This window comes from Kitasatospora sp. NPDC056076, from assembly GCF_042266305.1.
Taxonomy (GTDB): Bacteria; Actinomycetota; Actinomycetes; order Streptomycetales; family Streptomycetaceae; genus Kitasatospora.
On record NZ_JBHJWG010000001.1, the window covers coordinates 1 to 50,672 of the forward strand.

Sequence of the window (50,672 nt, forward strand, 5' to 3'; positions counted from 1 at the left end):
TCAAGTGGTTATCAACCCCAACTTACATCGTGTGCTGTTTTTAAATCATCCAGCCGCCGGAGCACCCACCCCCGGAACCGCCCCCGGACCAACCCACCCTCCCGAGAGCCCACCCCCGAACCAAAGCCCCGCGCAGCGGCCCCCACCCGCTAGCCCCCAGTTAGCATCCTGCTTGCAATTGCAAGCACGATCCCGCACCCTGTCCCCATGGCCTCACTCAACGTCGCCTCCCTGGGCGAGTACATCCGCGAGCAGCGCCGCAACGCGCAGTTCTCGCTGCGCCAGCTGGCGGAGGCCGCCGGCGTGTCCAACCCGTACCTCAGCCAGATCGAGCGAGGGTTGCGCAGGCCGAGCGCGGAGATCCTGCAGCAGATCGCGAAGGCGCTGCGGATCTCGGCGGAAACGCTGTACGTCCAGGCCGGGATCCTGGAGGAGCGGCGGGGCGAGGGCCTGGAACTGCGGGCCTCGATCCTGGCCGATCCGCTGATCAACGAGCAGCAGAAGCAGGCGCTGCTCGCGGTCTACGACGCCTTCCTCAAGGAGAACGCCGCCTCGGCCTCCACCCCGACGACCGACGGCGCGGCCACCCAGAACACCCACCGGGAGGACCGGTAAGCATGCCGATCACCGACGAGATCAAGAAGACCCTCACCGACCCGACCCCGCTGTACGCCCTGGCCGGCGCCGGGGACCTCGCGTACGAGAAGCTGCGCGAGGTGCCGGGCCGGGTCGAGGCCCTGGCGGCGGACCGCCAGGGTGCCCAGGAGAAGGCGACCGCCAGGCTCCACGAGGCGCAGGAGCTGCTGGCCGGCGCTCCGGCCAAGGTCACCGGGGCCGTCACGGCCTTCCCGACCGACCTCAAGGTCCTCCAGGAGCGGGCCCAGGGCTTCGCCCTGCAGCAGGTGGCCCGCGCGCTGGAGCTGGCGGTCCGGGCCAAGGAGACCTACGACGAACTGGCCGAGCGCGGCAAGGTCGTCGTGGACAAGGCCCGCCCCCACACCGACGCCGACCCCACCCAGGTCCCCGTCGACCCGGCCGTCGACCCCGCCTTCGAGACCGCCTTCGAGGCCGCCCCCGTCGAGGCCGAGCTGCTGGACGCCCCCGCCGCCCCGGCGGACCCGGCCGCGGACCCCGCCGCCCCCGCCCCGAAGAAGCCCGCCAGGCCCCGGAAGAACACCCCCTCCGCCACGGAGTGACCGCCGCCCGCCACCCCGGGGCACATCCACCGGCGGCGGGACGTTCACACCCTGCGGGCGGCCGCCGTGCCAGGATGGGCGGCGGCCGGGGCGCAGCAAGCCGAGAGACGTAGGAGACCGCGATGACCGGAGTGTTCCAGATCCTGGCCTTTTCCTACCTGAACCCGTTCTGGTGGATGGCCGTCGCGATCCTGGGCTACAAGTTCTTCGCGCTGATCGACGCGGCCACCCGCCGCGAGGACGCCTACCGGGCGGCCGACAAGAAGACCAAGGGCTTCTGGCTGGCGATCCTCGGGATCAGCTTCGGGTGGGACCTGCTGTTCGGGGCGAACTTCCTCGGCAGCATCGGCACCCTGGCCGGCCTGGTCGCCTCGATCGTCTACGTGGTGGACGTCCGCCCCGCGATCCGGGCGCTGACCGGCGGCACCGGCCGGAGCAACACCGGCCCGTACGGCCCCTGGTAGGCCGACCCCACGGACAACGCCGTGGCCCGGGAGGGCAGTTCACCCTCCCGGGCCGTAGCGTGTCCGCGCCGTTGTCCGCGACGTGTCCGCGACGCCTCCGCGGCGCGTCCGCAGCCACCTCAGCCGAGGATCAGCTGCACCGGGTTGCGCTCCAGCAGCAGCACCGCGACGTCGTCCGTCAGCGCCCCGCCGTTCAGTTCCTCGACCTCGGCGATCGCGCTGTCGACGAGCCGGCCCCGGGTGAGCCCGGCGGACTGGTGGTCGGCGATCAGGTCGGCCAGTCCGTCCTGGCCGAGGCGCCGCGACCCGGCCCCGACCCGGCCTTCGATCAGTCCGTCGGTGTAGAGCAACAGCCGCCAGCCGGGCTGGAGTTCGACCTCGTGGGCGGGCCAGGCGGCCCCGCCGTCGTGGCACGGCAGCAGGCCGAGGGCGGGCCCGGCCTGGTCCGCGGGCAGGGTGGCCGGGGCGTGGTCGCGGCCGAGCAGCAGCGGCGCCGGGTGCCCGGCGAGGTAGAGCCGGGCGCGTTCGCCGGTGCCGAGCGAGTCGAGGTCGGTGGTGCCGCCGGGCTCGATGACGAGCATGCAGAGCGTCGCGAAGATCTCGTCGCTGCGCCGTTCGTGCTCCAGCACGTGCTGGAGGGTGGTGAGCAGGGTCTCGCCGGTGAGGCCGGCGAAGACCAGGGTGCGCCACGCTATCCGGAGTGCGACGCCGAGCGCGGCTTCGTCGGGGCCGTGGCCGCAGACGTCGCCGATCACGACGTGGACGGTGCCGTCGTCGGTGCGCACGGCGTCGTAGAAGTCGCCGCCGAGCAGGGCGCGGCGGCGGCCGGGGCGGTAGCGCCGGGTGAAGGAGAGCCCGGCGCCGTCGAGCAGCGGGGTGGGCAGCAGGTGGCGCTGCAGCCGGGCGTTCTCCTGGCCGCGCAACTCGGCTTCGACCAGGCGGCGCTGGGACTCGTCGGCCCGCTTGCGTTCGACCGCGTAGCGCAGTGCGCGGGCCAGCAGCGGGCCGTCGGTCTCGTGCTTGAGCAGGAAGTCCTGGGCGCCCGCGGCGACGGCGGCGGCGCCGAGTTCGGCCCCGGCGGCGTCGGTGAGCACCACGACGGGGATGTGCGGGGCGCGGCGCAGCAGTTCGTGCAGGCCTTCCAGGCCGTCCGAGGGGTCGGACGGGTGCGGCAGGTCGGCGGGGGAGGCCAGGTCGAGCAGTACGCAGCCGAACTCGCCGCCGCGGGAGCGTCCGCGCCGGCCGGCGGGGGAGGACTGGGCGAGCAGCTGGGTGGCCTGTTCGAGGCCGCGGGCCCAGTGGATCTCGATCGAGGTGCCGCTGTCGGCGACCGCCGCCTTGATCAGCTGGGCGTCCGAGGCGTCGTCCTCGATGACCAGCAGCCGCAGGGGCGCGGCGGCGCCGTCGACGGGTCCGTCTCCGGGCGCGGGGGCGTGACCGCCTCCGGTGGGGCGGGAGGGGCGGCGGGTGCCGTGCGCGGTCCGGGCCGGCTGCGAGCGGGGGTGGGGTATCGGGGGAGCGGCCGTGGCCGGGCCGGTGCCGGTGGTGGCCGGGCGGGTACGGGCATGGCCGACGGGGGCGCCGTCGTGGGCGCCCGGCAGGTCCGCGGCACCAGGTGCCCGCCCGTCTCCCGTTGCGGGCATCGGTGGTTCCTCCCTTTCCCCGCCTGCGTAACGGCCGGCGTCCGTCCGCAGTGCCCGCCTGGCACCGCGCGTCGGGGAACTTCTCGCGACCATAACGTGATCTCCGGGGATTTCTCTGGCCGACCGGCGCCGTTGTGGCTATTGCCACGCCGGTGGCGGTGTGGTGATCGGATTCGGACGACGGCTCGGATCCCGGCCCGGCGGCTGCCGGGCGGGTCCGGGGAAGGGGGTAGGTGGTGGTGACGCGGATCACCCTGGTCGAGGGTGACATCACGGCACAGGAGGTGGACGCGGTGGTGAACGCGGCCAACTCCTCGCTGCTGGGCGGCGGCGGGGTGGACGGCGCGATCCACCGCCGGGGCGGGCCGCAGATCCTGGAGGAGTGCCGCCGGCTGCGGGCCTCGCACTGGGGCAAGGGGCTGCCCACCGGGCGGGCGGTGGCGACCACGGCCGGGCGGCTGCCGGCCCGCTGGGTGGTGCACACCGTCGGGCCGGTGTACCTGGCGGAGGAGTACGAGGAGCGGGCTGGGCTGCTGGCCTCCTGCTATCGCGAGTCGCTGCGCACGGCGGCCGGGTTGGGCGCGCGCACGGTGGCCTTCCCGGCCGTGTCGGCGGGGATCTTCGGCTGGCCGCCGGCGGACGCGGCCCGGATCGCGCTCGGCACCGTCGCCGAGGTGCTGGGCGGCGGTGACGCGCTCGCGGGCGCGGAGCTGGCGGAGGTGCGGTTTGTGCTGTTCGGGACGGAGATGTACGAGGTGTTCGAACGGGCCCGGCGGGAGCTGCTCGGGCAGGGGGGCTGACGGGCGCGGTGCGCGCCGGGCGGCGTGTGGTGTCGCCGCCCGGCGGTCTCCATCGTGACGTGACGAGGCGTCAACACGCCAGAGATATTCGATAACTCGTTCGAGTGAATGAGGCGCGTCGCTCACCAGCCCGGCCCCGCCGGGCCCCCAGCGGGCCTGCGGGAACCCCGTCCGGGCCCCGCAGAACCCGGGCCCCGCAGAACCCGCGCCTGGCCCCGTCCTACGGGGCCAGCGCCGCCCAGGGCAGCGTGACCTCGCCCTGCCGCCACCGCCCGCGCGCGTCCACCAGCGGCCAGCTGCCCGCCAGCGCGGTGCAGGCCGCCACCCAGCGCTGCCGCGCCCCGAACGCCCCGTACGGCGCGGCCGCCGCCCAGGCCCGGTCGAAGTCGGTCAGGAAGGCGTGCACCGGCCGCCCCGGCACGTTGTGGTGGATCAGCGCCTTCGGCAGCCGCTCGGCCAGGTCGGAGGGCTGGCCCAGGCCGCCCAGCCGGGCCGCGAAGGTCACCGTCCGGGGCCCTTCCGGCCCCAGCGCGACCCAGACGTGCCGCCGCCCGATCTCGTCGCAGGTGCCCTCGACCAGCAGACCGTCCGGGGCCAGCCGGGCGCACAGCCGCTCCCACACCCCGGCCACCGCCGACTCCTCGTACTGCCGCAGCACGTTGGCCGCCCGGATCAGCTGGGCCGGAGCGCCGCCGTCCAGCGGCACCTCGAAGCCGCCGCGTCGGAAGGTGAGCAGCGGCGGCTCGGCGTACGGCAGCGCGGCCGCGACCCGTTCCGGCTCGATCTCGATCCCGACCACCCGGACGTCCGGCCGCACCGTGCGCAGCCGTCCGGCCAGCTCCACGGCCGTCCACGGCGCCGCGCCGTAGCCGAGGTCCACCGCCACCGGGGGCCGCTCGGCGGCGCGCAGCGCCCGGCCCAGGGTGTGGGCGATCCAGCGGTCCATCCGGCGCAGCCGGTTGGTGTTGGTGGTGCCCCGGGTGACCGTCCCGACCGGCCGTCCGGTCCGGCCGCGGGCGGGCGCGGCGGTCGCGGGGTCGAAGGAGGCAGCCATGCCCAGAAGGGTAGTCGGCGGTCGCGGGGCCGGGCGTCCCCGGCCTGAGCTGGGCGGATGCCGACCCGGCGGACCGGTCGCCGGGAGCGGGAATGCCGGACGCCCGCCCAGTGGTTGGCACACTGGTGGTGATGTGTGCCCGGACGGGGCAGCGCACACCGGACATGTGGCGGGCCCGTTCACGCGGACCGCCGAGACGGGCCGCACACGAGGAGGCTTCAGCCAGGTGATCCAGCACCCCGTCCGTTCGGTACGCCGTGCCCAGTCCGCGACGCCCGCGCGCGGCCGGCTCCAGTCGCTCGTCCCGGGCCGTCGCCGCCCGCGCCGGATAGCCATGCTCAGCGTGCACACCTCGCCGCTGCACCAGCCCGGCACCGGCGACGCCGGCGGGATGAACGTCTACATCGTCGAGCTGGCCAAGCGCCTGGCCGAGCTCAACATCGAGGTCGAGGTGTTCACCCGGGCGATCTGCTCGGACGACGCCCCGACCGTCGAGCTGGCCCCCGGCGTGCTGGTCCGGCACGTCACCGCCGGCCCGTACGAGGGCCTGGTCAAGGAGGACCTGCCGGCCCAGCTGTGCGCCTTCACCCACGGCGTGCTGCGCACCGAGGCGGGCCACCGCCCCGGCCACTACGACCTGGTGCACTCGCACTACTGGCTCTCCGGGCAGGTCGGCTGGCTGGCCGCCCAGCGCTGGGGGGTGCCGCTGGTGCACACCATGCACACCATGGCGAAGGTCAAGAACGCTGCGCTGGCCGAGGGGGACACACCCGAACCCGCGGCCCGGGTGATCGGCGAGACCCAGGTGGTCGAGGCGGCCGACCGGCTGATCGCCAACACCACCGAGGAGGCCGCCGAGCTGGCGCTGCACTACGCCGCCCGGCCGGACCAGCTGGCTGTCGTCCACCCCGGGGTCAACCTGGACGTCTTCCGCCCCGGCGGCCCGCGCGCCGGGTCCGAGGCCCGGGCGAGGCTGGGCCTGCCGCAGGACGCGGCGGTGCTGCTGTTCGCGGGGCGGATCCAGCCGTTGAAGGCGCCGGACGTGCTGCTGCGGGCGGTCGCCGCGCTGCTGGAGGCCCGTCCGGGGCTGCGCGAGCGCCTGGTGGTGCCGGTGGTCGGCGGGCCGTCCGGCACCGGGCTGGCCCGGCCGGAGAGCCTGCACAAGCTCGCCGCCCAGCTCGGCATCGGCGACGTGGTGCGGTTCCACCCGCCGGTCGGCCAGGAGCGGCTGGCGGACTGGTACCGCGCGGCGACGGCCCTGGTGATGCCCTCGTACAGCGAGTCCTTCGGCCTGGTGGCGCTGGAGGCCCAGGCCTGCGGCACCCCCGTGGTGGCGGCCTCGGTCGGCGGCCTGCCGGTCGCGGTGCGGGACGGCGAGTCCGGCAGCCTGGTGCAGGGCCACGACCCGCTGGCCTGGGCGCGTGCGCTGGAGCCGTACGTCACCGACCCGGCGCTGGTCGCCCGGCGCGGGGCGGCGGCCGCCCGGCACGCGGCCGCCTTCGGCTGGGACACCGCCGCGGCCTCCACCGCCGAGGTCTACGCCGGCAGCCTGGCCCGCCCGGCCGGCCGGCTCGCGGTGGCCCGGCGCCGCTGAGCACCGACGCCCGGGCCGGGCGGCGTCCTGGCCCGGGTCGGCGTCCTGGCCGGGTCGGCGGCTGCGCGCCGGGGGTACCGCCGAGTAACGTCACCCCCATGGCAATCCGCACCAAGGACGAGGCCCTGACCCTCCTGCGCACCGCCCTGGACGACGCCGGGGTGGCCTGGGAGCCGGCCGCCGCCGACCCGTACACCCTGGTGGCGACCCTCCCGGGCACCCGCAAGCTGAACACCGCCTGCGCACTGCGGGTCGGCGACCACACCCTGTCGGTGAACGCCTTCGTGATCCGCCGCCCGGACGAGAACCACCAGGCCGTCTACCGCTGGCTGCTGGAGCGCAACACCCGCCTCTACGGCGTCGCGTACGCGGTGGACGCGCTCGGCGACGTCTACCTGGCCGGCCGGCTGCCGCTGGAGGCGCTCACCCCGGACACCGTCGACCGGCTGCTCGGGACGGTGCTGGAGAACGCGGACGAGCCCTTCAACACCCTGCTGGAGCTGGGCTTCGCCTCGGCGATCCGGCGCGAGTGGGAGTGGCGCACCAAGCGCGGGGAGTCCACCCGCAACCTGGCCGCCTTCGCCCACCTGGCCGCCCCGGCAGCCGACACCCCGGCCGCCGACGCCCCGGCCACCGACTGACCGGGGCGGGCGGCACTCAGGCGTCGGCCGGGGCCTTCGCCGGCTCCGCGACGGGTGCCGCCACGGCCGTCACCTCCGACACGGCCCCGGTGCGCCGGCGCCCCGTCGCACCGGTCCGGCGTGCCAGCACCACGTACCCGAGCGCCGCCGCCGTTCCGATCGCCCCGCAGACCGTCCACAGCACCACGGGACCGGCGTACTGCAGCAGCAGCCCGCCGCCCGCCGGGCCGAGGAGCGAGGCGAGCGACCAGGACAGTCCGTAGACGCCCTGGTAGCGGCCGCGTCCGTGGGTCGGCGCCAACTCGGCGACCAGGCCCATCATCACCGGGGTGTGCAGGATCTCGCCGACCGTCCAGACCACCACCGAGAGCGCGAACAGCCAGGCCGAGGAGCCGGCCAGCGCGGCCAGCCCGAAGCCCCAGCCGGTGAGCAGGCAGCTGGCGATCAGCATCCCGGTCCGTGAGCGGCCCTCCATCCACCGGGTCAGCGGGATCTGCAGCACCACGATCAGCAGCCCGTTCAGGCCGACGACCAGCCCGTACTGGGTGGACGAGATGCCGGAGGCGCCCATGTCCACGGCCAGCGTGGTGCTGCCCTGCTGGAAGACCAGGGCGACCAGCAGGGTCAGCCCGACCAGCGCCATGAAGGGGGCGTCCCGGAGCACGGTGAGCAGGCTGATCCCCGGCTCGGCCGGGTCCCCGGCCCTGCCGGGTACGGTCTGCGGCCTGGTCTCCGGGATCCGGATGAAGATCACCACGGCGCAGACCAGCGTGCTCAGGGCGTCCAGCAGGAAGAGCGTGAGGTAGCCGTGGGTGGCGATCAGCCCGGCCGCGGCGGCGGACAGGCCGAAGCCGATGTTGATCGCCCAGTAGTTCAGCGAGTACGCCCGGACCCGGTCCTCCGCCGGGACGAGGTCGGCGATGATCGCCGAGGTGGGCGGCCGGGTGGCGTTGTTGCACAGGCCGACCACGAAGGCCACCGAGGCGATCGCCACCTGGCCGTCCATGAAACCGAGCACGGCGGTGGAGGCGGCGGTGCCGAGCTGGGCGGCGACCAGCGTGGGGCGGCGCCCGATCCGGTCGGTGAGCACGCCCGCGCCGATCGCCGAGACCGCCGAACCGGCGCCGAACAAGGAGGCCACCAGGCCCGCGTAGGAGGCCGAGTACCCCCGTTCGACGGTGAGGTAGAGGGCCAGGAACGTCACCACGAACGAACCGAGCCGGTTCACCAGCGTGCTCACCCAGAGCCACCAGAACTGCCTCGGCAGCCCGCCCACCGTCTCGCGCACCAGTCTTCGGATCCGGGGATTGGCGGCCAGGGCGACGAGCATGTGGGGGCTCCCGAGGGCAGGCGTCCGCCGGGTGGCGCGGGCGGGCCCGACCGCCCGACGCATGTAAGTGGCAGACAAGCGCTGCACACATTACTCATCCCCCGAGGTGCCCACCAGGGGTTTTCCCGCCCTCCACTAAGCTGGGCGCCATGGCTGACACGACCTACCGACTCATCCTGCTCCGTCACGGCGAGAGCCAGTGGAACCAGAAGAACCTCTTCACCGGTTGGGTCGACGTCGACCTCAACGAGAAGGGCGAGAAGGAGGCCGCCCGCGGTGGCGAGCTCCTGGCCGCCGAGGGCCTGTTCCCCGACGTGGTGCACACCTCGCTGCTGCGCCGCGCCATCCGGACCTCGCAGATCGCCCTGGACAAGGCCGACCGCCACTGGATCCCGGTCAACCGCAGCTGGCGCCTGAACGAGCGCCACTACGGCGCGCTCCAGGGCAAGGACAAGGCCCAGACCCTGGCCGAGTTCGGCGAGGAGCAGTTCCAGCTGTGGCGCCGCTCCTACGACACCCCGCCGCCGGTGCTCGCCGACGGCGCCGAGTACTCGCAGGCCGGCGACGCCCGTTACGCCGACATCCCGAGCGAGCTGCGCCCGCGCACCGAGTGCCTCAAGGACGTCGTCGACCGGATGCTCCCGTACTGGTACGACGCCATCGTCCCGGACCTGGCCGCCGGCAAGACCGTCCTGGTCACCGCCCACGGCAACAGCCTGCGCGCGCTGGTCAAGCACCTCGACGGCATCTCCGACGCCGACATCGCCGGCCTCAACATCCCGACCGGCATCCCCCTGGTCTACGAGCTGGACGCCGACTTCAAGCCGCTCGCCAAGGGCGGCCGCTACCTCGACGCCGACGCCGCCGCGGCGGCCATCGAGGCGGTCAAGAACCAGGGCAAGAAGTAACCCGCTTGCCGACGAGGCCCCGCTCCCGGTTCGCCGGGGGCGGGGCCTGTTTCGTTCAACCGGCCGGTGTGGGGCGGGAGTTGGGGTGGGCTCGAAAATGGTTCAGACCATTGACGGGTGGTGGCGCCGACTCCTACCGTGGGGGCACCGGGCTGGCGCAGGCATGCCAAGGATTCCCCCATGTCCCGGCCGCCGCACCCCCAACGCGCGCGCGTCTGCGCCCCGGCGCACTCTCCATCCACCCCCACGGAGGAGCACCATGCGCACACGTCATCTGGTCGGGGCGGCCGTCGCCGCGCTCGCGATCCCGCTCACCCTGGCCCTCCCGGCCCAGTCGCACGGCTTCATCACCACGCCGCCCAGCCGCGCCGCGCTCTGCGACGAGAGCGCGAACGCCGTCCCGTGGGACTGCGGCGACATCCAGTGGGAGCCGCAGAGCGTCGAGGGGCCGAAGGGCTTCCCGGCCGGCGGGCCCTCCGACGGCACCATCTGCGCCGGCGGCAACTCCCGCTTCGCCGAGCTGGACGACCCGCACGGCGGCGCCTGGCCGGCCACGCCGGTGGCCGCGGGCCAGCAGCTCACCTTCACCTGGAAGTTCACCGCCCGGCACGCGACCACGGACTTCCGGTACTACCTGACCAAGCCGGGCTACGACGCGAGCCAGCCGGTCACCCGGGCCAACCTCGACCTGACGCCCTTCCTGACCGTCCCCTACGGCGGGCAGCAGGTGCCGGGCACCCTCAGCCACACCGCGACCCTCCCGAGCGGGCGCACCGGGCACCAGGTGGTCGTCTCGGTCTGGACGATCGCGGACACCGGGAACGCCTTCTACTCCTGCACCGACGTCCAGTTCTGACGGTTCCGGAACGGCCGGGCGGGCGTCCCGGGGTGCACGACCGCGCACCCCGGGACGCCTCGGCAGCTGTCCTGGCGGCCGTTCCGGCCGCCGTGCCTCAGTGGCCGCCGCCGCAGCAGCCGCCGTCGGCGCCGCCGCACTGGCAGGGCGCGCCGGACTGGCAGCCGCAGCCGCAGCCGGGGCCGCAGCCGCAACCGGCCGCGAGGACGGGCAGCAGCTTCGGGGCGGGCGGCTCGACGGTGTGGTGGGCGGATGCCGGTCGGGTCGGGTTGGCCTTCATCGAGCTCTTCCCTCCTAGTGACGGGAACACTCCGGTGCCCCCACCGTTGAGTGAAGCGGCCGTTCGGAGGGAGCGTCAACAGGCGCGCAGTGGTGGGGCGTCCGGAAATCCGTGCACCCGCACCACCCTCGCCACAGGTTTACTCACCCCCGGGGGTGAGCGGCACTCACTCCGCCCCGGCTGCCTCGGCCGCCTCGGTGGCGGCCACGAACTCGGCCACGTGCTCGCCGGTCACCAGGTACACGACGCGCTTGGCGACGGACACCGCGTGGTCCGCGAAGCGCTCGTAGTAGCGGCCGACCAGGGTGATGTCGACGGCGGTCTCGATGCCGTGGTGCCAGCGCTCGTCGATCAGGTGCGACAGCAGCTCGCGGTGCAGGGCGTCGATCCGGTCGTCGTCCTGCTCCATCTCCAGGGCCTTGTCGACGTCCTTGGTGGCGATGACCAGGCCCGCCTTGGCGACCAGGCGCTGGGCGAGCTGGCCCATCTCCAGGACGGTGGAGTGCAGGTCGGCGGGCACCGCCGAGTCCGGGTAGCGCATCCGCGCGACCTTGGCGACGTGCCGGGCGAGGTCCCCGCAGCGCTCCAGGTCGGCGCTCATCCTCAGCGAGGTGACCACGATCCGCAGGTCGGTGGCGACCGGCTGCTGCCGGGCGAGCAGGTCGATGGCGCGGTTCTCGAGCTCGTGGTGGAGCTCGTTGATCTTCTCGTCGGCGGCGATCACGCTCTCCGCCAGCGCCAGGTCCGCGTCCAGGAGAGCGGTGGTGGCCCGGCCCAGGGCCGATCCGACCAGCCGGGCCATCTCGACCAGGCTGTCGCCGATCGCATCGAGTTCCTCGTGGTACGCGTCGCGCATGTTCTCTCCTCAGTAGCTGTGTCGGTGGCGGTGCCGACCGGTCAGCCCGTCCGACCATCGTTCCGGTGTCCGGGTGACCGCTGCTGGTGGCGCGAATGGTACGCGCACACCCGAGACCGTGGCCGCTCTTCGGCGCACCGATCTCTCCCACACGGGCTGCATGGCCAACTCTGTGCCGTTCGGGCGACGGCGCACGGCCGGTGCGGTGAATCGGCAGCTACGTGGAGGTGAATTCTCGGCAACGCCTGGTCGATGCCTTGACCCAGCCCTTGGGGAGTGGCCAGGCCGTGCGCTTACGCTGGCCACATGGACGTGAACGTGGCCGCTGCCGCTGCCTGCGCCATAGCCGGGCTCGGTGTCGGCCTCACCGCCTCCATCGCCTTCCGTTGGAGCGAGCGCGAGCAGGCCAAGGGCAAGTACACCAGCGGCAAGCAGTACGGCCGGTACCAGACGCTGGGCACCGGCACCCCGGAACCCCCGCTGCCGCCGGGGGTCGACACCGTGCTCTCGGTGCTCCGCTCCTGCGCGATCGTGCTGGGCGAGGGCGACGAGGTGGTCAAGGCCAGCTCGGCCGCGTACGCGATGGGCCTGGTGCGCGGCGGCGCGGTCGCCGTGGACCAGATGCTGGCCCTGGCCCGCGCCACCCGCCGGGACGGCGAGATCCGGCAGGTGGAGCTGGAGCTGCCCCGCCCCGGCGCGGCCCGCGCGTCCGAGCCGCTCGCGGTCTCCGTCCGGGTCGCCCCGCTGGGCTCCCGGCTGGTGCTGGTGCTGGTCGAGGACCAGACCGAGCGCCGCCGGGTGGAGGCCGTCCGCCGGGACTTCGTGGCCAACGTCAGCCACGAGCTCAAGACCCCGGTCGGCGCCCTGTCGCTGCTCTCCGAGGCGGTCGCCGACGCGTCCGACGACCCGGAGGCGGTGCAGCGCTTCGCCGGCCGGATGCAGGTCGAGGCGACCCGCCTGGCCAGCCTGGTGCAGGAGATCATCGACCTCTCCCGGGTCCAGGACGACCGGTTGATGGTCGACCCGGAGCCGGTCGCGGTGGACGAGCTGATCGCCGAGGCGATCGACCGCTGCCGCCAGCAGGCCGCCGCCAAGCAGATCCTGATCGCGGCCGGCGGGATCGCCGGGCTCTACCTGCACGGCAACCGCGGCCAGCTCGCCGCGGCGCTCGGCAACCTGGTGGAGAACGCCGTCAACTACAGCCCGCCCCGCACCCGGGTGGCCATCGCCACCCGCCGGATCTCCAGCGCCGCCGCGCTCGGCGAGGCGGACGGCGAGCTGATCGAGATCTCGGTCACCGACCAGGGCATCGGCATCTCCGAGAAGGACCGCGAGCGGGTCTTCGAACGCTTCTACCGGGTCGACCCGGCCCGCTCCCGGCAGACCGGCGGCACCGGACTCGGCCTGTCCATCGTCAAGCACGTCGCCGCCTCGCACGGCGGCACCGTCTCGGTGTGGAGCGTGGAGGGGCAGGGTTCGACCTTCACCATCCGCCTGCCCGCCGGCCAGGCCCCCGCCGACGCCCCCGACGAGGACTACGACGACGACCTGGACGACGCCCCGGACGACGACCTGGGCGAGGACTTCGACGACGACCTCGACGCCGTCGACGCCGCGCCGGACCACGACGAACCCCGCAGCGCACGCCGCGACGAGCCCGGTGCCGACACCGCCGGGCCCGCCACGGCACCCCGGACCCTCACCGCGGACCGCACCGAGCGTGCGGCCCGTTCGCTCCCCGCCGGGGAGCGGGAACAACCCCTGACACAGACAACCCAGCTTGCCCCGGAGGCCTGATCGTGACCCGAGTACTGGTGGTCGAGGACGAGGAGTCGTTCAGCGACGCCCTCTCGTACATGCTCCGCAAGGAGGGCTTCGAGGTGGCCGTCGCCGCGACCGGCCCCGACGCCCTGGAGCAGTTCGAACGCAACGGTGCCGACCTCGTCCTGCTCGACCTGATGCTCCCGGGCCTGCCGGGCACCGAGGTCTGCCGCCAGCTCCGGGTGCGCTCCAGCGTGCCGGTGATCATGGTGACCGCCAAGGACAGCGAGATCGACAAGGTCGTCGGGCTGGAGATAGGCGCTGACGACTACGTCACCAAGCCGTACTCCACCCGGGAGCTGGTCGCCCGGATCCGCGCGGTGCTGCGCCGCCGCGGCGAGGACGGCGGCGCGGGCGACAACGGCGGCGGTCCGGGCGCCCTGGAGGCGGGCCCGGTCCGGATGGACGTGGACCGGCACGTGGTGACGGTGGACGGCGCCAAGGTCGACCTGCCGCTCAAGGAGTTCGACCTGCTGGAGATGCTGCTGCGCAACGCGGGCCGGGTGCTCACCCGCATGCAGCTGATCGACCGGGTCTGGGGCGCGGACTACGTCGGCGACACCAAGACCCTGGACGTCCACGTGAAGCGCCTGCGGGCGAAGATCGAGCCCGACCCGGGCGCGCCGCGCTACCTGGTCACGGTCCGCGGCCTGGGCTACAAGTTCGAGCCGTAAACCGCGGGCCCGCGAGGGACGAGGACGCGGGAGGCCCCTGCCGGCAGTCGTCGGCGGGGGCCTCCCGCGTTCCCGCCCGACTGCCTGGCTGCCCGGCTGCCCGGTCACAGGGTCAGGCCACGCGGCCACGCGGGCACGGCGCCACGGGGGCACGCGAAAGCCTCCCGCAGGCCCCGGAAGGGCCGGCGGGAGGCTTTCGCGCGCTGCGTCAGGGGTGCGCCCGGTCGGCAGCGCGTCGTGTCAGTGGGCGGCCGGCGCGGTGGTGCCGGTGGCCGGGGCGGCCGGGGTGGTCGCCGTGCCGGCACCGGTGGCCGGGGTGGCCGGGGCGCTCGGCGTGGTGCCGGCCGGCGGCGTGGCCTGCGTGGCCGGGGCGGTCGCGGCGGGGGAGGTGCTCTTGGAGGGCACGGCCGCCGGGGTCGGGCCGAAGCCCTTGTAGAGGTTCTTGTCCGAGTCCGGGCTGACGCCGGCCTGGACGTCGACCTTCTGGCCGTCCTTGAAGGCGAAGGTGGTGTTGGCGAAGCCGCCGATGTGGACGGCGGCCGCGCTCACCGAGGCGGAGGGATTGCCCTGGCCGCCGATCGCGACCGAGCTGCCGGCCGGGATGACGAGGGTGGGCTGCGGAGCACCCGCCGCGTCCGCGAAGGTGGCGGAAGCGTTGCCGACGGTGATCGACTGCAGCTCGGCCGGGGTGGTCGCCGTGTTGGAGATGTTCACGACCACGTTGGCGGGGCCCGTGTAGTCACCCGAGGTACCGGCCCCGGTGACGATCACGATGTTGTTCAGTCGAAGGTTCGTCCCAAGGGTCGCCGCCGCGTTGTCCGGCTTGATCTGCAGGGTGTCCGGCGTGTTGCTGGCTGCGCAGGAGGACAGCGAGGCGATGGCGAGGGCGGCGATGGCGGCGATGCTGCCGCGTCGAAGGCTGCGGCTCATGCGGCGGCTACTCCTAGGTCACGTGTCGACAGGTCAGGTCTCAGATTATCGACCTCACTTATGCGCTCCTCACGGGGTGGTCCCCGTGTCGCACTCCCGGGGCCCCGCGGGGGCCGTCCGGCCGTACCCATGGCATGAACCGGTCATCGGTAGGACAAGCTTCGACCAAGATCGAATAACGATCCGGTCACGGCCCGGAACAGGGCGAAAGCTCAAGATCCAATCATGGTTGCGGGGGTGTTGCGCAAGGGTTTCGCCGGACCTCGGAACCGCCTCCGACCTGCGGGAAGCCCCCCTCGAACATCGGTCGCAGCACGTCACGGGGGTCCTTGTCAAGCCCCGGTACCGGCCCTGACCTGCGAAAACGCCCTTCGGGTGGGCCGCAAGGCGTGTTATTCTGGAAAGCCACGGAAGGGGTCCTGTCACATGACGTTCAAGGTTGGCGACACGGTGGTCTACCCCCATCACGGGGCCGCGCTGATCGAGGCCATCGAAATTCGCCAGATCAAAGGTGTGGACAAGACCTACCTGGTGCTCAAGGTGCAGCAGGGAGACCTGACGCTCCGCGTGCCCGCCGAGAACGCGGAGTTCGTCGGCGTGCGCGATGTGGTCGGCCAGGAGGGTCTGGACCGGGTCTTCGAGGTGCTCCGCGCACCGTACACCGAAGAGCCGACCAACTGGTCCCGTCGCTACAAGGCGAACCTGGAGAAGCTCGCTTCGGGCGACGTTATCAAGGTCGCCGAGGTCGTGCGCGACCTCTGGCGTCGCGAGCGCGAGCGCGGCCTCTCGGCCGGCGAGAAGCGGATGCTCGCGAAGGCGCGCCAGATCCTCGTCAGCGAGCTCGCGCTGGCGGAGAACACCAACGAGGACAAGGCGGAGACGCTGCTCGACGAGGTGCTCGCCTCGTAGTGCAGTCGGGCTTCCGCCCCACCGCCCACAGCGCCCGGTGCCGGCGTGCCGCTCCCAGGACGAACCGTCCGGGGGTGGTGCAGTGGCACTCCGGGCGCTGAGGCGTGTCCGGACGACGCCCCCCACCCGATCCGGTCCAGGCCCGCAAGACCGTTTCTGCACCGTTTCTGCGCAGTTGTGCGGCGGGCAGTGGACCAGTCGTTCTTCGGAAGGGGCCCCGCGCCCGCCGGGCACGCCATGGCCATACCCACTTCGCCGAAGGAGTGAAACCTGAACGCGTCAGGAGCAGTTGCAGCAGCAGTGGTGCCCGCCGCCGGACGCGGTGAGCGGCTGGGGCCCGGTGCCCCGAAGGCCCTGCGGGAACTGGGCGGGGTGCCGCTCCTGGTGCACGCCGTTCGGGCGCTCGCCCGCAGCCGGGCGGTCGGCCTGGTGGTGGTCGCCGCGCCCGCCGACGGGGTGGCCGAGGTGGTCGCCCTGCTGGACGGCCACGGGCTGGCCGGCAAGGACGTCCGGGTGGTGGCCGGCGGCGCGACCCGCCAGGAGTCGGTCCGGCTGGGCCTGGCGGCGATCCCCGAGGACGTCGAGATCGTGCTGGTGCACGACGCGGCCCGTCCGCTCGTCCCGGTCGAGGTGGTGGACGCCGTCGCGGCCGCCGTCCGGGCCGGGGCTCCGGCGGTGGTGCCCGCGGTGCCGCTGGCCGACACCGTGAAGCGGGTCGAGCCGAACCCGGGCCGCCCCGAGCCGGTGCTCGACACGCCCGAGCGGGCCACCCTGCGCGCGGTGCAGACCCCGCAGGGCTTCGACCGGGCCGCCCTGGTCGAGGTGCACGCCAAGGCGCTGGCCGAGGAGGCCGCCGGCGGCGCCGACGCGGTGCCCGTCACCGACGACGCCGGACTGGTGGAGCGCTACGGCGGCACGGTCGTCGTGGTGCCCGGCCACGAAGAGGCGTTCAAGGTCACCCGTCCGTTGGACCTCGTGCTCGCCGAGGCCGTACTCGCCCGCCGGAGGGCCGCCGATGACTACTGAGCCCCTGATCCCCCGGGTGGGGATCGGCACCGACGTGCACGCCTTCGAGGCCGGCCGCCCGCTGTGGGTCGCCGGACTGGAGTGGCCGGACGCCGGGGACGGACTGGCCGGGCACTCGGACGCCGACGTGGCCGCGCACGCCTCCTGCGACGCGCTGTTCTCGGCCGCCGGGATCGGCGACCTGGGCGCCCACTTCGGCACCGACCGCCCGGAGTGGTCCGGGGCCTCCGGGGTGAAGCTGCTCGGCGAGGCGGCCCGGCTGGTGCGCGAGGCGGGCTTCGAGATCGGCAACATCGCGGTCCAGGTGATCGGGGTCCGGCCGAAGATCGGCAAGCGGCGGGCCGAGGCGCAGGCCGCGCTGTCCGAGGCGGCCGGAGCGCCGGTCTCGGTCTCCGGCACCACCACCGACGGCCTGGGCCTGACCGGCCGGGCCGAGGGGCTGGCCGCGATCGCCACCGCCCTGGTGTACGAACGGCGTTGAGCCGTTCGCCGGCGGTCCTGCCGGTCGGCGGCCGGCGGTAGGCGGTCGGCGGGCGGTCGGCGGGCGGTCGGCGGTCCGGCCGGAAACAGACGGCTGTTGACGGGTGTTCACCGAATGCCGTGGGGGCCCGGATCGGTAGGGTTCGGTCCGGGCCCGTGCGGAGCTCACCCCCGGGTCGTACCGTCGCCGACGAGAAGAGGTTCCCGATGACTTCCCAACTCTCCGACCGCGCCAAGGCGTTGATCGACGGCAAGAGCTTCGCCGTGGTCTCCACGATCCAGCCGGACGGCAGCCCCCAGTCCTCGGTGGTCTGGGTCAAGCGGGACGGCGACGACATCCTGTTCTCCACGGTCCAGGGCCGCCGCAAGCACCTCAACCTGGTGAAGGACCCGCGGGCCTCGATCGTGATCAACCCGCCGGAGAGCCCGTACGAGTACCTGGAGGTCCGCGGTTCGGTGACGCTGACCACCGAGGGCGGCCGGGAGTTGATCAACGAGCTGGGCTTCAAGTACCGCGGTGACCAGGAGTACGGCTTCGACGGTCCGGACGACGTCCGGGTGGTCGTCCGGCTCAGCCCGCGCAAGGTGGTCGGCAGCATCTGACCGGCCGGACGGGCCGCGATTCCCCGGGGCGGTCCCGCCGTTCCCCGGGGAATGCCCGGTCCGTTCCCGGTTAATGTCGCGGGGCACCCCCCGCCGCCCACTACGCTTGACGCTGTGAGCATTCGTCTGTACGACACCAGCACCCGACAGGTACGCGACTTCGTCCCGCTTGTACCGGGTTGTGTCTCGATCTACCTGTGCGGCGCTACCGTCCAGTCGGCGCCACACATCGGGCACATCCGGTCCGGCCTCAACTTCGACATCATGCAGCGGTGGTTCGCCTACCGCGGCTACCAGGTGACCTTCGTCCGCAACGTCACCGACATCGACGACAAGATCATCGCCAAGGAGCGCGAGCTCGGCACGCCGTGGTGGCAGATCGCCTACGAGAACGAGCGCGCCTTCAACGACGGTTACAACGCGCTCGGCTGCCTGCCGCCGACCGTCGAGCCGCGGGCCACCGGGCACGTGCCCGAGATGATCGAGATGATGCAGGGGCTCATCGAGAAGGGCCACGCCTACGCGGTCGACGGCAACGTCTACTTCGACGTGAAGTCGTACCCCGACTACCTGGCGCTCTCCAACCAGAAGCTCGCCGACCTGCGCCAGCCCGAGGGCGAGGGCGAGACCGGCAAGCGCGACCAGCGCGACTTCGCGATGTGGAAGGCCGCCAAGCCGGGCGAGCCGAGCTGGGAGACGCCCTGGGGCCGCGGCCGTCCGGGCTGGCACCTGGAGTGCTCGGCGATGGTGCACAAGTACCTGGGCCCGGCCTTCGACATCCACGGCGGCGGGCTGGACCTGATCTTCCCGCACCACGAGAACGAGATCGCCCAGTCCAAGGCCTACGGCGACGACTTCGCCGCCTTCTGGGTGCACAACGCCTGGGTCACCATGGCCGGCGAGAAGATGAGCAAGTCGCTCGGCAACTCGGTGCTGGTCTCCGAGATGGTCCGGGCGTGGCGGCCGATCGTGCTCCGCTACTACCTGGGCGCCGCGCACTACCGCTCGATGATCGAGTACAGCGAGGACGCGCTGCGCGAGGCCGAGGTCGGCTTCGGCCGGATCGAGGGCTTCATCCAGCGGGCCGTCGAGCGCTGCGGCAAGGTCGATGCGGCGCCCGAGGTGCCGTCGGCCTTCGCCGAGGCGATGGACGACGACTTCGGCGTCCCGCAGGCGCTGGCCGTCGTGCACACCGCCGTCCGCCAGGGCAACAGCGCCCTGAACGCGGACGACAAGGAGAGCGTGGTGGCGCGACTGGCCGAGGTCCGTGCGATGCTCGGTGTACTGGGCCTCGATCCGCTCGACCCGCAGTGGGCCGGGGCGGAGCGCGGCGAGGACCTCCACGGTGTGGTCGACTCGCTGGTCCGTCTGGTCCTGGACCAGCGGCAGGCGGCGCGCCAGCGCAAGGACTTCGCCACCGCGGACGCCATCCGCGACCAGCTCGGCCTGGCCGGGTTGGTGATCGAGGACACCCCGTCCGGCCCGCGCTGGACGATCAACAGCCAGTAACCCCATCTGACGATCGGGGTGATGGGTGGGCCGTACCGGACCGGTGCGGCCCTCCCGCATGACGTAGCGCATGCCGTCGGCCGCCGCCGCACCGAGCGGAGCGGCCGGGCATGCCGGACAGACAGGAAGTACAGCCATGGCCGGCAACAGCCAGCGCAGGAACCGCCGCAACCCCGGGTCGAAGAAGGGGGCCGCTGTCGGTACCGGCGGGCACAGCCGGAAGGCGCTGCAGGGCAAGGGCCCGACCCCGCCCGGTGAGGAGCGCAAGGGCCACCCCAAGCAGCGGGCCGCCAACGCCGCGATCAAGCGCGAGCGGGACGCCAAGGCCCGGGCCGGCATGCGCCGGGCCGGTGCCGGCGGCCGGGGCGGCCGCGGCGGCGCGGGCAGTGCCGAGCTGGTCTTCGGCCGCAACTCGGTGGTCGAGGCGCTCAAGGGCGACGTGCCCGCCAACGCCCTGTACGTCCAGCAGTTCATCGACACCGACGACCGGGTGCGCGACGCCTTCCAGGCCGCCAACGAGCGCGGCATCCCGCTGATGGAGGCCCCGCGCGCGCAGCTGGACCAGATGACCGGCGGGATGAACCACCAGGGCCTGGTGCTGCAGGTCCCGCCGTACGAGTACGCCCACCCCGAGGACCTGCTCGCCGAGGCCTCCGACGCCGGCCAGGACGCGCTGATCATCGCGCTGGACGGGGTCACCGACTCGCGCAACCTCGGCGCCGTGGTCCGCTCCGCCGCCGCCTTCGGCGCGCACGGCGTGGTCATCCCCGAGCGCCGTGCGGCTGGCATGACCGCCGGTGCCTGGAAGACCTCCTCCGGCGCCGCCGCCCGGCTGCCCGTGGCCCGCGCCACCAACATGACCCGCACCCTGGAGGCTTACCAGAAGGCCGGCCTGATGGTCGTCGGCCTGGCCGCCGACGGCGAGGCCGAGCTGGGCGACCTGGAGCTGCTGAACGGCCCCGTGGTGATCGTCGCGGGCAGCGAGGGCAAGGGCCTGTCCCGCCTGGTCTCCGAGACCTGCGACATGCGGGTCCGGATCCCGATGAGCGGCCTGACCGAGTCGCTGAACGCCGGTGTCGCGGCGGGCATCGTGCTGTACGAGGCCGCCCGCATGCGCGCCAAGCGCTGATTCCCGGCAGGTCCGGACCAGCACGGACGGACCCCCGTCCGCAGGAGAACTTCTGAATTCTCCGCGATCCGAGTGAAAAGCGATCGGGCCCGACCGGGTCCGATCGCTTTTCTCATGATCACTTCAAGTATGCGCCGGACATCCACCCGGGAGAGTGTCCTAAGCGGCCGTCACCCGGTTAGACGGGCGTGGACGTGGACACCAGAACACCTCGGCGCCCCCTGTTCGGCGGGGGCAGCACCGGGATAGAGGCGGGCCCCGGGATCGACACCGTCAAGGTGCCGTCGGACCCCGCGCGCCTCAGCAGCACCCAGGCGAGCTTCCGACTCCGGCTCGGCACCCCGGTGGCGCCGCTGATCGACGCCCCGGCGGGACTGCTGTCCACCGGCGCCGCGTTCGGCGACCCCTACGCCAACCAGGGCCTGATCCGCCGTCCGCTGGTCACCCCGCAGGTCGTCGTGCCCGCCTCCGCCGTCCCGGCGCTGGCCGGAGCCGCGGCCGGGGCCGCCGGCGGCGCGCAGCGCCGCAAGGGCCGGGTCACCGCCGTCACCTGGACCGGCCAGGCGGCCCCCGGCGACCTCGCGGCCACCCGGCTCCTGGAAGCGGTGCGGACCAACGGCGCGCCCGGCGGCGGCCCCGACGGCGCGGACACCCAGGTGCTGCCCGCCTACGCGGGCGCCCGGACCGTCCCCCGCCAGCCGCGCGAGGGCAGCGGCACCGCCACCGACGCCGGCGTCGGCCCGGTCGGCGAGCCGCACGGCTGGACCCCCAGCGGCGAACTGCCGGAGGTCTCCGCCGCCTCCGCGGCCGACGGCAAGCAGCCCTGGTACCCCGGCCGCCGGGTCGACCTCGGCCTGGTGCTGCTGCCGCTGCGCGCGGTGCTCGGCTCGCTCTCCGTCTACGCCGGGTTCAGCAAGCTCTGCGACCCGGTGTACTTCGACGGCGGCGAGCGCGGCTCCATGATGCGCTGGCTCTCCTCGCTGCACCCGTGGAAGGTCGCCGAGCCGCTGCTCGCCTTCGCGATGGCGCACCCCGTCGGCTCCGGCCTGGTGGTGTCGTTCACCGAGATCGTGGTCGGCGTGCTGACCGTCCTCGGCCTGTGGCAGCGGCTCGCCGCCGGGGCGGCCATGCTGCTCTCCGCCGTGCTGCTGTTCACCGTCAGCTGGCGGGCCGTCCCGGTCTACGACACCCCCGACCTGATCTTCCTCGCGGCCTGGAGCCCGCTGCTGATCGCCGGGGCGCCGTTCGCCTCGCTCGACGGACGGCTCAACCTGGAGGCCTGGCGCCGGATCGGCACCGGTGCCCCCGGTGCGCTGCGCCGCCGGGTGCTGCGCCGCGGCGCGGTCGTCACCACCGTCGTGGTCGGCCTCACCCTGCTGCTCGGCTCGATGCTCGGCGCGGCCGTCCGTACCGGCGGCCGCCCGCACCAGGAGCCCGGCCGACCGTCCGGCGACTACGGCACCCCGGTGTGGCCGTCCGGCAGCCCGTCCGGCGCCCCCGGCGGCCAGGGCGCGTCCACCCAGCCCCAGCCCGCCGCCCCCCGCCCGGCCACCCCCACCCCGAGCGCCGGCACGCCGTCCACCGCCCCCGCCAAGTCGGCCGGGGCCACGCCCAGCGGCAAGCACTCCGGCAAGCCCGAGAGCGGCGGCTCCTCCCCGGCGCCCGCCGCGCCGTCCGCCGGGTCCGGCTCCGCGCCCGCCCAGCGGACCCCGGCCCCCGGCGGCTCGGGTAACGCGCCCAAGCCCAGCCCGAGCAACGGCTCCGGGCTGCTCGGCGGGGTGCTGGGCAGCGGACCGGTACTGGGCAGCGGGCCGCTGGCCGGCCTGTCCGGCGGAGAGGCCGGTGGACAGGCCGACGGGCAGGCCGGTGGGCAGTCCTCCCGTCCGGGGACGCCGACCGCCACCTGAGGCCGCCGGACGCGCTACGGCCGGGTGCTCCGTGGGGGAGCACCCGGCCGTCGTGCTGCTCGGCGGTTCCGCGGGCTTGCCCTCGCCGGGCCTGTGCCCGTCCTCCGCCTGTTCTCGGCCGGTCTCCGCGTCGTCAGCGGGAGCTGTCGCGGTAGGCGGCGAGCTCCTTGGCCGCCTCGGTGAGGTCCTTCGCGGTGTCGATCGCGCGCCAGTACACGCCCTGCGGCAGCTGGTACCCGGCAAGCCGCTTGCTGCGGGCGAGTTGGGGGAAGGTGGTGCGCTCGTGGTCGCCCACGTCCGGCAGCAGCTCGGCGAACTCCGGGCTGAACACGTACAGGCCGGCGTTGATCAGGAAGGGCGAGGGCGGGGCCTCGATGAAGTCCAGCACGTTGCCGAACTGGTCGGTCTCCACGGCGCCCCACGGGATCCGCGGCCGGGCCAGCGCGAGCGTCGCGACGGCGTCCCGCTCGTGGTGGAAGGCGGCCATGTCGCGCAGGCTGAACCGGGTCCAGATGTCGCCGTTGGTGGCGTACCAGGGCTCGTCCGGGCGCGGCAGCGCCTTCGCCGCGTACTTGAGCCCGCCGCCGCGCCCCAGCGGCTCGGCCTCGACCACGGTGCGCACCCGCAGCGGCAGGTCCGCCGTGTCGAGCCACTCCTCCAGCACGTCGGCCAGGTGACCGCAGGACACCACGACGTCGGTGACGCCCTCGGCGGCCAGCCAGGCCAGCTGGTGGCCGAGGATCGGCGTGCCCGTCCCCGGGATCTCGACCAGCGGCTTGGGGCGGTCGTCCGTGTAGGGGCGCAGCCGGGAACCCTGGCCGCCGGCCAGGATCACGGCCTGGGTGACGGGAGTCGTGGTCGGCCGGGTGTGGTGGGGCTGCGGGGACGCGAGGTCGGCGGTGGTGCCGGAGTCAGCGGTCATGGCTGAACAATAGGGCGCCGGAAGGGGGTTGGCGCCTCAAGTGGACCGCTCGTCCGGTGATCCGCCGGCCGCCCGGCCGCCCGGCCGCCCGGCTGTCCGCCGGCCGACGATGCCGTCGGCCTTCCGGGGATCCGCCGGCCTTCCGGGGATCCGTCAGCCGACGACGCCGGCCGCGAAGGCGCCGTCGCAGACCGGGCGGGCGAAGGAGCGCGCGCGCTGCACGTCGCCCTGGTACTTGCGGACCGCCGCCTTGCCCAACTCGGTGGCCAGCGAGGTGCAGTACGGCGTCAGCGACGGCTGCTCGCGCATCGAGCGCTCCAGCAGGTCCAGCGCGGCGGACGGGTTCTTGGCGCGCAGCTCGTCCAGCAGCGCCACCCGCAGCGAGTCCTGCGGGGCGAGCCCGTCCGTCCTGGCGGCGGCCGCGGACGACCGCCCGATGCCGACGCCGTCGCCGCTGGAGGCCGCCACGACCTGCTGGTCGAGCGCGGTCGGCGGGGCCCACGGGACCCGGGTCACGGCGAGGGTGCCGGTGGTCACCAGGACGACCGGCAGGGTCAGGGCGACGGTCTGGCCGATACGGCGCACAAGCTGCTTCACCCTCAGGAGAGTAGCGGTGGGTAGGCCCCGGATCGCCCTCCGTCACGCCATCGAGTGACAGGGTGTCCGGGTTGTCCCTGCACCGTGTTGACGTGGGGGTGTACGGACGGAGCCCGCCGGACCGCGAACGGTCCGACGGGCTCCGGAGCTGCCCCGTGCGAGGGGAGGTGTGCCGGGCGTCAGCGGCCCAGGCGGGCCCCGGTGCTGGTGGAGAAGACGTGGGTCTCCTCGGCGGTCGGCACGACGTGGACGGTCTCGCCGCGGGCCGGGATCTGGCGGCCGGGCACGCGGACGACCAGGTCCTTGTCCACGCCGCCGATCTGGGTGGTGCCGTAGACGAAGCCGTCCGAGCCGAGCTCCTCGACCACGTTCACCGTCACCGCGACACCCTCGATGCCGCCCGCCGGGACGATCTGGAAGTGCTCGGGGCGGATGCCGACGGTCACCGTCTTGTCCGTCGCGGCGCCGGCCAGGTCCTCGCGGGAGATGTTGACCACCGAGCCGCCGAACTTCACGCCGCCGTCCACCAGCGGCACCTCGACCAGGTTCATGGCGGGCGAGCCGATGAAGCCGGCCACGAACAGGTTCGCGGGCTTGTCGTACATGTTGCGCGGGGTGTCGACCTGCTGGAGCAGACCGTCCTTGAGCACCGCGACCCGGTCGCCCATGGTGAGCGCCTCGGTCTGGTCGTGGGTGACGTACACCGTGGTGATGCCCAGGCGGCGCTGCAGGCCGGCGATCTGGGTGCGGGTCGAGACGCGGAGCTTGGCGTCCAGGTTCGACAGCGGCTCGTCCATCAGGAAGACCTGCGGCTGGCGGACGATCGCCCGGCCCATCGCGACACGCTGGCGCTGACCGCCGGACAGCGCCTTCGGCTTGCGGTCCAGGTAGTCGGTCAGGTCGAGGATCTTCGCCGCCTCCTCGACCTTGATGCGGATGTCCGCCTTGTTCACGCCGGCGATCTTGAGCGCGAAGCCCATGTTCTCGGCGACGGTCATGTGCGGGTAGAGCGCGTAGTTCTGGAACACCATCGCGATGTCCCGGTCCTTCGGCGGCAGGTGGGTGACGTCCCGGTCGCCGATCCGGATCGCGCCGCTGTTGACGTCCTCCAGACCGGCCAGCATGCGCAGGCTGGTCGACTTGCCGCAGCCCGACGGGCCGACCAGCACGAGGAATTCGCCGTCCGCGATCTCCAGGTCCAGCGCGTCCACCGACGGCTTGGTCGCCCCGGGGTAGACACGGGTCGCCTGGTCGTACGTGACAGAAGCCATGGTCGTTCTCTCCTTCACCGGCAGGAACGTGCCGGACGATCCGAGTAAAGGGGGTTCGTTCGTCTCGGTCGGCCGGGCAGTGGTCTGAACCACTGCACATACCGACTCCCGGCGACGCTACCTGCGCTTCCGCCGCTTGTCAGCCCCCCGCCGCCCGCTTTTCCGCATCGGTTCCATCACGCCCACCCACCCCGCCAACCCCGGGATATCCCCCCACCCCACCACCCCGGCCCGGTAGACTGCCCCCGGTGCCGCCGTGATCCATCGCGGACGGCCACCGTGCCTCCTTAGCTCAGCTGGCCAGAGCACCGCTCTTGTAAAGCGGGGGTCGTCGGTTCGAACCCGACAGGGGGCTCAGGGGCGGAGACGCCCGAAGGGCCAGCTCACCGGGGTGATCCGGAGGAGCTGGCCCTTCGTCGTTGCTGCGGTGCTACCCGGGCTGTGCCACGGGCGTGCCAGAAGCGTCCGGCGGATCGTCGTCGTCCCCGAGAGCCTTACGGGCAGCCTCGCCCATCCTGTCGGCGATGGCACGGTCCCGGTCGCTAGTCATGTGCTGGTAGATCAGCGCGGCCCGGGTGGTGCTGTGGCCCATCCTGGTCATGAGCTCCCGGGTGCTGGCCCCGTTCTGCGCGGCGATGTTGTTGCCGGTGTGCCGAACGTCGTGGAAGTGGATGTCCGGGGAGACGCCGGCCTTGGCCTTGGCGGCCGTCCAGTCGTCGCGGAAGTTGCTTCGGCGGAGCTTGCCGCCCCGGGGGCCGACGAAGAACAGGCCATCCTGTCCCTTGGCCGCGTGACGCTCAAGGTGCTGCTCCAGGTCCGGGACGATCAGGTCAGGGAAGGCCACCGGGCGGAAGCCGGCGCGGCTCTTTGGCGCCTTGGTGATGAGCTTGCCGCTGCTTAGCTCGGCCTGGTTGTAGCGGACCCAGAGGAGCCGGGCGTTCAGGTCGACATCCCGGCAGTGGAGCGCGGCCAGCTCACCGAGGCGGAGCGTGGTGAACGCGGTCAGCAGTACGAGCGCCCGCCACTGTGGCTGGATGGCCGCCGCCACGGCGTACACCTCGGGGACGGTCAGGACCGGGCGTTCCGGGACGTCGTAGACGTCGGCGCCCTTGATCCGGCACGGGTTGCGCTTGATCAGCTCGTCGTCCACGGCGGTGGTCATGATGCTGCGGAGGAGCTGGTACGCCTTGACCACGGTCGGCTCGCCAACTCCGTTTTCCAGTAGGCGAGTTCGCCACGTGCGGACGCGGGCGGCCGTGATCTCGGAGATGAACTTTCCGCCGAGCGCGGGCTTGATGTGCAGCCGAAGGACGCCCTCGTACCGCTCCCTGGTGGTGTCCTCCAGCTTGCGTTCCTTGAGCCACTTGTCGGCGAAGTCACCGAACTTGACCTTCCCGGCGTCCGGGTCCGTCCACTGGTCGCGCTTGATGTCGGCCTCGATGAGCGTGAGCGCGACGTCGGCGTCCGTCTTGGTGGGATAGGTCTCCTCGCCGGGACGCATCAGGCCGGTGACCGGGTCGGGGTAGCGGATCTGGAAGCGGCCGGAGGGGAGCTTGCGGACCGAGCCGAAGCGGCGGCGGTTGCCTCTGGAGTTGGCCATCACGCCACCGCCCGCAGGCGACGGGACCGGGTGGCCGGCTGGACGGTGTTCGCGGCCACGTAGGCGGCGAGGGCCGTTTCCGGGATGCGGACGTGGTGGCCGACCTTGACGAAGACGATGCGGCGTTCGGCGATCAGCCGACGGGGGAACCGTTCCCCGCTGGTCTCCCAGGTGCCGAGGCGTTCGGCGACTTCCTTGACGGTCAGCAGGCGGTCCATGCCTGTTCCCCCTCTTCTCGCGCGAGTTGTGCGCGCATCTCCTGTCGGTCGGTGGTGTGGCGTTCGTGCAGGTCCCGGGCGATGGTGGCGGCGAGCAGGGACTCGCCCGGGGAGTTTCCGGCGCCGGCGAAGGCCCAGTGGGCGACGACCAGGGTCTCGGCTTCGGGCAGGTCGTCCAGGTCGGGGAGGCCGGCGGCGAGCAGGCGTTCGCGGAGTTCGGTGCGAGCCTGGTCGGCGCGGTAGTCGGCGCGGACCTGGCGGAGGGCGCCGAGGGTGGTCGAGTAGGTGGGGGACTTGCTGGAGAAGTGGCCGCGGAAGCCGAGCATGTGGGACCAGTGCGCGAGCAGGCGGCCGGGGTAGTGCTGGTCGAGGTCCCAGCAGGCTTCGATCAGGCGGCGGGTGTGGTCGGGCAGTTCGTGCCGGTCGAGTTCGTGGCGCTCCAGGATGCGGCGGTCCACGGTCTCGGTGGTCTCGGCGGACTTGGTGGCGTACTTGGCGATGTAGGAGGCGACGGCCCGCTCCGTGATCTCTCCGTCGGCGAAGGCACCGATCGGGCGGACGTCGACCTGCGTGCCCCACTCCAGGACGCGGGCGGGCTGGTCTCCTCCGGCGGCGACGGGGACGCCGGCGCGGCGGGCGGCGGCACGGATCGCGGCGTCCAGCAGGGCGACGGTGGCCCATGCGGGCGGGGGCGTGTCGGGCCCACCGGGGCCGTCGATGCGGATCACGGCGTGGAAGTGCACGGCCCCGCGGCGCTGGTACTCGGCGACCTTGCCGAACGAGAGCTTCGCCTGCTCCTTGAACTCGTACTGGTACAGCCCGACCATCTTCGCCATGACCCGGAACAGGTAGATCGTGAAGCGGCGCCAGAGGTCGGGGGCGTGGTTGTTCCACAGCACCGCGTGCTCGTACTCGTAGCGCTCCGGGTCGAGCGGCGTGCCCAACAGGGGCGAGCCGGCGGGGTGGACGTGGCCGCAGCGGCAGGTGCCCTTGTCGGGCCGGTTGTGGACCGGGCCGAACGAGGGGGCGGTGAGGGTGGCGAAGACCCGGGGGTGGGAGCGGACCGTGGTCGGGACACCCTTGGTCTGGTCTCCGGCAAGTCCGGCGCGGATCAGGTGGAAGGTGTCCGCGGAGTAGGTCCGGGCGCAGGAGGGGCACCGGGAGGCCCGGCGGTTGCCGCAGGCGACCTTGAGGCGTCCGCCGGGTTCGTGGTCGGTGGAGTAGCGGTGCCAGACGGCGCCGGTCGGGGCGTGGGTGAGGGTGCGGAAGCCCTTGAGGTGCATCGGGTTCGAGCAGCCGCCGGTGCGGCGGAGCTGGTCGTGGAGGCGGGGAAGGTCGCCTCGGGAGGCGAGGCGGGCCAGGTCTGCGAGGGCCAGCCGGTCCGGGAATTGGTGGAGCACGGGGCATCTCCTGCGGGAGAGGGCCCCGGAGCCGGGTGGTCGAGCGGCTCCGGGGCGAGCGGCTCAGGACGGGTTGGCGGGCTTCTGGTGGCGGTCGAGCCACTCTTCGGCACAGACCTTGTGGACGGGCTTGCCGCGGTCGGAGCGGAGGTTGGTGGGCTTGTCACAGACGCCGCAGGGTTCAGGCTTCGGAGCCCAGTGCTTGGAGTCGCGCCAGTCGAGGAGGGCCATCGGTCAGGCCGCCTTGGCGGCGGTGGCCAGCGGGCGGGCGACGGCCCCGGTGCCGGTGCAGGTCTGGCAGGTGACCGGGACGGTGGCGCGGGAGCCGTCGCGCAGGCGGACGCCGGTGGCGATGGCGACGGAGGCGAAACCGGAGCAGTTCGGGCAGATCCGGCTCGGGGTGTGGTTGTGCTGCGGCATGATGGTGGTCTCCTTCGTGGGCTTCGGTTCGGGAAGGGGTTGCGGCCTCGGGGCGGCGGGATGCTTGGCGGCGTGTTGCCGCCCCGGGGCCGGTCTTGGAATCAGCGGCGGCGGGTCGTGCGGCCGTCGCGCTTGTGCGCGTACATGTCCCGGTCAGCGGAGGCGAGCGCGTCCGTGAGCGAGACGACCGGCAGCTCGGTGACGGGGCAGATGCCCACCGAGGCGGAGGCCGGGAGTGTGAAGCCGGCGTACGGGACCGGCTGGTCGAGGGCCGCGCGCAGATCGGGCAGGCGCTCGGGGGCGTCCAGGGCGACGACGGCGAACTCGTCTCCGCCGAGGCGGGCGGCGATGCCGGTACGGCCGCACCAGGCGGACAGGCGGTCGGCGGTCGCGGTGAGCACGGCGTCGCCGGCGGCGTGGCCGTAGGTGTCGTTGGTGGCCTTGAAGTCGTCCAGGTCGACCAGCAGCACCGAGGCGCGGTCCGGGTGGTGCTGGGTCAGCCGGTGGGCGCGGGCGGTGAAGCCGTCGCGGGTGTGGAGCCCGGTGAGCGGGTCACGGCGGCTGGTCGCGAGGCGCTGGTTCAGCCAGGCGGCGTGGGTGGTCCATCCGATGAGCGGCACAGCGGCGGCGAAGGCCGTGGGGAGATCCATGGTGGTCCTCCGTAATGGGCGGGCGTGGATGGGGGTTGCGATCTCCGGGGCGGCGGGATGCTGGCGGCGTGTTGGCCGTCCCCGGGGAGGTCAGAGGCCGAGGCGCTGGGCGCGGGCGGCGGCCCGGTCGAGCAGCTGATGGATGTCGGCCTGGCGGGTGGTGGGGCGGTCGTTGTACTCGTCCGGGGACCGGGCGGGTCGGCCGGTGGAGTGCAGAATCTCCATGACCTGGACGCGAGCGGTGGTGACGGTGGCCGGGGTGCCGTAGCCGTGGGCGAGGACGGCGGCCTGGGCGCCGAGGAGGCAGACGCGGCCGGTCGAGTCCCACATGGCGCCCTGGAGCCAGCCGAAGGCGCCGATGTAGCGGGAGGTGAGCCGCAGGTGGCCGGCGGCGCTCACCGGGACCGGGCGGGCCGGGCGGTGGGTGAGCCGGTCGAGGAGCGTGAGCCGCGGCACCGGGTAGCCGGCGTTCCAGGCCTGGACGGTGGAGCCGAGCGGCGAGACGTACGGGACCGCGGTGCGGGCCGGGGCGGGCAGCGAGGCCAAGTACGCCTCGATCTCGGCGACGAGGCCGGAGCCGTCGACGGTGACCAGGGGCGGCAGGCGGACGGTGGTCTTCATGGCCAACTCTCCTTCCTGGCTTGCTACTTGTTGGTCTTGTTGACGACGGACACGCCGTCGCGGGTGGTGTTGTCGATCAGCGGGGCGGCGGAGGTGTCGGCGAGGTAGAAGCCGAGGAGGACGAAGGCGGCGACGACCCACCAGCGCAGTCGGAGGTGCCGGACGATGAGCCACGCGACGATCGCGAGGACGACGATGAACGGCAGCTGGATGTTCACCAGGTGGGCCTTTCAGACGAGTTCGGCGACGAGGGCCGAAGCGAGCGGGTCTTGGACGCCGAGGCGGGCGCGGAGCGTGGCGGCGTCGATCGGGGTGCCGGTGCGGGTGCGGTGGTCGTCGGCGACCTTGCGGGCGTGGTCGAGCAGGAACGCCGGGACCGCGGGGGCCGGGGCCAGCACCGGAGTGGGAACCGGCACGGGCACCGGGGTCGGTACCGGGACGGGAGCCGGTTCGATCGCCGGGACAGCCGCGGGCGGTTCGACAGGCTCCGGCTCGATGACCGGTTCGGTGATCGGCTCGGTAGCCGGGACGTAGAGCGGCTCGGCTTCCTCGGTCTCGGTGTCGTCCGGTTCGAGTTCCACCACCGGGGCTTCGTCGGCGGGCGCGGTGGCCGAGTGGGCGAGCAGGGTGCCGCCGAGGAAGGCGGCGGCGGGCCAGCCGGCGACCAGGACGCGGAGCCAGGCCGGGGCGTTGCCGAGGTCGAGCAGTCCGGCGGTGCCGACGTTGGCGCCGAGCGAGGCCGCCAGGGCGATGATGAACCAGCACCAGGCGAGTCGGCGGGAGGTGCCGGAACGCATCCGGCGCCAGGCGGCGACGAGCAGCAGGTCCACGGAGACCGGGTAGGCCCAGGACTTCCATCCGGCCTGCCCGGCGGCCGCGGCGAGGTCGTGAAGGTGGGCGAAGGACAGAGCGGCGGCAATGATCGCCTGGGCCAGTACGGCGTCCAGCTTGGGGAGTCGGCGCATGGCGAGCCCCGTCAGAGCTGGTTCTTGTCGAGGGAGAAGAGCAGGACCGTGCCGCCGGTCAGATCCGGCCGGCGCTGGGTCAGGTGGGTGATCGCCAGGTTGAACACGTCGGCGCGGGTCATCCCCGGCGTCGGCGTGAGGGTGTCCGAGAACGTCGCGCTGGCGGTCCCGTTGTTCGTGGTCCGCTGGATCGTGAGGACGCAGTGGTAGGTGTCCTGCTGCATTGCTGTCTCCTGTGCGGGGTGGGGGTCCTGCTACTTGGCGCCGGTCGACCGGCGGGTGACGGTGAGGTAGAGGCGACGCTGGCCGGAGTCCTTGGCGGGGTACTCCTTGACGTCGTGCACGTGCCACAGCCGGCAGAGGTCGGCGACGATGAACGGGACGTCGTTGACGTCGCAGATCACGCGGATCTGGATCACAGCGACACCTCCAGTGCGACGCCGGTGCCGAGGCAGTCGAGGCAGGTGGCTTCCTGCTCGGCGATCCGGCGGCGACGCGCACCCCGGCCGGCGTACACGGTCTCGGTGATCTGGCCAGTGCCCTTGCAGGGCTCGCAGGGTGCGGGCTTCGGCGGCGCGGTGCGCTTGCGGGCGGCCACCCGGGTCACTCGCTGTTGCGCTGGGCGCGGTCGGCGGCGGTGCGGGCTTCGCGGGCGATCTGGGCAGCGTCGCGGTCGTCCGGGTTGGCCGCGGCGATGCGTTCCAGCAGATCGGCCTTCTCGGCGAGCAGCGGGCCGGTGTCGCCCTTGCTGTCGCGGGAGGCCTTGAGGTGACCGAGGAAGGCACCGATCTCGGAGATGGACGGCTTGCGGGACACGGGGTGGATCTCCTTCGGATAGGCATGGCAGGGGTAGGGACTTGGCGCGAAAGCGGTCGCGTCAGCCGGTGGGTGAGGTGCCGCTACTTGCCGAGCGAGACCGGGATCAGGTCCGGCGGCGCCGAAGGCATCGGCGGGATGGTGAGAGGGGCAGTGACCTGCGGGCGGAAGGCCGCCAGACGGTCCAGGTTGGGCGTCAGGTGCGCGAACTCGGTGCAGCGCGCGGCGACTTCGGCGAGCGAGCGGTACGGCGTGCGGATCTCGGACCAGAGGCCGGAGGTGTCGCCGGCGACGGCCAGGCCGGGCATGTCCGGGCTGATCTTCGTAGCGGCGACGACGGCGGCGTCGGAGACATCCCCGAGCCCCATCTTCGCCGTCTCCAGGTCGTTGACCCGGTGGACGGTGCGACCGGTGAGCTGGGAGCGGAGCAGGGTCGCGCCCTTACCCAGCTCCGAGCCGAAGCGCTGGCCCGCGATCTCCAGGAAGATGCCTGCGGCGCGGGCGAGTTGGGCGAGCCGGATGAGCGCCGTGACGAGCTGGTTCCGCCGCTCCTCGTCGGCCTTGCTGGCGACCAGGAAGAGTTCGGCGATCTCGTCCACCAGGACGACGATCGGCACCGGCCGGATCTTCTCCGGCAGGCCCCAGATGTCGGCGGTCACGTCCTCGGCCGCCACCGACCCGGGAACACCCTGGTGATCACGGATGAGGTCGTACCGGTCGTCCATCTCGACCAGCAGCGCGAGCAGCAGCCCGAGCGCTTCGCCCTGGTCAGTGGCCAGAGCGGACAGCCGTGGTGCGAACGGGCGCTGTTCGACACCGCGCTTGCAGTCGATCCCGACCAGGGCGACCGGCTGAGGGGCGAGCCCGTGGATCAGGTTCCGGGTGAACATCGACTTGCCGGACTGGTTGGCGCCCAGGTTCAGCCCGTTCGGAGCCTGCCGGTAGTCCCGGTGGTGGACGGTGCCATCGGCCCGCAGCGCGACCGGAACCCGCAGCAGCTCACGGGACTTGGCCGTGGCCCGACGCGGCATGCGCACGTTGCGAAGTACGTCGAAGCCGACGATCCGCAGTTCCACCACCCCGGGCTTGACCTCCGAGACGTGCACCGCGTGGACCTCCCAGGCGTGCCGAAGCCGCTCAGCCGCATCGGCCATGTCCTTGGTCTGCTGACCCCGGGCGAGCCGGAGCCGAACCCGCAGACCGGTCGAACTCACCTGCATGCTGCGGATCTTCGGCATTGCGGGCTTCGCCGGCCGGTTGGTGGCGGACGAGGCCATGGCGCGCCAGAACGAGGGTTCCACGGTGAGCCCGCAGGCCTCCATGACGTTCTCGTAGTCGTGCCGGATGCGGTGGATGGTCAGCGGGATGCCGACCGTCGCCCAGTACGTCCGGGGCATCTTGGCCTTGGCGTAGAGGACGCCGGAGCCGACAGCGGCGGCGGGGGCGCTCAGCTCCAGGAGCGCGGCCGTGAGGGCGTCCACGGCGATCAGGCGTTCGCGCCGGCGAGGACCGGGGCGGCGACCGTCACCGCGTCGGCCCGGAACGCGATCCCGGAGCGCTTCTGCCCGTTGAACTCGCTCTCCCACGGCCGGGCGATCAGCCGGGTCAGCGCCACCAGCATGCCCGGTGCCAGGCCCTCCGGGACGCCCGGCTGCGGCACGGTCAGGGACAGGATGTCGGCCTCGCCGTTGGCCACGAACGTGACGTCGAGGGTGACCAGCATCGCGCCGGTCTCGGCGTCCACGGCCGGCTCGCCGGTCTGACGGTTCTTGAGCTTCGGGCGCGGCGCCTGGGCGACCATCACCAGCGCGGCGGTCGTGTCGACGGGGATGAAGCGCATGAGCTGGGCTCCTTCATCTGGCACCGAGGGGGATTCGTCGTCCTCGGAGCAGCCTCACCACGGCAGATACCGGGCGTCATCAGCACATCCTGAGATCTTGTCCTCAAGTCCTCATTAGGAGTTGCTGTGGTGAAAACTATGACGGCTCCTCAGCTAGTCGTCAACACCTCTTTAGGACTTAGGATGGGCGGGAGACCACGACAGGACGGTGACCAGCACCATGGCCAACCAGTACGAGCGGATCGCTGCCGATCTCAGGCGCCAGATCGAGGCCGGCGAGCTGGGGCAGGGCGACCGGCTACCGGCAGAAACGGCGCTCGCCGATCAGTACCGGGTGAGCGTGCCGACCGTCCGCCAGGGCGTCGGAGTGCTCGCGGCCGAGGGACTGGTCGAGAAGCAGCATGGCCGGGGCACGTTCGTCCGCCGGCAGCCGACCCCGGTCAAGCGGGACAACCTTCGCCACCAGTGGGAAAAGGACCGCGCGCGCGAGCCCGAGGCAGAGCGGCTGAAGACCGGCGCCACCGAGCACGACACCGGGCTCACGGTGAACGACCTCGTGTTCGACGCCAAGTACGCGCAGATCCCGGCGAGCACCGATCTCGCGGCAGCCTTCGGGGTGCCCGAGGGAACCACGCTGCTGGAACGCACCTACCGCACCCGCTACAGCGAGGAGCGGGCACCGTTCAACGTGTCCCGGTCGTACCTGCTCCTGGACCTGATCTCCGGGAACCCTGACCTGCTCCGCGAGGACCAGGAGCCGTGGCCCGGCGGGACGCAGAACCAGCTCTTCACCGTCGGCATCGAGCTGGACCACATCGTGGAGACCTTCCGGGCCCGGCCGCCGACGCCGGAGGAGACGGAAGAACTCGGTCTGCCGGTGGGTGTGTCGGTGATCGTTCTCCGGAAGACTTGCATCGACACGACGGACCGCGTGGTGGAGATCGCCGACGTAACGCTGCCCGGCGACCGCACCGAGATGGTCTACACGACCCAGCTGAGCAGGTGGTGAGCATGACCAATCTCGTAACCGTCATCACGGCCGTCCACGGACCGAGCGCCGAGTATCTGGGAGACGCCTACAAGTCGCTGCTCGACCAGGATCTTCCTGCCGGGTGGGACTGGCAGTGGGTGATCCAACAGGACGGCGAGACGGACGACGTGGCCCCGCACGTTCCGGACGATGCGCGCATCAGCTTCGGCCAGGGGCGGCACGGTCGGGCGGGCATGGCGCGGACCATGGGCCTGTCGCGGGCCACCGGACAGTTCGTGAAGGTGCTCGATGCCGACGACCAGCTTCCCGCAGGCGCGCTCGCTCGTGACGTTGCGGTGCTGACCAGTCGGCCGGATGTGGCGTGGACGACATCGCGCGTGCTCGACCTCTTGCCGGACGGCAGCACGGTCGGCTTCGACCAGGACCCGCCGGCTGGGCCAATCGAGCGGGGCGAGGTGCTGGCCCACTGGAAGGCCCACGACTTCCGTGCTCAGGTGCACCCGGCGACGCTGTGCGTCCGGCGAGACCTGCTGCTCGCGCTCGGCGGGTGGATGGCGCTCCCGGCGTCTGAGGACACAGGGCTCCTACTGGCGCTCAACGCGGTCAGCCGTGGGTGGTTCATCGAGGAGACCGGTCTCCTGTACCGCAAGTGGCCTGGGCAGAGCACGCACCAAGCGGCGCACAGCCAGGAGATCGAGCGCGCGGCCCGCATGGCGGTCATCCAGGCCCGGGCCGAGTCGCTTCTCGCCCTGGACACCTGGCGGTTCGAGGCGGCCTGACGGCTTTGGCCTCACCGGGCCCCGGCGACGGACAGAACCCGTTGTCGGGGCCGAGCTGTCTCTACTCCGGATCGGCCGGCGTCGAGGAGCGAGGGGTGGGCAGGATCAGGCCTCGATCGGAGTGCCGACGATGGGCGAAGAGCCCGTTGACACCGAGGTCAGCGCGAGCCTCATCGTGGAACGCGTTGATCGCCCGGAACGCCTCGGCATGCAGCTCACGCCATTCCACGAGGGTGCCGTTCACCAGTCCGCGGGCCCGCCAGTCGATCTCAAGTGTCGCGACGTTCACGGCGTGGCCAGCTTCGATGACAGGCTCCCCGGCCAGCATCATCAACCGCTCAAATGCCAGTGCCCGGCGGCGTTCGCATTCGGTGAGGTCGATCAACAGCTCATGCTCGGTGCGAGGCATTGACCGGAGATCCTGGGCCACCTCGTAGGCCAACACGGCCGCGTAGATGCAGGCCCGAACGGCAGCAACGTACTCGACGTAGGCGTCCAACTTCCTCTCATCCCAGCGTGTTCGGAGCCCGTCCCGACGCTTGCTCCGCTCCATCAGGTTGTTCGTCGCGTACGTGGTCAACCCGCCGAGCACGACAGCGGCGATGGTCACTAGCTGGGTGATCGTATCCATGGCCCCCGGACCGAGATGTGAACAGCAGTCAGATCAGAGCTTGCCGATGATAGGCGGCCGACCCGGCCCCGAGGCAGGGAGCAGACGGGGAGTGAGGAGGTGTGGGGGTGAGGATCGCTGTTACGAGTTTCTCTACTGATTCAAGCACCTCGCTCCGCTCGGCGGGAGGTGGGCGGAGCCCAAGGGGAAGGCACATCACGGCGGATCTGAGATCCGGCGTTGATTCCCGGCCTCCTGAACTACTGGAACAGCAGCCTCACACAAGGTTCGGGGTGACCGCGCAAAGCGCGGCGGCGCCGGCCTTCTCCGGCGCGCGCCCCGCCTCCTGTCTGCGCCCCGGCTGGGGCTTCGCCGTCGGCGGCCGCGCCCGATGGGCGGAAAGCTAAGGCCGGGGCGGGTACGGACAAGACAAGACTTCCCCCGCAGCGGAGGAGGGAGCGCAAGGTGCAGCTCAGAACCCACCCCGCCGATGACCGCGGCCCGGGGTCGCGCAACGAGCATCAGAGCCATGGGGCGCCGCCCCAAACCCCGGCCCTCCTCGGAGGGGACCAGGGGCATGCTCCTGGGTGCGGCTTCGACGGGGTGATCGTGGGCGGGTCGCGGGAGGCCCCCTCATCGACCGGTCACCCAAGGGCGTACCCGGAACCTCCTGGGGCCGCCAAGGCCAAGCGCAAGCGTCACCGGGTGAGCCTTGGCGGCCCCAGGAGAACCCGGGTGCGGCGAAGCTGCCCGATCGAGGAGGGGACCACCCGCTCAGCCCGAATCATGGCCGCAGGCCAGCTGCCATGGCGGTTTCACCCCACCCTGGCCCGGCTCGAACACGGCTGGTCCCCTCCACAACAGGCCGACGCTTAGGGGTGTGGGCATCGACCGACGCAGGGCATTCGCAGTGTAACGCCGTGCCACAGGCGTGCCAGAACGGGCGGTACGTGGCGGCGAATCGCGGGTGCCGGCGGCGAGGCAACCCGGGAACCGGCAGGGTGGACGAGCCGCAGGTCACGCCAGGTGTCGAACGACTGTCCTTGTAAAGCGGGGGTCGTCGGTTCGAACCCGACAGGGGGCTCAGCTTCCGGCGCAGGTCAGAGCGCCGAAGAACGCAGAACGCCCCGGGCCGTGATCGGCCCGGGGCGTTCTGACATCTCCGGATGACATCAGTCGGTCTTGCGGCGGCGCTTCAACAGGCGGTCCATGTGGCTCATCGCCTCGCGCTGCCTCTCCTGCACCACGTGCGTGTAGATCTCCATCGTGACGGCGATCTGGCTGTGGCCGAGGATCGCCATCAGGTCCCGGGGCGCGACGCCGGCGGCGGACAGGAGCGTCGCGCACCCGTGCCGGGTGTCGTGCAGCCGGATCGGCGGCAGGGACTCGGCCTTTGCGACCCGCGTGAACGAGCGGGTGAGGTTCCGCGGCTCGATCGGCTGGCCCGTCGCCGTGGTGAAGACGGAGCCGGACTCCGGCCAGTCCTTCCCCGCCGCCAGCCGCTGGCGTCGCTGCTCGGCCTGCCGCAGGCGCTGCCAACGAAGGGGAGCGACGCACATCATCGGGAGCGGGATGACTCGCTGGCGGCGCGACTTCGGGGTGTCCTCGTACAACTCGCCATCCCGGCGCTGGAGTTGGCGCCGGACGGTCAGGGTGCGGTTCTCCAGGTCGATGTCGGACCAGTGCAGCCCGAGGATCTCCCCCCGCCGCAGGCCGAGCGCAACGGCGAGGACGAACGCGGCGTACAGCGGGTCCTGCCGGGATCCCTCCAGGAAGACCAGCGTGTCGTCGAGGCTCCAGGGCTTGGTCACTCGGTACTCCACTCGCGGGGCTTGGACGAGCTTGGCGACGTTGCGGGTGATCAGTTCGTCCCGCACGGCGGCGGAGAGCGCCGTGCGGAGCACGAGGTGCGTCTCCTTGGCGGTGGCCGTCGACACCTTCTTGGTCACGATGCTGATGAGCTTGCGGACGTCGGCGGTGCCGAGCTTCTCCAGGCTCTTCGAGCCGAGCACCGGCACGAGGTGAAGTCGGATGTGCATCTCGTACTTGTCGTACGTCGTCCGCTTGCGCTGGGGCTTGATGAAGTGCTCCAGCCAGTAGGGGAGCCACTCGGCGAGCTTGGCCGACCGGGTGGGCGTCGGGACGCCCTGCCGATCGCGTCGGACGAGTTCCTGGCGCTTCTCGTCGCACTCCGTCCAGGTCTTGCCGTAGACGAACTTGCGTGCCCGGGTGCCGTCGGGCTGGGGGACGTAGACGGCGGCCTGGTACCGGCCGTCCTTGCGCAGGGTCACGGTGCCGGCGCCATTGGGGTTGCGCTTCTTCACCATCAGGCGGCTTCCTCCATCTTGGTGCGGACGTAGTCGTGCAGGGCGGTCACGGGGATGCGGCGGGAGGCGCCCTCTTTGAAGCTCGCGAGCTTCTTCGAGCGGATGAGGTCGTAGACCTTGCTGCGGCTCAGCCGCAGCGCCTCCATGACTTCCGGGACTTCCAGAGCGAGGGGCGGGATGGTGCTCACGTGTGCTCCCTGGGCGGTGGCGTGGGGCCTCTCGTGGTGCGGGTTTGTCCGAGGTGCGGATTTCTGCGTCATCGCGTCATCTGCGTCATTCGGGTCTGTGACCTGCGGTTTTGCGTGACGCAGTGAGCGGGGTCTGCGTCACCGGTGCGTCATCGGCCGCGTCATCGAGGTGACGCAGGTGACGCAGGATGACGCAGCGGCCGTCGTCTGCGTCACCCTCTTCGGCGCAGGTCAGGGGCCGTTTCCGGGCCCGTGTGACGCAGGTGACGCAGCGTCTTCCTACTTAGGAAAAGGAGGGGGCTGTTGTTGTAGTTAGGCGTGCCTTAGAGCGTGAAGAAGGAGCCGCTGCGCGGCGCGATTCTCAGGCGGCTTCGCCGACAAGCAAGAAGAGCACCCGTCCGGGACGGAGCCGGGTGCTCTTCTTGCTTGTCCGTGGGGGTCAGAGCAGCCGGGTCTGCTCATGCTCGACGGGGGCCGCCGGTCGGGCCATTTCGAGGTAGCGGCGTTCCTTCGTACGGCCGGAGTCGATGAGGACGCCCCGGGCCGCGAGGGTGGGCTGCAAGCGCTTGAGCCGGTCGGACAGCACCTTGCCGGTGGTCGGCCAGCCTTTGGGCAGGGGGCGGAGTTCGTCGCCGCTGTAGAGGCGGCTGAGGCACTGCAGCCACTCCGTGGACGACATGCGCTGCGCCTGTCCCGGGGCGATGGTCTCGGCGTGCTGGAGGACGGTCTGCGCCAACAGGTCGCCCTCGATGACGTCGTCGTTGAGGTCGTCCAGGCTGGCCCGGTAGGCGGCGAGCGATCCGAAGCCGGTCGCGGCGTCGAGCTGCGCGCACAGGTGCGCGAAGTCGGCCATGCGCAGGTCGGTCGGGGTCTCGGCTTCGGCGGCGCGGACCTTGACCGCGAGGTCGAGCAGGGACCCGAGGACGACGGGCAGCACCTCCGCGTACTCCGCCCACAGCTCCGCCTCGGTGCGCCGGATGCTGGGGCGTTCCAGCCGCAGGGGCAGCAGGCGTTCGGCGAGGTCGGGCCGGATGACGCCGACGTCGATGCCGGTCAGCAGCAGCGGCCGGCGGTAGGCGGAGCGGTGGACGTCCCCGTCGGTGAACAGGGCGCGCTTGACGGACTCGGCGCCGGTGACGATGCAGCACATGGCGTCGGACAGGTCCGGGCCCATGTGGGAGAGGTTGTCCAGGGCGGTGACCCACCCGGCCGCCACGGCGGCGATCAGGTCTTCCTCGCCTTTCGGGGCCCGGCGCAGGTCGCCGCTCATGCCCTCGATGATCCGCACCAGCATCCGGCCGCCAGTGGACTTGCCAGCGCCCTGCGGGCCGGTGAGGAACGGGGCGGGCACGGGCACGGACGGCCCCAGGCAGCCGATCAGCCAGGCGATCGCGAGGCACTCGGTTGCCGCGTCGGCGAAGTTCGTCAGCCGGAGCAGCAGGTCGATGCCCTTGCCGTCGGTGTCCCGGGCGGGCAGGGGGAGTTCGCCAGTGAGCTGGGTGCGCCGCCAGCACACCTCACGCGGGTCCGGGACGGTGATGTCCCAGCCCGTGGGGTGGATGCGCACGGACTGCCCGTCGGCCCGGCCGAGGTCGAGCCACGTGGCGCCGTCGAACCCGGGAGCGACCCGGATGTGGACGGGCTGCACGTCCTCGGTCAGTGCGAGCGCTTCGATCAAGTCCAACGCCTCCTTGATGGCGGTGCCGTTGAAGACGCCGCGCCCGTCCTTGAACAGGCCGGCCATGAGTTCCTGGCGGTGGCTGCCGGTGGTGCCCTGGGAGCGGATCGGCCGGGCCACGGGGTGGCCGGTGCGCTGGGCGTACACGGCGCCGTCGGTGGTGCGGAAGTACCGGAAGTGCTGGCGGGCGTAGTCGGCGACGACCTCACGCGCCGGGGTCTTCTCGTCCTCGGCCACGGCTACATCCCCAACCTGGCAAGGGCGTTGGCCCATGCGTCGGCGCAGTGCCGGGGCGATTCGCCCTTGGCCTGCGCGGCGGCGAACAGCCGCTCGGTGTGCGCCTCGGTCAGGCACCCGCACCGGCCGTGGGTGGAGAGCACGGCGAGGAACGTCGCGAACACCGTGGCGTGCACCGCGCTGGGCGCCTCGGTGATGCGCTGCTCGGCCATGGCGAGTCCGCGGTTCAGGTAGGCCGGGGTGCGGTGCGGGCACGCCCCGCCGGCGGCCGGAGCGGGAACGGTCACGGGCCGGACCGGAGCAGGCTGCTTCACAACCAGGTCGCGTACGGCGTCCGGCAGGGTGGTGATGGTGCCGGTGCCGGGGCCGAGCCACCGGGCGTACTGCATGGCCGACTTGATGTCCACGTCGGGCCGGACCGCGTTCCGCGAGGGCATGACGCCCTGGTAAATCCAGTGCTCTCCCCGAGTGGTGCGCACGATCCGGGTGGCGGGCAGGGTCTCGCGGGCCCAGGCGATGGCCTCGGTGTTGTCGAGGTCGACGACGGTCCACCCGGCGCCGCCGGGGTGGTAGGCCACCGCCGCCGCCTCGCGCCACGCCCGCGCCCAGGCGGGGGAGGTGAGGACGTCGGGGTCGGTGGTGGCGGCGGCCCAGCCGTGGCACGGCTTCGGGCAGGCACATGGGCCGGGGGTCTTCATGTTCGGCCGGCCGCCGCACGCGTTGCCGCTGCAGCGCCGGCAGTTGCCGAACGTGGCCTTCCCGGCCCGCAAGGGCAAGGCAGGCACGCCGTCGGCGGCCAGGGAGAGCGCGGTGGACAGGTGCTCTCCCCGGATCGGGGGCAGATGGGTCATGCTGGACTCCTCCAGTTGTGTGCTGGATTGGCGGCGGCCCCGGTTCTTGGCGGAAGGGGGCCGCCGTTGTCGTTCGCCGCGTTCGCCTCGGCGCAGACCTTGTGGGAAGGCCTGCGGTGGTCGTCCCGCAGCGGGGTGGGGCGACCGCACCAGCGGCACGGGCGGTCGCCGGTGCGGTCGTAATGGCGGGCGTCGCGCCAGTCCAGAAGCACCGCGCGCCGGGCGGGCTAGCGGACGGGGTGCAGGTCGATGACCAGGGCGGTGGCGTTATCGGCCCCGGTGGGGTCGGCGCGCACGGCGAGGTCGGTGATCCGGCGGGCGACGGGCCCAGGGGCGCCGGCGAGAAGCGGGGCCGGGACGGCACGCCCGTCGCGGTGCCGGGGGGAGCCGTCCGGGCTGGGCGGGGGCAGGGTACCGGCCTGCTCGTGCGGCAGGTAGGCGCCGTCCGAGGCGAGCAGGAGGCGCCGCAGCCCGGGACGGGGGCCGAAGTCCACGGTGACAGTGTCGACGCGGCCGGTGAGGTGGCACAGCGACGAGGTCAGTCGGTCGCTGTCGGCGGGCTCGGGGTCGCGGCCCTCCCGGCGGCTGGTGGTGGCCTCGTTGTGGTCGACCGTGAGGAGGTGGGCTCGGCCCCGTTCGGCGAGGTAGGCGCGGCAGTCCCCGGCCCAGGCGATGTGCAGGCGGCCGGCGGGGGTGAGGACGGCGACGATTGCGGCAGCGTCGGCCGGCCAGTCGCGCGGGTGGTTCAGGGTGGCCCGGTCGGCGTGGAGAACGGGCCGAATCTGGCGGATGGCGGCGCCGGGGTCGCCGAGTCGGGCCGCCGCCCGCGCGAGCGCGAGGGAGGTGGTGCGGACCCAGGCCGCGGTGTGGACGCGGTCGCCGATGCCGTCGAGCAGCACCCACGCCCGGTGACCGGTGTCGGCGTTGTCGTCGTAGGCGGTGGCGTCGGCCTGGTAGGTGCGGCTCCCGATGTGCTGGGAGGCCGTCTGGCGGGTGGTGAACACGGGGCGCCTCCAGGGCTTGGCGGGTCCGGTCTGTCCGGTCCCCCGCACCGCCCGGGCCCCGTCGCTGGCTGCGGCGGCGGTTCGGGTGGCACGGCCGGTCGGGCAGGTCAGTACTCCTGGCCGGTCTGGTGGGCGACGTAGCCGGGGCAGTACGAGTCGTCGCAGTCGCAGCCGCCGCACTCGTTGCAGATCTCTTCGCTGCACTCCTCGCACCACTCGTGGCCGGGGCAGTCGTCGGACGCGCAGTCGTCGCAGTAGGACATGGGGTTCTCCAAGGTCAGCGGTTGCGGTTGGTGATGTTGACGCTCACGTTCACGGCGCCCCCGCCGCCCCGGCCGCCCCCGCCTCCGCTGTTCTTGAGGAGGTAGAGGACGCCGAGGGCGGCGACGAGCAGGCCGAGGCCGGTGGTGGCGGCGGCGAGGGTCTGGAGCAGGAAGCCGAGCCCGAGTCCGCCGGCGCCGATGCCGATGCCGCCGGCGAGCAGGCGGGCGGGCCATGGGTCCCGGGCCGGAACGGCGGCCGTCGCCGGGAGCGGGGCGGGGGCCACCGGGGCGGGCAGGTAGGTGAGCCCGGGGTGGTGGATCGGCGCGGGGAGCGGGGTGGGCGGGTGGTAGAGGGCGAGGGGCGCGGGGGCGGGCTGGTGGGCGTAGTAGGGGGTGCCGTCCGGGGTGTAGAGCACCGTGGGGACGGCGGGCTGCGGGGCGATGTGGTCCACGGTGCGTCTCCCGTCAGGAGGTGTCAGGGCAGGCGTCAGAGCGGGGTGTCAGACGGTGTCAGGGGCCGTCTGACACCCCGTCTGCCTAGGGGAATGGGTGTCAGGGGGTGTCAGGTGTCAGGGGGTGTCAGACCAGCGCCGGGGAGGGGACGATCCGGTACCGGCCGCCCTTCGCGGTGGCCACCAACCGGCCCTCGTCCACGAGGCGGCGGAACTCACCGGAGACCCACGGGCGGGAGCGGCCGAACTGGGCGGCCTGCTCCATGACGTCCTTCGGGCCGATCACCATCACGCCGGCCTGCTCGAAGGCGGCCACGATGGCGTCCATGGCGGCCCGGGCTTCCTCGGGGGTGAAGTCCGGGTCAGCCGACTCGGGGCCGAAGGCGATGCCGGCCATGCTGTCGGGGACCGGGGGGAGTTCGGCCTGCGGGTCCAGGTCGGCGTCCTCCGGGTCCACCCGCCCGTCGGCGTCGGCGTGGGCGTCGCCGTCGTTGTCCGGGGTGGCGTACACGCTGTCCTCGTCCTCGTCGGCGGTGCCCTGGTGGCGGTCGGTGTAGGCCTTGCCGGCGGTGGCGGCGGCGGCCTTCGCGGTGACGGGATCGACGCGGGCGCCGTTGCGCACCGCCCAGGCGGCGAGCTGTTCCATGACGCGGGCGGCTTTGCCGGTGAAGCGGAAGGTGCGGCCGGGGGAGCTGTAGCGCTGCTCTTCGACGCCCGGGGTGACGAGGTAGCAGTAGCCGGGGCGGCGGTTGGCCCAGGCGCCGGGGTGGGCGCCGGCGTCCAGGACCGGGCCGGGCAGGGCCATGCCCTCGTCCCGGGCGTCCAGGCCGAACACCAGGGCCGACGGCAGGCTGGCCCGGGTGCTGGTGCTGATCTGGTCGTGGCTGGGCCGCTGGAGGGAGATGACCAGGGCGGCGCCGGCGGCGCGGGCGAGCTGGGCGATCTCGGTGAAGCCCTCGTCGCCCATGAACCGGATGGTGGCGGCGGCCTCCTCGAACCAGCCGACCAGGAACGGCATCCCGGGGCAGCCGCAGGCCCGGCCCTTCTGGCACGAGTGCCCGGGGTCGTCCTGCTGCTCGGCAGCCGCGGGGACCCACTGGCGGTAGCCGTGGGCGCCGAGCCAGCGGGTCCGGGCGGGGATGACGGCCTGGAACGCGGAGACCATGGTCTCGGTCTCGGCGCCACCCTCGACGGCCCAGTCCAGGCCCGGCCGCAGCGGGCCGAAGTCCTGGAAGCTCTTGGGGTCGGACAGCCAGACGATGACGTCCCGGCGGCCCATGATCTCGGTGAGAACGTTGAGCGCGCCGTCGCCCTTGCCGGAGCCGGTCATGCCGAAGATCCCCAGGTGGGTGCCGTTGCGGCCGGCCTCCGGGTCGCCGGGCAGCCACAGCATGAGCGGGGAGCCGTCGTCGTAGCGGCCGATGACCAGCGGCTCGGCGATGGAGCCGCCGACGTTGGTGGGCATCTCCCACTCGACCACCTCGGCGAGCATGTCCCGGGGCACCACGACCAGCTCACCGCGCCGGGCGGAGTCGGGGTCGGGCAGGTAGCGCACGGCGGTCGGGGCGACGTCCAGGCCCGACGCGATGTTCGGCAGCGCCCGGGTGACGTCCTCGTTGGTCATCTCCCCAGCAGGGAGGGTGAGTTCGGCGGTGACGCGGTTCGGCTCCACCTCGGTCTTGCGGATCTTCGCTCCGGCGAGCTTGACCTTCTCCAGCAGCGAGCCGTCCGCGTTGTCGGCGGCCTGGACGGCGTCGGGGTTGCGGCGCATGACCTGGCGGATGTTCCAGGACAGGGCCACGACCGGGCCGCCCATCAGGAAGGCGTCCGGCAGCGGCCCGGCCGTCGGTCCGGCGAGCGCGGCCCCGGTCACCCACGCCGAAGCCGCGGCCACGGTCACGGCGGAGTGCAGACGCCGCTGCGGGCCCGTGCGCTTGCCCGCCCACCAGGTCATGCCGGTCAGCGCGACGGAGCCCAGGGTGAGGCCGACGCCGGCCGCCGCCGAGCCCTGCCACTCCAGGGACCCGGCGGACCCGGCGATCCCGACCATGCCGGTCAGGATCCACGGCGGGGTGTAGGGCTTGGCCCGGTGCGCCAGCCACGCCAGCACCTGCTTGCCGGTGCTGGCGCCTTCCAGGTTCTCCCGGTGCTGCAGCTCCGGGTCGGTGCTGTCCCTCTTCGACATGGCGTGGCTTCCTCTCAGAACTGGAACGGGCGGCGTTGCTGCTGCGCGGGGCGGGGGGTCATGACGTCGGCGTACTCGCGCTGGAAGGCGGCCCAGGCGCCGGCGGCGTCCTTGGCGGCGTCGGCGAGGGCGTCGGCGGCCTTGGAGACCTTCTTGGCGACGGCGCGGGCGCGCATCTTCGCCTTGAACGCGTGGTCGCCCGGGACGGGCGGGGCCTGCTCCAGCGCGGCCTTGAGGATCTCGGCCCCCACCTCCACCTCGATCGCGGAGTAGGCGGCGAACGCGCGCAGCGCCTCGCAGTAGGAGCGCACGTCGGCGGCCGAGTAGAACGCGGGCTCCGGCAGGACCAGGGGCGAGGTGCGGTCCACGCCGGTGCCGGGGTTCGCGGCGGCGCCCGGCCGCGGGGCGCCGCCACCGCCACCGTTGGTGGTCTTGTTGAGGTTGATGCTGATCCCCGGGGCGAACGTCGCCCCGGAGCCGAAGCCGTTGCGGTTGTTGTTGCCGCCGGCGTTGTTCGCGCCGCTGTTCGGCGACGTGGTGTTCACGCTCATTGCGGTGCCTCCCCTGCGGGCCGGGACTGTCCCGGCTCCCCGCCCCCACCCGACCCGTGAACGGGGCGGGCGAGGACAGGCAGCCGTCAGGCCGAGACGATCAGGGCGGCGCAGGTCTCGAAGGCGTGGTGCCAGGCCTGATCGAGCAGGTAGGCGCCGTTCAGGCCGTGGTCGGCCATCCGCACGAAGGCACCCTTGCCGGTGGCGTCCGCAACGCGGCGCAGAGGCGCGCGCCGGTCGGCGACGTAGTGGCTGGCCGCGCTGAGCGCCAGCGCGGCGGCCACCGGGCCGGGACGCAACCGCAGGCCCAGCAGGCGGGCGCCGCCGAGCAGAACGGCGCCCTGGACGGCGGTGTAGGAGGCGACGTGCGCGGCGCAGGCCCAGCGGCCGGCCGCCCCGTCCTGGCCCTTGGTGGTGGCCTGGTGGTCGCTCTGGATCCAGTGGTCCGCGATGTCCGCCGAACCCCGGAGCAGGGCGTAGGCGGCGGCGAAGCGGGCCGCTCGACTGGTGGTCATGCTGGGCTCCTTCAACGCTTGACGGTCGGCTTGGCCAGGTCGCGGTGGGTGAGGCGAACGGGCACGCCGGTCTTGGACAGGCGGTTGGCGAGGGCCATGGCGACGGTGGCGGCGCGGTGGCGCCCGCCCACGCAGCCGACGGCGATGGTCAGCGGCGCCTCGATCGGTCCGGCCTCGTAGGCGTCGGCCACCAGCGCGGTGGCGGCGATCAGCTCCCGGATGCCCGGGGTGGTCAGGACCGCCCGCCGCACGGACATGTCGGCCGCCGTCAGGTCGCGCAGCGCCGGGTCGACGTGCGGGTCCTTGAAGTGGAGCCGCAGGTCGAGGGTCACGTCGGCCACGGGCGGGGCACTGTGCCCGTAGCCGAACGAGATGACGTCGATACTGGTCAGGGCCATGACTGGGTTCTCCTTGCTGAGGATCAGCGGAGCAGGTCAGGGGAGGGTGGTTCAGGCCGCGAGGGCGGCGGGACCGGCGTGCTCGGCCGGGCGCAGTTCCTTGTAGAGGGCGGCGACCCATCCGGCGGACCAGCCGGTCAGGTCGACCGCCCGGCGCTGCGGGATGCGGGCCACGACGCAGTCCTGGACCTTCATCCGGGCCTGCTCCTCGGTCAGCCGCTCGTCGACGGCGGGGGCGGTGAGGAGTTCCTTCCGGAGTCGCTCGATCTCCCGCTCGGCGTCCTGCTCACGCTCGCGCTCACGGCGCTCACGCTCGCTCACCTCGCGCTCACGGCGCTCACGGTTACGCTGCTCGGCGTCCTGTCGGCGCTGCCGTTCGTCGCGGTCGGCGGCCTCTCGGAGGGCCCGTTCGTCGCGTTCCTCGCGGGCCATGCGCTGCTCGTGCTCACGCTGCTCGCGGGCCGTCTGCTGCTCGCGCTCATGGCGCTCACGGTCACGCTGTTCGGCCCGGGCGAAGTCGGCTAGCCGGTCCTCGCGTTCCTGCTTCCGGCGCTCCTCCTGACGGCGGTCGCGCTCGGCTCGCTCATCGCGCTCACGGGCCGCTCGTGCGGCCAGCGCGGTGGCGATCGCCCGCCGGTAGGCGAGCGAGGTTTCCGCCGTGACGATCAGCAGCAGCGGTGCCACCGCGTGGACCGCTACCCCGACCCGATCGTGGTCCAGGGCGGATTGACCCACGTTGAGCAGCACCGTCATGGCGCCGGTCATCCAGCGCAGCACGACCGGCCACCGGCCGCCGTCGCCGTCGAGGCGGGCGAGCGTGCTGTCCATGCGGACCACGATCACCACCGCCGCGTCCACGACCAGCGGCAGGATCGGAGCCGTCCACTCCCACCCCTTCGGGCTGTGTCCGGACATCAATGGGGTCACCGTGAGCATGCTGTACAGGACCGCGCCCAGCGTGATCGTCCACGTCCCCACGGCCAACGCCTTCTCGGCCGAGCGGATCTGTTCCAGGCTCGTCGGTACCCTCACCGCGACCACCGCCCGGCGCCCCGTGAGCGCTTCGTGAGCGAGCGGTGAGCGGCTGTGAGCACCGTGAGCGCGCGGCCCGCCATCACGCGGCCACCCGCCCGACGTGGGCGGTGCGGCGGATCATCGCGGGGCGCCGCAGCGGCACCGGCGCCATGCTCAGCAGGCGCTCGGCGTAGGCGGCCAGCAGCGGGTCCGCCCGGCGCAGGTCCGCCACGATGTCGGCCGCGGCGTCCATCCGGGCCGCACGCTCGATCTCGCTCTCGCCGGGGACCCCGATGAACAGCTCCGAGTCCACGCCGAGCGCCAGCTCCGAGAGCTCGTCCTTCGTCGCGGCCGTCTGGGCTGCAACCATGTCCTTCACGGGTCTACCTCTCCTCCATGGGGGCGGGCCCGAGGGCCGCCGCGCGTTCCTTGGCCGGAGCGCGGCGGCCCGTCTCGTTGGGGCCCGGGCCACTCGAACGACACGAGTAGCCACGACCCCCGGCACCGGCCCGCAGTCATGGATGCGAGGGGGTGTCGAGGGCCGTGGTCACTGGTGAAGCTGGGGGTTGGTCTCTGGACGCGGTCCTGGCTCGCTCCGGGGAGATCCCTTCCGGAGGTCGTCGCCGGCTCAATGTCGCCGCGTCGTTCTTTCGAGAGGCCAGTAGCTCCTCTCAGTCGGCTGCGTGTCCCATGTACGGCCGCCGTCTTAAGGGCGGGCCGAGGTGTCAGGGCGTGCGCCCCTTCTCTGCCGACTGGTCTCCACTCACCCCGACCGGCGTGGTCACGGAAGGACTGCGGTGGTGGATCACTCTCTTGAGTTGTCGGTGGTGCATTTGTGCAGGTCGCGCCCGTCTTTAGGCGCAACCCAGCACGTGCATCTTGTCCCCATTGAGCCTCTGGCTCAACTGGTAGGTACCAGCTGCAGAACATGATGCTGCCCTCACAGAGCGCAATCGTCAAGTCCCCTGGTCCAACATGTAGGGACCAGTTGACTGGATGCGTCATGATGGAGGTATGAGCACCCAGCCGCTGTACCGTCGCGTGGCCGACACCCTCCGGAACGAGATCAGCTCTGGAGCTTTCACGCCCGGCGCCCGCCTACCGTCCGAGCGCGACCTCTGTGAGCGCTTCGACGTCTCCCGGAACACCGTCCGTTCGGGCCTGAACGTGCTCGTCTCTGAGGGCCTCATCGCACCCAGCCAGGGACTCGCCTACGAGGTCAGGTCGCATGAGGTCTTCAACCTGAACGCATCGCGCTTCGAGAACCTGACGTTCCCTCAGAACGGGGATGCCTACAGCACCGACGTGACCCAAGCCGGTCGTCAGCCGCACCAGACCTTCCGCGTCGAGATGCAGCCTGCGCCCGCCGAGGTGGCAGGGCAGCTCCGCATCTCGGAGGGGGCAACGACGGTTCTGCGCTTCTGCCACCGCTTCGTAGACGGGGTGCCGTGGTCGACTCAGGCCACGAACTACCCGATGTGGCTGGTCGAGAGGGCTCCGCGTCTGGCCGAACCGGGGGACATCGACGAGGGGACGACCCGGTATCTGGCGGGCATCGGGGTTGAGCAGGTGGGCTACTTCGATGACATCTCGACCCGGATGCCCACGCCTGAGGAGAGCAGGCTGCTCCAGACGGGCTCCGGTGTTCCGGTCCTCGTCTGGCGCCGCACCGGCTACTCCTCAGACCAGCCGATCCGCTGCACGACCACGACGCTTCGCGGGGATCTGAACCACATGAACTACGAGATCGGCAACCTGGCTGCTCTGGACGGCGAGAAGTGATCATCGAGACCGCCAGGCCTGCTGACCTTGAGCACCTGCTCGCCTTTCGACGCGAAGCGGGCGCCTGGCTCCAGACTCTTGGAAGTGACCAATGGAGCCGCGGCTACCCCGCCGACAAGCTGCTGGCCACGATCGACGCCGGCGTCGTCTTCATGCTGCGCGACGGCGCGGAGACGGCCGGAACCATAACGGTGACCCCGGAGGCCGAGCCGGGGCTCTGGACCGCCGCCGAGCTCGCCGAGCCGTCCCGGTTCGTCAACAAGCTGACCGTGTCGCGCGCCTACGCCGGCCACGACATCGGCGGACGCCTCCTGAACTGGGCTGGCGAGCGCGCCGCCAACGAGGGTGCCGTTTGGCTCCGGCTGGACGCCTGGACCACGAACGAACGCCTGCAGCGGTACTACCTGGAGCACGGGTTCACCCACGTGCGGACCGAGCGGGAGGGTGGTGCTGTGAACGGCGGTCCACGCGTGTCGGGATGGCTGGCCCAGCGCGCCACGGGCTCGGCCGAGCACGGCTTCACCGACGAAACCCTGCGCGCCGTAGCCTAATTGGCGCCGGGCCCGGCAGCTTCACGCTGTCGGGCCCCCGAACTTGCGAGCGCCCGGCCGGGCCTGCGCCGGGTGGCGCTGACATCACTTCCCGACATCAACACGCCAGGACGCCGATGCATCCGGACGCCCTCGTGAGCACTCTGATTCGGCGGGCTGGATGCGTCCGGGCCGGTCCTCGATGAGGGCGCTTGATCTTGTAAAGCGGGGGTCGTCGGTTCGAACCCGACAGGGGGCTCCGTGGCGGAGACGTCGGAGGGGCCGACTCGATCATGATCGAGTCGGGCCCACCCTGCGTGGGGGCGGCCGTGGGGGGCGTGGTGAATAGGTGGCGGCGGCCGGGGGGCCCCATTCCGTAGGCTCTTA

The 50,672-nt window shown here is 72.5% G+C and carries 59 protein-coding genes and 1 tRNA gene; 22 read left to right on the forward strand and 38 right to left on the reverse strand.

Features of this window, described 5'->3' with window-relative positions; translation table 11 throughout:
- The first annotated feature begins 207 nt into the window (after nt 1-207).
- From ACFC1T_RS00005 to ACFC1T_RS00015, 3 genes are all read left to right on the forward strand, one after another.
- Nucleotides 208-615 (forward strand): helix-turn-helix domain-containing protein, encoded by a 408-nt coding sequence (locus ACFC1T_RS00005; protein ID WP_375881467.1) that lies wholly within the window; start codon nt 208-210, stop codon nt 613-615.
- Nucleotides 616-617: 2 nt separating this feature from the next.
- Nucleotides 618-1,196, forward strand: coding sequence for a hypothetical protein (locus ACFC1T_RS00010; RefSeq protein ID WP_375881470.1), 579 nt, complete (start codon nt 618-620; stop codon nt 1,194-1,196).
- Between the two features lie 122 nt (nt 1,197-1,318).
- Nucleotides 1,319-1,660: a DUF2516 family protein gene (locus tag ACFC1T_RS00015; RefSeq protein WP_375881473.1), complete on the forward strand. Its 342-nt coding sequence runs from the start codon at nt 1,319-1,321 to the stop codon at nt 1,658-1,660.
- A gap of 119 nt (nt 1,661-1,779) precedes the next feature.
- Here ACFC1T_RS00015 and ACFC1T_RS00020 read toward each other — a convergent pair whose 3' ends face one another.
- The gene (locus ACFC1T_RS00020; RefSeq protein WP_375881475.1) at nt 1,780-3,303 is read right to left on the reverse strand and encodes a SpoIIE family protein phosphatase; all 1,524 of its coding nucleotides are present in this window, start codon (nt 3,301-3,303) and stop codon (nt 1,780-1,782) included.
- Nucleotides 3,304-3,542: 239 nt separating this feature from the next.
- On the opposite strand from ACFC1T_RS00020, the gene ACFC1T_RS00025 reads away from it, so the two are divergent.
- Nucleotides 3,543-4,103 (forward strand): O-acetyl-ADP-ribose deacetylase, encoded by a 561-nt coding sequence (locus ACFC1T_RS00025; RefSeq protein ID WP_375881478.1) that lies wholly within the window; start codon nt 3,543-3,545, stop codon nt 4,101-4,103.
- A 220-nt stretch (nt 4,104-4,323) separates the two neighbouring features.
- Here the strand turns inward: ACFC1T_RS00025 and ACFC1T_RS00030 are convergent, their stop codons facing one another.
- The gene (locus ACFC1T_RS00030) at nt 4,324-5,157 is read right to left on the reverse strand and encodes a class I SAM-dependent methyltransferase (RefSeq protein ID WP_375881481.1); all 834 of its coding nucleotides are present in this window, start codon (nt 5,155-5,157) and stop codon (nt 4,324-4,326) included.
- A 226-nt stretch (nt 5,158-5,383) separates the two neighbouring features.
- Here ACFC1T_RS00030 and mshA point away from each other — a divergent pair, with 226 nt between their 5' ends.
- Nucleotides 5,384-6,751 carry a D-inositol-3-phosphate glycosyltransferase gene (gene mshA / locus ACFC1T_RS00035; protein WP_375881483.1) on the forward strand — a complete coding sequence of 456 codons (1,368 nt, stop codon included), beginning with the start codon at nt 5,384-5,386 and terminating at the stop codon, nt 6,749-6,751.
- 98 nt (nt 6,752-6,849) lie between these two features.
- A complete protein-coding gene (locus ACFC1T_RS00040) occupies nt 6,850-7,392 on the forward strand; it encodes a YbjN domain-containing protein (protein WP_375881486.1) in 543 nt (180 codons plus the stop codon).
- A 16-nt stretch (nt 7,393-7,408) separates the two neighbouring features.
- On the opposite strand, the gene ACFC1T_RS00045 is transcribed toward ACFC1T_RS00040, so the two are convergent.
- On the reverse strand, nt 7,409-8,722 hold the full coding sequence (locus ACFC1T_RS00045; RefSeq protein ID WP_375881488.1) for an MDR family MFS transporter: 1,314 nt from the start codon (nt 8,720-8,722) through the stop codon (nt 7,409-7,411).
- Nucleotides 8,723-8,871: 149 nt separating this feature from the next.
- On the opposite strand from ACFC1T_RS00045, the gene ACFC1T_RS00050 reads away from it, so the two are divergent.
- Complete coding sequence (locus ACFC1T_RS00050) at nt 8,872-9,630, forward strand: phosphoglyceromutase (protein ID WP_375881490.1); 759 nt, start codon at nt 8,872-8,874, stop codon at nt 9,628-9,630.
- A 259-nt stretch (nt 9,631-9,889) separates the two neighbouring features.
- Nucleotides 9,890-10,486 (forward strand): lytic polysaccharide monooxygenase, encoded by a 597-nt coding sequence (locus ACFC1T_RS00055; protein ID WP_375881493.1) that lies wholly within the window; start codon nt 9,890-9,892, stop codon nt 10,484-10,486.
- 97 nt (nt 10,487-10,583) lie between these two features.
- Here the strand turns inward: ACFC1T_RS00055 and ACFC1T_RS00060 are convergent, their stop codons facing one another.
- Both ACFC1T_RS00060 and phoU read right to left on the reverse strand, forming a co-directional pair.
- Nucleotides 10,584-10,766 (reverse strand): hypothetical protein, encoded by a 183-nt coding sequence (locus ACFC1T_RS00060; RefSeq protein WP_375881496.1) that lies wholly within the window; start codon nt 10,764-10,766, stop codon nt 10,584-10,586.
- A gap of 166 nt (nt 10,767-10,932) precedes the next feature.
- Nucleotides 10,933-11,622 carry a phosphate signaling complex protein PhoU gene (phoU, locus tag ACFC1T_RS00065; protein WP_375881498.1) on the reverse strand — a complete coding sequence of 230 codons (690 nt, stop codon included), beginning with the start codon at nt 11,620-11,622 and terminating at the stop codon, nt 10,933-10,935.
- A 306-nt stretch (nt 11,623-11,928) separates the two neighbouring features.
- Here phoU and ACFC1T_RS00070 point away from each other — a divergent pair, with 306 nt between their 5' ends.
- Together ACFC1T_RS00070 and ACFC1T_RS00075 are read left to right on the forward strand one after the other, a co-directional pair.
- Nucleotides 11,929-13,419, forward strand: coding sequence for a sensor histidine kinase (locus tag ACFC1T_RS00070; RefSeq protein WP_375881501.1), 1,491 nt, complete (start codon nt 11,929-11,931; stop codon nt 13,417-13,419).
- Nucleotides 13,420-13,421: 2 nt separating this feature from the next.
- Complete coding sequence (locus ACFC1T_RS00075; RefSeq protein ID WP_218199074.1) at nt 13,422-14,117, forward strand: response regulator transcription factor; 696 nt, start codon at nt 13,422-13,424, stop codon at nt 14,115-14,117.
- A gap of 240 nt (nt 14,118-14,357) precedes the next feature.
- Here ACFC1T_RS00075 and ACFC1T_RS00080 read toward each other — a convergent pair whose 3' ends face one another.
- On the reverse strand, nt 14,358-15,047 hold the full coding sequence (locus tag ACFC1T_RS00080) for a DUF461 domain-containing protein (RefSeq protein WP_375881504.1): 690 nt from the start codon (nt 15,045-15,047) through the stop codon (nt 14,358-14,360).
- Between the two features lie 426 nt (nt 15,048-15,473).
- On the opposite strand from ACFC1T_RS00080, the gene ACFC1T_RS00085 reads away from it, so the two are divergent.
- The 7 genes from ACFC1T_RS00085 (at nt 15,474) to ACFC1T_RS00115 (ending at nt 22,610) form a co-directional block, all read left to right on the forward strand.
- Nucleotides 15,474-15,956 (forward strand): CarD family transcriptional regulator, encoded by a 483-nt coding sequence (locus ACFC1T_RS00085; protein WP_030244332.1) that lies wholly within the window; start codon nt 15,474-15,476, stop codon nt 15,954-15,956.
- 270 nt (nt 15,957-16,226) lie between these two features.
- Nucleotides 16,227-16,982, forward strand: a complete 756-nt coding sequence (ispD, locus tag ACFC1T_RS00090) for a 2-C-methyl-D-erythritol 4-phosphate cytidylyltransferase (RefSeq protein ID WP_375882312.1) — start codon at nt 16,227-16,229, stop codon at nt 16,980-16,982.
- Complete coding sequence (gene ispF / locus ACFC1T_RS00095; protein ID WP_360225686.1) at nt 16,972-17,463, forward strand: 2-C-methyl-D-erythritol 2,4-cyclodiphosphate synthase; 492 nt, start codon at nt 16,972-16,974, stop codon at nt 17,461-17,463. The genes ispD and ispF overlap by 11 nt, the downstream gene beginning before the upstream one ends.
- A gap of 206 nt (nt 17,464-17,669) precedes the next feature.
- A complete protein-coding gene (locus ACFC1T_RS00100) occupies nt 17,670-18,065 on the forward strand; it encodes a PPOX class F420-dependent oxidoreductase (RefSeq protein WP_375881507.1) in 396 nt (131 codons plus the stop codon).
- Between the two features lie 114 nt (nt 18,066-18,179).
- Complete coding sequence (gene cysS, locus ACFC1T_RS00105; protein ID WP_375881509.1) at nt 18,180-19,574, forward strand: cysteine--tRNA ligase; 1,395 nt, start codon at nt 18,180-18,182, stop codon at nt 19,572-19,574.
- Between the two features lie 136 nt (nt 19,575-19,710).
- Nucleotides 19,711-20,703 carry a 23S rRNA (guanosine(2251)-2'-O)-methyltransferase RlmB gene (gene rlmB, locus ACFC1T_RS00110; protein ID WP_375881511.1) on the forward strand — a complete coding sequence of 331 codons (993 nt, stop codon included), beginning with the start codon at nt 19,711-19,713 and terminating at the stop codon, nt 20,701-20,703.
- 188 nt (nt 20,704-20,891) lie between these two features.
- The gene (locus tag ACFC1T_RS00115) at nt 20,892-22,610 is read left to right on the forward strand and encodes a DoxX family membrane protein (RefSeq protein WP_375881514.1); all 1,719 of its coding nucleotides are present in this window, start codon (nt 20,892-20,894) and stop codon (nt 22,608-22,610) included.
- Between the two features lie 133 nt (nt 22,611-22,743).
- Here the strand turns inward: ACFC1T_RS00115 and ACFC1T_RS00120 are convergent, their stop codons facing one another.
- From ACFC1T_RS00120 to ACFC1T_RS00130, 3 genes are all read right to left on the reverse strand, one after another.
- Nucleotides 22,744-23,532 carry an NDP-sugar synthase gene (locus ACFC1T_RS00120; RefSeq protein WP_375881517.1) on the reverse strand — a complete coding sequence of 263 codons (789 nt, stop codon included), beginning with the start codon at nt 23,530-23,532 and terminating at the stop codon, nt 22,744-22,746.
- Between the two features lie 153 nt (nt 23,533-23,685).
- The gene (locus tag ACFC1T_RS00125) at nt 23,686-24,129 is read right to left on the reverse strand and encodes a hypothetical protein (protein WP_375881519.1); all 444 of its coding nucleotides are present in this window, start codon (nt 24,127-24,129) and stop codon (nt 23,686-23,688) included.
- A 179-nt stretch (nt 24,130-24,308) separates the two neighbouring features.
- Nucleotides 24,309-25,400, reverse strand: coding sequence for an ABC transporter ATP-binding protein (locus tag ACFC1T_RS00130; protein ID WP_375881521.1), 1,092 nt, complete (start codon nt 25,398-25,400; stop codon nt 24,309-24,311).
- 281 nt (nt 25,401-25,681) lie between these two features.
- Between ACFC1T_RS00130 and ACFC1T_RS00135 the strand changes: the two genes are divergently transcribed.
- Nucleotides 25,682-25,755 (forward strand) — tRNA-Thr (locus tag ACFC1T_RS00135).
- Nucleotides 25,756-25,830: 75 nt separating this feature from the next.
- Here the strand turns inward: ACFC1T_RS00135 and ACFC1T_RS00140 are convergent.
- The 15 genes from ACFC1T_RS00140 to ACFC1T_RS00210 form a co-directional block, all read right to left on the reverse strand.
- Nucleotides 25,831-27,000, reverse strand: a complete 1,170-nt coding sequence (locus tag ACFC1T_RS00140; protein WP_375881523.1) for a tyrosine-type recombinase/integrase — start codon at nt 26,998-27,000, stop codon at nt 25,831-25,833.
- Nucleotides 27,000-27,218: an excisionase family DNA-binding protein gene (locus ACFC1T_RS00145; protein ID WP_375881525.1), complete on the reverse strand. Its 219-nt coding sequence runs from the start codon at nt 27,216-27,218 to the stop codon at nt 27,000-27,002. The genes ACFC1T_RS00140 and ACFC1T_RS00145 overlap by 1 nt, the downstream gene beginning before the upstream one ends.
- Nucleotides 27,203-28,618 carry a replication initiator protein RepSA gene (gene repSA, locus ACFC1T_RS00150; protein WP_375881528.1) on the reverse strand — a complete coding sequence of 472 codons (1,416 nt, stop codon included), beginning with the start codon at nt 28,616-28,618 and terminating at the stop codon, nt 27,203-27,205. Before repSA ends, ACFC1T_RS00145 begins: the two co-directional genes overlap by 16 nt.
- Before the next feature lie 63 nt (nt 28,619-28,681).
- Nucleotides 28,682-28,849 carry a hypothetical protein gene (locus ACFC1T_RS00155; protein ID WP_375881531.1) on the reverse strand — a complete coding sequence of 56 codons (168 nt, stop codon included), beginning with the start codon at nt 28,847-28,849 and terminating at the stop codon, nt 28,682-28,684.
- Between the two features lie 3 nt (nt 28,850-28,852).
- A complete protein-coding gene (locus ACFC1T_RS00160; protein ID WP_375881533.1) occupies nt 28,853-29,038 on the reverse strand; it encodes a hypothetical protein in 186 nt (61 codons plus the stop codon).
- 101 nt (nt 29,039-29,139) lie between these two features.
- A complete protein-coding gene (locus tag ACFC1T_RS00165) occupies nt 29,140-29,688 on the reverse strand; it encodes a GGDEF domain-containing protein (protein WP_375881535.1) in 549 nt (182 codons plus the stop codon).
- A 90-nt stretch (nt 29,689-29,778) separates the two neighbouring features.
- Nucleotides 29,779-30,309 (reverse strand): hypothetical protein, encoded by a 531-nt coding sequence (locus tag ACFC1T_RS00170; protein ID WP_375881537.1) that lies wholly within the window; start codon nt 30,307-30,309, stop codon nt 29,779-29,781.
- A 23-nt stretch (nt 30,310-30,332) separates the two neighbouring features.
- A complete protein-coding gene (locus tag ACFC1T_RS00175; RefSeq protein ID WP_375881540.1) occupies nt 30,333-30,527 on the reverse strand; it encodes a hypothetical protein in 195 nt (64 codons plus the stop codon).
- Between the two features lie 12 nt (nt 30,528-30,539).
- Nucleotides 30,540-31,274, reverse strand: a complete 735-nt coding sequence (locus ACFC1T_RS00180; protein ID WP_375881543.1) for a DUF2637 domain-containing protein — start codon at nt 31,272-31,274, stop codon at nt 30,540-30,542.
- Between the two features lie 11 nt (nt 31,275-31,285).
- Entirely contained in the window at nt 31,286-31,498 is a 213-nt protein-coding gene (locus ACFC1T_RS00185) for a hypothetical protein (RefSeq protein ID WP_375881546.1), read from the reverse strand.
- 30 nt (nt 31,499-31,528) lie between these two features.
- Nucleotides 31,529-31,693, reverse strand: coding sequence for a hypothetical protein (locus ACFC1T_RS00190; RefSeq protein ID WP_375881548.1), 165 nt, complete (start codon nt 31,691-31,693; stop codon nt 31,529-31,531).
- Nucleotides 31,690-31,872, reverse strand: coding sequence for a hypothetical protein (locus ACFC1T_RS00195; protein ID WP_375881551.1), 183 nt, complete (start codon nt 31,870-31,872; stop codon nt 31,690-31,692). The genes ACFC1T_RS00190 and ACFC1T_RS00195 overlap by 4 nt, the downstream gene beginning before the upstream one ends.
- Nucleotides 31,873-31,877: 5 nt before the next feature.
- A complete protein-coding gene (locus ACFC1T_RS00200) occupies nt 31,878-32,090 on the reverse strand; it encodes a hypothetical protein (protein ID WP_375881554.1) in 213 nt (70 codons plus the stop codon).
- Between the two features lie 83 nt (nt 32,091-32,173).
- The gene (locus ACFC1T_RS00205) at nt 32,174-33,577 is read right to left on the reverse strand and encodes an FtsK/SpoIIIE domain-containing protein (RefSeq protein ID WP_375882314.1); all 1,404 of its coding nucleotides are present in this window, start codon (nt 33,575-33,577) and stop codon (nt 32,174-32,176) included.
- On the reverse strand, nt 33,577-33,930 hold the full coding sequence (locus ACFC1T_RS00210; protein WP_350517620.1) for a hypothetical protein: 354 nt from the start codon (nt 33,928-33,930) through the stop codon (nt 33,577-33,579). The genes ACFC1T_RS00205 and ACFC1T_RS00210 overlap by 1 nt, the downstream gene beginning before the upstream one ends.
- A 220-nt stretch (nt 33,931-34,150) precedes the next feature.
- On the opposite strand from ACFC1T_RS00210, the gene ACFC1T_RS00215 reads away from it, so the two are divergent.
- Together ACFC1T_RS00215 and ACFC1T_RS00220 are read left to right on the forward strand one after the other, a co-directional pair.
- Nucleotides 34,151-34,939, forward strand: a complete 789-nt coding sequence (locus ACFC1T_RS00215) for a GntR family transcriptional regulator (protein WP_375882317.1) — start codon at nt 34,151-34,153, stop codon at nt 34,937-34,939.
- Nucleotides 34,940-34,941: 2 nt separating this feature from the next.
- Nucleotides 34,942-35,700 carry a glycosyltransferase family 2 protein gene (locus tag ACFC1T_RS00220; protein WP_375881557.1) on the forward strand — a complete coding sequence of 253 codons (759 nt, stop codon included), beginning with the start codon at nt 34,942-34,944 and terminating at the stop codon, nt 35,698-35,700.
- A gap of 61 nt (nt 35,701-35,761) precedes the next feature.
- Here the strand turns inward: ACFC1T_RS00220 and ACFC1T_RS00225 are convergent, their stop codons facing one another.
- The 14 genes from ACFC1T_RS00225 to ACFC1T_RS00290 form a co-directional block, all read right to left on the reverse strand.
- Nucleotides 35,762-36,310 (reverse strand): hypothetical protein, encoded by a 549-nt coding sequence (locus ACFC1T_RS00225; protein WP_375881560.1) that lies wholly within the window; start codon nt 36,308-36,310, stop codon nt 35,762-35,764.
- Nucleotides 36,311-37,482: 1,172 nt separating this feature from the next.
- Nucleotides 37,483-38,637, reverse strand: a complete 1,155-nt coding sequence (xerC, locus tag ACFC1T_RS00230) for a tyrosine recombinase XerC (protein WP_375881563.1) — start codon at nt 38,635-38,637, stop codon at nt 37,483-37,485.
- A complete protein-coding gene (locus ACFC1T_RS00235) occupies nt 38,637-38,825 on the reverse strand; it encodes a helix-turn-helix domain-containing protein (RefSeq protein ID WP_375881566.1) in 189 nt (62 codons plus the stop codon). Before ACFC1T_RS00235 ends, xerC begins: the two co-directional genes overlap by 1 nt.
- Before the next feature lie 439 nt (nt 38,826-39,264).
- Complete coding sequence (locus tag ACFC1T_RS00240) at nt 39,265-40,740, reverse strand: ATP-binding protein (RefSeq protein WP_375881568.1); 1,476 nt, start codon at nt 40,738-40,740, stop codon at nt 39,265-39,267.
- 2 nt (nt 40,741-40,742) lie between these two features.
- On the reverse strand, nt 40,743-41,591 hold the full coding sequence (locus ACFC1T_RS00245) for a DNA primase (RefSeq protein ID WP_375881570.1): 849 nt from the start codon (nt 41,589-41,591) through the stop codon (nt 40,743-40,745).
- A 227-nt stretch (nt 41,592-41,818) separates the two neighbouring features.
- The gene (locus ACFC1T_RS00250) at nt 41,819-42,595 is read right to left on the reverse strand and encodes a PP2C family protein-serine/threonine phosphatase (RefSeq protein ID WP_375881573.1); all 777 of its coding nucleotides are present in this window, start codon (nt 42,593-42,595) and stop codon (nt 41,819-41,821) included.
- A gap of 107 nt (nt 42,596-42,702) precedes the next feature.
- Complete coding sequence (locus ACFC1T_RS00255; RefSeq protein WP_375881576.1) at nt 42,703-42,858, reverse strand: hypothetical protein; 156 nt, start codon at nt 42,856-42,858, stop codon at nt 42,703-42,705.
- A gap of 14 nt (nt 42,859-42,872) precedes the next feature.
- Nucleotides 42,873-43,310, reverse strand: a complete 438-nt coding sequence (locus ACFC1T_RS00260; protein WP_375881578.1) for a hypothetical protein — start codon at nt 43,308-43,310, stop codon at nt 42,873-42,875.
- Between the two features lie 127 nt (nt 43,311-43,437).
- Complete coding sequence (traB, locus tag ACFC1T_RS00265; RefSeq protein WP_375881581.1) at nt 43,438-45,495, reverse strand: plasmid transfer protein TraB; 2,058 nt, start codon at nt 45,493-45,495, stop codon at nt 43,438-43,440.
- 14 nt (nt 45,496-45,509) lie between these two features.
- Nucleotides 45,510-46,046, reverse strand: coding sequence for a plasmid transfer protein TraA (gene traA / locus ACFC1T_RS00270; RefSeq protein ID WP_375881584.1), 537 nt, complete (start codon nt 46,044-46,046; stop codon nt 45,510-45,512).
- Between the two features lie 86 nt (nt 46,047-46,132).
- A complete protein-coding gene (locus ACFC1T_RS00275) occupies nt 46,133-46,561 on the reverse strand; it encodes a hypothetical protein (protein ID WP_375881586.1) in 429 nt (142 codons plus the stop codon).
- A gap of 11 nt (nt 46,562-46,572) precedes the next feature.
- Nucleotides 46,573-46,959 carry an ATPase gene (locus tag ACFC1T_RS00280; RefSeq protein WP_375881589.1) on the reverse strand — a complete coding sequence of 129 codons (387 nt, stop codon included), beginning with the start codon at nt 46,957-46,959 and terminating at the stop codon, nt 46,573-46,575.
- A 51-nt stretch (nt 46,960-47,010) separates the two neighbouring features.
- Nucleotides 47,011-47,991, reverse strand: coding sequence for a DUF2637 domain-containing protein (locus ACFC1T_RS00285; RefSeq protein WP_375881591.1), 981 nt, complete (start codon nt 47,989-47,991; stop codon nt 47,011-47,013).
- A gap of 82 nt (nt 47,992-48,073) precedes the next feature.
- Nucleotides 48,074-48,343, reverse strand: coding sequence for a hypothetical protein (locus tag ACFC1T_RS00290; RefSeq protein ID WP_375882319.1), 270 nt, complete (start codon nt 48,341-48,343; stop codon nt 48,074-48,076).
- A 644-nt stretch (nt 48,344-48,987) separates the two neighbouring features.
- Here ACFC1T_RS00290 and ACFC1T_RS00295 point away from each other — a divergent pair.
- Both ACFC1T_RS00295 and ACFC1T_RS00300 read left to right on the forward strand, forming a co-directional pair.
- Nucleotides 48,988-49,755, forward strand: coding sequence for a GntR family transcriptional regulator (locus ACFC1T_RS00295; protein ID WP_375881594.1), 768 nt, complete (start codon nt 48,988-48,990; stop codon nt 49,753-49,755).
- Nucleotides 49,752-50,306, forward strand: coding sequence for a GNAT family N-acetyltransferase (locus ACFC1T_RS00300; protein ID WP_375881597.1), 555 nt, complete (start codon nt 49,752-49,754; stop codon nt 50,304-50,306). The genes ACFC1T_RS00295 and ACFC1T_RS00300 overlap by 4 nt, the downstream gene beginning before the upstream one ends.
- Nucleotides 50,307-50,672 lie beyond the last annotated feature (366 nt).

Coding starts and splice junctions, on each gene's coding strand:
- ACFC1T_RS00005 (WP_375881467.1), top strand. CDS start 208: ATGGCCTCACTCAACGTCGCCTCCCTGGGCGAGTACATCCGCGAGCAG.
- ACFC1T_RS00010 (WP_375881470.1), top strand. CDS start 618: ATGCCGATCACCGACGAGATCAAGAAGACCCTCACCGACCCGACCCCG.
- ACFC1T_RS00015 (WP_375881473.1), top strand. CDS start 1,319: ATGACCGGAGTGTTCCAGATCCTGGCCTTTTCCTACCTGAACCCGTTC.
- ACFC1T_RS00020 (WP_375881475.1), bottom strand. CDS start 3,303: ATGCCCGCAACGGGAGACGGGCGGGCACCTGGTGCCGCGGACCTGCCG.
- ACFC1T_RS00030 (WP_375881481.1), bottom strand. CDS start 5,157: ATGGCTGCCTCCTTCGACCCCGCGACCGCCGCGCCCGCCCGCGGCCGG.
- ACFC1T_RS00040 (WP_375881486.1), top strand. CDS start 6,850: ATGGCAATCCGCACCAAGGACGAGGCCCTGACCCTCCTGCGCACCGCC.
- ACFC1T_RS00045 (WP_375881488.1), bottom strand. CDS start 8,722: ATGCTCGTCGCCCTGGCCGCCAATCCCCGGATCCGAAGACTGGTGCGC.
- ACFC1T_RS00050 (WP_375881490.1), top strand. CDS start 8,872: ATGGCTGACACGACCTACCGACTCATCCTGCTCCGTCACGGCGAGAGC.
- ACFC1T_RS00055 (WP_375881493.1), top strand. CDS start 9,890: ATGCGCACACGTCATCTGGTCGGGGCGGCCGTCGCCGCGCTCGCGATC.
- ACFC1T_RS00060 (WP_375881496.1), bottom strand. CDS start 10,766: ATGAAGGCCAACCCGACCCGACCGGCATCCGCCCACCACACCGTCGAG.
- phoU (WP_375881498.1), bottom strand. CDS start 11,622: ATGCGCGACGCGTACCACGAGGAACTCGATGCGATCGGCGACAGCCTG.
- ACFC1T_RS00070 (WP_375881501.1), top strand. CDS start 11,929: ATGGACGTGAACGTGGCCGCTGCCGCTGCCTGCGCCATAGCCGGGCTC.
- ACFC1T_RS00080 (WP_375881504.1), bottom strand. CDS start 15,047: ATGAGCCGCAGCCTTCGACGCGGCAGCATCGCCGCCATCGCCGCCCTC.
- ACFC1T_RS00085 (WP_030244332.1), top strand. CDS start 15,474: ATGACGTTCAAGGTTGGCGACACGGTGGTCTACCCCCATCACGGGGCC.
- ispF (WP_360225686.1), top strand. CDS start 16,972: ATGACTACTGAGCCCCTGATCCCCCGGGTGGGGATCGGCACCGACGTG.
- ACFC1T_RS00100 (WP_375881507.1), top strand. CDS start 17,670: ATGACTTCCCAACTCTCCGACCGCGCCAAGGCGTTGATCGACGGCAAG.
- rlmB (WP_375881511.1), top strand. CDS start 19,711: ATGGCCGGCAACAGCCAGCGCAGGAACCGCCGCAACCCCGGGTCGAAG.
- ACFC1T_RS00120 (WP_375881517.1), bottom strand. CDS start 23,532: ATGACCGCTGACTCCGGCACCACCGCCGACCTCGCGTCCCCGCAGCCC.
- ACFC1T_RS00130 (WP_375881521.1), bottom strand. CDS start 25,400: ATGGCTTCTGTCACGTACGACCAGGCGACCCGTGTCTACCCCGGGGCG.
- ACFC1T_RS00140 (WP_375881523.1), bottom strand. CDS start 27,000: ATGGCCAACTCCAGAGGCAACCGCCGCCGCTTCGGCTCGGTCCGCAAG.
- ACFC1T_RS00145 (WP_375881525.1), bottom strand. CDS start 27,218: ATGGACCGCCTGCTGACCGTCAAGGAAGTCGCCGAACGCCTCGGCACC.
- ACFC1T_RS00155 (WP_375881531.1), bottom strand. CDS start 28,849: ATGGCCCTCCTCGACTGGCGCGACTCCAAGCACTGGGCTCCGAAGCCT.
- ACFC1T_RS00160 (WP_375881533.1), bottom strand. CDS start 29,038: ATGCCGCAGCACAACCACACCCCGAGCCGGATCTGCCCGAACTGCTCC.
- ACFC1T_RS00165 (WP_375881535.1), bottom strand. CDS start 29,688: ATGGATCTCCCCACGGCCTTCGCCGCCGCTGTGCCGCTCATCGGATGG.
- ACFC1T_RS00170 (WP_375881537.1), bottom strand. CDS start 30,309: ATGAAGACCACCGTCCGCCTGCCGCCCCTGGTCACCGTCGACGGCTCC.
- ACFC1T_RS00180 (WP_375881543.1), bottom strand. CDS start 31,274: ATGCGCCGACTCCCCAAGCTGGACGCCGTACTGGCCCAGGCGATCATT.
- ACFC1T_RS00185 (WP_375881546.1), bottom strand. CDS start 31,498: ATGCAGCAGGACACCTACCACTGCGTCCTCACGATCCAGCGGACCACG.
- ACFC1T_RS00210 (WP_350517620.1), bottom strand. CDS start 33,930: ATGCGCTTCATCCCCGTCGACACGACCGCCGCGCTGGTGATGGTCGCC.
- ACFC1T_RS00215 (WP_375882317.1), top strand. CDS start 34,151: ATGGCCAACCAGTACGAGCGGATCGCTGCCGATCTCAGGCGCCAGATC.
- ACFC1T_RS00220 (WP_375881557.1), top strand. CDS start 34,942: ATGACCAATCTCGTAACCGTCATCACGGCCGTCCACGGACCGAGCGCC.
- xerC (WP_375881563.1), bottom strand. CDS start 38,637: ATGGTGAAGAAGCGCAACCCCAATGGCGCCGGCACCGTGACCCTGCGC.
- ACFC1T_RS00245 (WP_375881570.1), bottom strand. CDS start 41,591: ATGACCCATCTGCCCCCGATCCGGGGAGAGCACCTGTCCACCGCGCTC.
- ACFC1T_RS00255 (WP_375881576.1), bottom strand. CDS start 42,858: ATGTCCTACTGCGACGACTGCGCGTCCGACGACTGCCCCGGCCACGAG.
- traB (WP_375881581.1), bottom strand. CDS start 45,495: ATGTCGAAGAGGGACAGCACCGACCCGGAGCTGCAGCACCGGGAGAAC.
- traA (WP_375881584.1), bottom strand. CDS start 46,046: ATGAGCGTGAACACCACGTCGCCGAACAGCGGCGCGAACAACGCCGGC.
- ACFC1T_RS00275 (WP_375881586.1), bottom strand. CDS start 46,561: ATGACCACCAGTCGAGCGGCCCGCTTCGCCGCCGCCTACGCCCTGCTC.
- ACFC1T_RS00280 (WP_375881589.1), bottom strand. CDS start 46,959: ATGGCCCTGACCAGTATCGACGTCATCTCGTTCGGCTACGGGCACAGT.
- ACFC1T_RS00290 (WP_375882319.1), bottom strand. CDS start 48,343: ATGGTTGCAGCCCAGACGGCCGCGACGAAGGACGAGCTCTCGGAGCTG.
- ACFC1T_RS00295 (WP_375881594.1), top strand. CDS start 48,988: ATGAGCACCCAGCCGCTGTACCGTCGCGTGGCCGACACCCTCCGGAAC.